Origin of the sequence: Kistimonas scapharcae (assembly GCF_039540975.1) — a bacterium.
Taxonomy (GTDB): Bacteria; Pseudomonadota; Gammaproteobacteria; order Pseudomonadales; family Endozoicomonadaceae; genus Kistimonas; species Kistimonas scapharcae.
The window spans coordinates 1-57671 of record NZ_BAABFL010000481.1 but is presented as its reverse complement, the minus strand read 5'-3'; the positions used below and the strand labels follow the sequence as shown (position 1 = coordinate 57671).

At 52.4% G+C, this 57671-nt stretch carries 49 protein-coding genes (1 of these 49 running past the window's edge); 12 read left to right on the top strand and 37 right to left on the bottom strand.

The window, feature by feature from the left end:
* Window positions 1-609, bottom strand: the 5' portion of a protein-coding gene (locus tag ABD892_RS26750; RefSeq protein WP_345199449.1) for a hypothetical protein. The gene continues 147 nt to the left of window position 1, outside the view; 609 of the gene's 756 nt are visible here — the first part of the coding sequence; it begins with the start codon at window positions 607-609; its stop codon lies beyond the left edge, outside the window.
* An 808-nt stretch (window positions 610-1417) separates the two neighbouring features.
* On the opposite strand from ABD892_RS26750, the gene ABD892_RS26745 reads away from it, so the two are divergent.
* Window positions 1418-2062 carry a response regulator transcription factor gene (locus ABD892_RS26745; protein WP_211825598.1) on the top strand — a complete coding sequence of 215 codons (645 nt, stop codon included), beginning with the start codon at window positions 1418-1420 and terminating at the stop codon, window positions 2060-2062.
* 397 nt (window positions 2063-2459) lie between these two features.
* Complete coding sequence (locus tag ABD892_RS26740; RefSeq protein ID WP_345199446.1) at window positions 2460-2849, top strand: response regulator transcription factor; 390 nt, start codon at window positions 2460-2462, stop codon at window positions 2847-2849.
* A gap of 19 nt (window positions 2850-2868) precedes the next feature.
* On the opposite strand, the gene sbcB is transcribed toward ABD892_RS26740, so the two are convergent.
* Together sbcB and ABD892_RS26730 are read right to left on the bottom strand one after the other, a co-directional pair.
* The gene (gene sbcB, locus ABD892_RS26735; protein ID WP_345199444.1) at window positions 2869-4317 is read right to left on the bottom strand and encodes an exodeoxyribonuclease I; all 1449 of its coding nucleotides are present in this window, start codon (window positions 4315-4317) and stop codon (window positions 2869-2871) included.
* Window positions 4318-4426: 109 nt separating this feature from the next.
* Window positions 4427-4789 (bottom strand): PilZ domain-containing protein, encoded by a 363-nt coding sequence (locus ABD892_RS26730; RefSeq protein ID WP_211825604.1) that lies wholly within the window; start codon window positions 4787-4789, stop codon window positions 4427-4429.
* Between the two features lie 471 nt (window positions 4790-5260).
* Here ABD892_RS26730 and ABD892_RS26725 point away from each other — a divergent pair, with 471 nt between their 5' ends.
* Entirely contained in the window at window positions 5261-6082 is an 822-nt protein-coding gene (locus ABD892_RS26725) for a tetratricopeptide repeat protein (protein ID WP_345199442.1), read from the top strand.
* Window positions 6083-6123: 41 nt separating this feature from the next.
* Here ABD892_RS26725 and dnaE read toward each other — a convergent pair whose 3' ends face one another.
* From dnaE to rseP, 10 genes are all read right to left on the bottom strand, one after another.
* The gene (gene dnaE / locus ABD892_RS26720; protein ID WP_345199441.1) at window positions 6124-9630 is read right to left on the bottom strand and encodes a DNA polymerase III subunit alpha; all 3507 of its coding nucleotides are present in this window, start codon (window positions 9628-9630) and stop codon (window positions 6124-6126) included.
* A gap of 93 nt (window positions 9631-9723) precedes the next feature.
* The gene (gene rnhB / locus ABD892_RS26715) at window positions 9724-10338 is read right to left on the bottom strand and encodes a ribonuclease HII (protein ID WP_345199440.1); all 615 of its coding nucleotides are present in this window, start codon (window positions 10336-10338) and stop codon (window positions 9724-9726) included.
* The gene (gene lpxB, locus ABD892_RS26710; protein WP_345199439.1) at window positions 10325-11494 is read right to left on the bottom strand and encodes a lipid-A-disaccharide synthase; all 1170 of its coding nucleotides are present in this window, start codon (window positions 11492-11494) and stop codon (window positions 10325-10327) included. Before lpxB ends, rnhB begins: the two co-directional genes overlap by 14 nt.
* Before the next feature lie 28 nt (window positions 11495-11522).
* Entirely contained in the window at window positions 11523-12293 is a 771-nt protein-coding gene (lpxA, locus tag ABD892_RS26705) for an acyl-ACP--UDP-N-acetylglucosamine O-acyltransferase (protein WP_345199438.1), read from the bottom strand.
* A gap of 2 nt (window positions 12294-12295) precedes the next feature.
* Window positions 12296-12736, bottom strand: a complete 441-nt coding sequence (fabZ, locus tag ABD892_RS26700) for a 3-hydroxyacyl-ACP dehydratase FabZ (RefSeq protein WP_345199437.1) — start codon at window positions 12734-12736, stop codon at window positions 12296-12298.
* Window positions 12733-12864, bottom strand: coding sequence for a hypothetical protein (locus tag ABD892_RS26695; RefSeq protein ID WP_345199436.1), 132 nt, complete (start codon window positions 12862-12864; stop codon window positions 12733-12735). Before ABD892_RS26695 ends, fabZ begins: the two co-directional genes overlap by 4 nt.
* Before the next feature lie 5 nt (window positions 12865-12869).
* Window positions 12870-13895, bottom strand: coding sequence for a UDP-3-O-(3-hydroxymyristoyl)glucosamine N-acyltransferase (gene lpxD / locus ABD892_RS26690; protein ID WP_345199435.1), 1026 nt, complete (start codon window positions 13893-13895; stop codon window positions 12870-12872).
* A 26-nt stretch (window positions 13896-13921) separates the two neighbouring features.
* The gene (locus tag ABD892_RS26685) at window positions 13922-14443 is read right to left on the bottom strand and encodes an OmpH/Skp family outer membrane protein (protein WP_345199434.1); all 522 of its coding nucleotides are present in this window, start codon (window positions 14441-14443) and stop codon (window positions 13922-13924) included.
* A 159-nt stretch (window positions 14444-14602) separates the two neighbouring features.
* Window positions 14603-16933: an outer membrane protein assembly factor BamA gene (gene bamA, locus ABD892_RS26680; protein ID WP_345199433.1), complete on the bottom strand. Its 2331-nt coding sequence runs from the start codon at window positions 16931-16933 to the stop codon at window positions 14603-14605.
* A gap of 73 nt (window positions 16934-17006) precedes the next feature.
* A complete protein-coding gene (gene rseP / locus ABD892_RS26675; protein ID WP_345199432.1) occupies window positions 17007-18368 on the bottom strand; it encodes a sigma E protease regulator RseP in 1362 nt (453 codons plus the stop codon).
* Between the two features lie 222 nt (window positions 18369-18590).
* Between rseP and ABD892_RS26670 the strand changes: the two genes are divergently transcribed.
* Window positions 18591-19364 (top strand): methyltransferase domain-containing protein, encoded by a 774-nt coding sequence (locus ABD892_RS26670; protein WP_345199431.1) that lies wholly within the window; start codon window positions 18591-18593, stop codon window positions 19362-19364.
* A gap of 41 nt (window positions 19365-19405) precedes the next feature.
* Here ABD892_RS26670 and cmoB read toward each other — a convergent pair whose 3' ends face one another.
* The 14 genes from cmoB to ABD892_RS26600 form a co-directional block, all read right to left on the bottom strand.
* A complete protein-coding gene (cmoB, locus tag ABD892_RS26665) occupies window positions 19406-20416 on the bottom strand; it encodes a tRNA 5-methoxyuridine(34)/uridine 5-oxyacetic acid(34) synthase CmoB (RefSeq protein WP_345199430.1) in 1011 nt (336 codons plus the stop codon).
* Between the two features lie 2 nt (window positions 20417-20418).
* The gene (gene cmoA / locus ABD892_RS26660; RefSeq protein ID WP_345199429.1) at window positions 20419-21147 is read right to left on the bottom strand and encodes a carboxy-S-adenosyl-L-methionine synthase CmoA; all 729 of its coding nucleotides are present in this window, start codon (window positions 21145-21147) and stop codon (window positions 20419-20421) included.
* Window positions 21148-21381: 234 nt separating this feature from the next.
* On the bottom strand, window positions 21382-22185 hold the full coding sequence (locus ABD892_RS26655) for a phosphatidate cytidylyltransferase (RefSeq protein ID WP_345199428.1): 804 nt from the start codon (window positions 22183-22185) through the stop codon (window positions 21382-21384).
* A complete protein-coding gene (uppS, locus tag ABD892_RS26650; protein WP_345199427.1) occupies window positions 22179-22964 on the bottom strand; it encodes a polyprenyl diphosphate synthase in 786 nt (261 codons plus the stop codon). The genes ABD892_RS26655 and uppS overlap by 7 nt, the downstream gene beginning before the upstream one ends.
* Before the next feature lie 82 nt (window positions 22965-23046).
* Window positions 23047-23604 carry a ribosome recycling factor gene (gene frr, locus ABD892_RS26645; RefSeq protein ID WP_345199426.1) on the bottom strand — a complete coding sequence of 186 codons (558 nt, stop codon included), beginning with the start codon at window positions 23602-23604 and terminating at the stop codon, window positions 23047-23049.
* Window positions 23601-24338: a UMP kinase gene (gene pyrH, locus ABD892_RS26640; RefSeq protein ID WP_345199425.1), complete on the bottom strand. Its 738-nt coding sequence runs from the start codon at window positions 24336-24338 to the stop codon at window positions 23601-23603. The genes frr and pyrH overlap by 4 nt, the downstream gene beginning before the upstream one ends.
* A 206-nt stretch (window positions 24339-24544) precedes the next feature.
* Window positions 24545-25402: a translation elongation factor Ts gene (gene tsf / locus ABD892_RS26635; protein ID WP_345199424.1), complete on the bottom strand. Its 858-nt coding sequence runs from the start codon at window positions 25400-25402 to the stop codon at window positions 24545-24547.
* Between the two features lie 184 nt (window positions 25403-25586).
* Entirely contained in the window at window positions 25587-26354 is a 768-nt protein-coding gene (gene rpsB, locus ABD892_RS26630) for a 30S ribosomal protein S2 (RefSeq protein WP_345199423.1), read from the bottom strand.
* Between the two features lie 203 nt (window positions 26355-26557).
* A complete protein-coding gene (mvaD, locus tag ABD892_RS26625) occupies window positions 26558-27643 on the bottom strand; it encodes a diphosphomevalonate decarboxylase (RefSeq protein WP_345199422.1) in 1086 nt (361 codons plus the stop codon).
* Window positions 27540-28496: a mevalonate kinase gene (gene mvk / locus ABD892_RS26620; RefSeq protein WP_345199421.1), complete on the bottom strand. Its 957-nt coding sequence runs from the start codon at window positions 28494-28496 to the stop codon at window positions 27540-27542. Before mvk ends, mvaD begins: the two co-directional genes overlap by 104 nt.
* Window positions 28477-29490 carry a mevalonate kinase family protein gene (locus ABD892_RS26615; protein ID WP_345199420.1) on the bottom strand — a complete coding sequence of 338 codons (1014 nt, stop codon included), beginning with the start codon at window positions 29488-29490 and terminating at the stop codon, window positions 28477-28479. Before ABD892_RS26615 ends, mvk begins: the two co-directional genes overlap by 20 nt.
* A gap of 131 nt (window positions 29491-29621) precedes the next feature.
* Window positions 29622-30797, bottom strand: coding sequence for a hydroxymethylglutaryl-CoA synthase (locus ABD892_RS26610; protein WP_345199419.1), 1176 nt, complete (start codon window positions 30795-30797; stop codon window positions 29622-29624).
* Window positions 30798-30904: 107 nt separating this feature from the next.
* Window positions 30905-31963 carry a type 2 isopentenyl-diphosphate Delta-isomerase gene (gene fni / locus ABD892_RS26605; protein WP_345199418.1) on the bottom strand — a complete coding sequence of 353 codons (1059 nt, stop codon included), beginning with the start codon at window positions 31961-31963 and terminating at the stop codon, window positions 30905-30907.
* Window positions 31963-32997, bottom strand: a complete 1035-nt coding sequence (locus ABD892_RS26600; RefSeq protein ID WP_211825662.1) for a hydroxymethylglutaryl-CoA reductase — start codon at window positions 32995-32997, stop codon at window positions 31963-31965. Before ABD892_RS26600 ends, fni begins: the two co-directional genes overlap by 1 nt.
* A gap of 231 nt (window positions 32998-33228) precedes the next feature.
* On the opposite strand from ABD892_RS26600, the gene map reads away from it, so the two are divergent.
* Both map and ABD892_RS26590 read left to right on the top strand, forming a co-directional pair.
* On the top strand, window positions 33229-34026 hold the full coding sequence (gene map, locus ABD892_RS26595; RefSeq protein WP_345199417.1) for a type I methionyl aminopeptidase: 798 nt from the start codon (window positions 33229-33231) through the stop codon (window positions 34024-34026).
* 107 nt (window positions 34027-34133) lie between these two features.
* Window positions 34134-36836, top strand: coding sequence for a [protein-PII] uridylyltransferase (locus ABD892_RS26590; RefSeq protein WP_345199416.1), 2703 nt, complete (start codon window positions 34134-34136; stop codon window positions 36834-36836).
* 51 nt (window positions 36837-36887) lie between these two features.
* Here ABD892_RS26590 and ABD892_RS26585 read toward each other — a convergent pair whose 3' ends face one another.
* Together ABD892_RS26585 and ABD892_RS26580 are read right to left on the bottom strand one after the other, a co-directional pair.
* Window positions 36888-39386: a hypothetical protein gene (locus ABD892_RS26585; protein WP_345199414.1), complete on the bottom strand. Its 2499-nt coding sequence runs from the start codon at window positions 39384-39386 to the stop codon at window positions 36888-36890.
* A 10-nt stretch (window positions 39387-39396) separates the two neighbouring features.
* Window positions 39397-40164 (bottom strand): outer membrane protein, encoded by a 768-nt coding sequence (locus tag ABD892_RS26580; protein ID WP_345199413.1) that lies wholly within the window; start codon window positions 40162-40164, stop codon window positions 39397-39399.
* Between the two features lie 262 nt (window positions 40165-40426).
* Between ABD892_RS26580 and ABD892_RS26575 the strand changes: the two genes are divergently transcribed.
* The 5 genes from ABD892_RS26575 to ABD892_RS26555 all read left to right on the top strand — a co-directional run bounded on the left by ABD892_RS26575 (window position 40427) and on the right by ABD892_RS26555 (window position 44417).
* The gene (locus tag ABD892_RS26575) at window positions 40427-40774 is read left to right on the top strand and encodes an ArsC family reductase (protein WP_345199412.1); all 348 of its coding nucleotides are present in this window, start codon (window positions 40427-40429) and stop codon (window positions 40772-40774) included.
* A 76-nt stretch (window positions 40775-40850) separates the two neighbouring features.
* Window positions 40851-41885 (top strand): 2,3,4,5-tetrahydropyridine-2,6-dicarboxylate N-succinyltransferase, encoded by a 1035-nt coding sequence (dapD, locus tag ABD892_RS26570; RefSeq protein ID WP_345199411.1) that lies wholly within the window; start codon window positions 40851-40853, stop codon window positions 41883-41885.
* A 174-nt stretch (window positions 41886-42059) separates the two neighbouring features.
* Window positions 42060-42506 (top strand): MarR family winged helix-turn-helix transcriptional regulator, encoded by a 447-nt coding sequence (locus ABD892_RS26565; RefSeq protein WP_345199409.1) that lies wholly within the window; start codon window positions 42060-42062, stop codon window positions 42504-42506.
* Window positions 42507-42568: 62 nt separating this feature from the next.
* A complete protein-coding gene (locus tag ABD892_RS26560; RefSeq protein ID WP_345199408.1) occupies window positions 42569-43957 on the top strand; it encodes an MATE family efflux transporter in 1389 nt (462 codons plus the stop codon).
* Window positions 43958-44090: 133 nt separating this feature from the next.
* The gene (locus ABD892_RS26555; protein WP_345199407.1) at window positions 44091-44417 is read left to right on the top strand and encodes a hypothetical protein; all 327 of its coding nucleotides are present in this window, start codon (window positions 44091-44093) and stop codon (window positions 44415-44417) included.
* Window positions 44418-44422: 5 nt separating this feature from the next.
* On the opposite strand, the gene ABD892_RS26550 is transcribed toward ABD892_RS26555, so the two are convergent.
* The 8 genes from ABD892_RS26550 to ABD892_RS26515 all read right to left on the bottom strand — a co-directional run bounded on the left by ABD892_RS26550 (window position 44423) and on the right by ABD892_RS26515 (window position 54509).
* On the bottom strand, window positions 44423-45151 hold the full coding sequence (locus tag ABD892_RS26550) for an anaerobic ribonucleoside-triphosphate reductase activating protein (protein WP_345199406.1): 729 nt from the start codon (window positions 45149-45151) through the stop codon (window positions 44423-44425).
* Entirely contained in the window at window positions 45148-45309 is a 162-nt protein-coding gene (gene nrdD, locus ABD892_RS26545; RefSeq protein WP_345199404.1) for an anaerobic ribonucleoside-triphosphate reductase, read from the bottom strand. The genes ABD892_RS26550 and nrdD overlap by 4 nt, the downstream gene beginning before the upstream one ends.
* Window positions 45310-45351: 42 nt before the next feature.
* Window positions 45352-47322 carry a ribonucleoside triphosphate reductase gene (locus tag ABD892_RS26540; protein WP_345199403.1) on the bottom strand — a complete coding sequence of 657 codons (1971 nt, stop codon included), beginning with the start codon at window positions 47320-47322 and terminating at the stop codon, window positions 45352-45354.
* Between the two features lie 273 nt (window positions 47323-47595).
* Window positions 47596-48417: a nucleoside triphosphate pyrophosphohydrolase gene (gene mazG, locus ABD892_RS26535; protein ID WP_345199402.1), complete on the bottom strand. Its 822-nt coding sequence runs from the start codon at window positions 48415-48417 to the stop codon at window positions 47596-47598.
* Window positions 48418-50661 (bottom strand): GTP diphosphokinase, encoded by a 2244-nt coding sequence (gene relA / locus ABD892_RS26530; RefSeq protein WP_345199401.1) that lies wholly within the window; start codon window positions 50659-50661, stop codon window positions 48418-48420.
* A gap of 86 nt (window positions 50662-50747) precedes the next feature.
* On the bottom strand, window positions 50748-52073 hold the full coding sequence (rlmD, locus tag ABD892_RS26525; protein WP_345199399.1) for a 23S rRNA (uracil(1939)-C(5))-methyltransferase RlmD: 1326 nt from the start codon (window positions 52071-52073) through the stop codon (window positions 50748-50750).
* A gap of 66 nt (window positions 52074-52139) precedes the next feature.
* Entirely contained in the window at window positions 52140-53051 is a 912-nt protein-coding gene (gene cysM / locus ABD892_RS26520) for a cysteine synthase CysM (protein WP_345199558.1), read from the bottom strand.
* An 87-nt stretch (window positions 53052-53138) separates the two neighbouring features.
* Window positions 53139-54509 (bottom strand): SLC13 family permease, encoded by a 1371-nt coding sequence (locus ABD892_RS26515; RefSeq protein ID WP_345199398.1) that lies wholly within the window; start codon window positions 54507-54509, stop codon window positions 53139-53141.
* Window positions 54510-54762: 253 nt separating this feature from the next.
* On the opposite strand from ABD892_RS26515, the gene ABD892_RS26510 reads away from it, so the two are divergent.
* Window positions 54763-57567, top strand: coding sequence for a response regulator (locus tag ABD892_RS26510; RefSeq protein ID WP_345199397.1), 2805 nt, complete (start codon window positions 54763-54765; stop codon window positions 57565-57567).
* Window positions 57568-57671 lie beyond the last annotated feature (104 nt).

The following is a 57671-nucleotide window of genomic DNA, read 5'->3' as shown; positions in this document are numbered from 1 at the left end:
AGATACGGAAAGATCATTCCGGCTCAGCAGCGTATCCAGCTGTTCTGTCAAACGCTGGGCATGGATATCCACGGTATCGCCTTCCGGATAAGGTAATATGCCGGTTCGTCCATTCCAGTGTGCGGCCAGGCGGGTATAACGCGTACTGATCTTTTCCATCTGAACGGCACTTTTTAACAACGCCAGCTTGAGCGCATGATCACTCTCTTCACTGGCTGCCAGCTTTTCCAGCATTTCCAGCAATTCAGTCTGGGCAGACTCCATATCATTGATTGTATAGACCGATGTGTAGCCCTCTGAGGCAATTTCATTGGACTGAATCAGAGTAATGTAACGGGACAGTACGGCTTCAAAGGATGCATCCTGATCTTCTGGCGTTTCAGTAAACAGCGGATTCCCCTGTAGTTGATTAACAACAATATCCAGCTGTTCCCGAGTCTGTCGGTCACCCTCAAGTAGGGTATAGAGATGGAAGTGGGTTGCCGCCCGGTAAATATCCAGTTGCGCGCGATAAACCTGTTCTTTCTGGTCCGCAGACAAGGGAACAGCCTTCAGGCTGGAGGAAAACAACAGGAAAACAAACAGGACTGCAGAACAGGAGTGTCGCATGATAGAGCCCTTCAGCTTATTGTTTTTATTGTCTGGTGTGCAGTATTTCACACATTTCGCAGCCATGACAACCGCTCGCAGACCATAACGGTGGCGGTTTTTCTCAGGCAGTACGCGGGCTCACCCTACCCAGACATAAGCACTCGCCGTACAACCTCAGGTATTTATACGACTAATTCAAATTGACCCAAGGCAATAACCTAACCGGTTAGTGGAATCAGGACAGTTTTGGCGTGTTCTACCGCAAAATATTACCTGTAAGGGATATATCAATGCGTAACAGGCTGACTCAGAGTGAAATCATTACACTGTGTATCACACTGCTGATATCCATAGGATGTACAGCTATACTCATTGACCAGTTGACCGGCAAGAGCTTTTGATTCCGGACGAATCATCCCAGTATCACTGCCGCACTGGCCTGGTAATGAAAACACGTTTTGCAAACCATTCACCGAAGGGTGGGTCTGTTTGCTGATTCGAAAGGTAGGGACTATAAGTAGCTATACATAGTGTTTCCGGGATCAAGGTGGTTGCAAGTGCACCCTTCGCTGTACGCTACACATCCGCAGAGAAGCATGGATCGGTTACCGGTTGATGCACACCATTACCCAACCAAGCGCTTTATCCCACCGACATCATTATGTAGTTACTGGTGACGTGAAATTCCACTCAGGACGTTGCCTGCAAGCTTCAGTCTGGTTTATCGGTATCACGAAGATGTTACAACGTGCATGCTGAACAAAGTCACGCTCCCTGCAAGTTATTCGATATATCATTCAAGCCTGTTAGCAATAGTGGAGTAATCATGCAACAGCAACAACAAGAGCCCACAGTATTTATCATTGACGATGATGAAGCGGTTCGGGATTCGCTCAAGATGCTGATGAATTCCGTTGGCCAGAAAGTCCAGGTTTTCGCGTCACCGGCCGAGTTTCTGGAAGCCTACGATGAAAACCATCCCGGCTGTATCGTGCTGGATATCCGCATGCCGGGCATGAGCGGACTGGAGCTGCAGAGCAAGCTGAACGACATGCACTGCATCCTGCCGATCATTTTCATCACTGGCCACGGTGATGTACCGATGGCAGTACAGGCGATCAAGGATGGCGCGATGAACTTCATTCAGAAGCCTTTCCGCGACCAGGAGCTGCTCGACTATATCAACGATGCCCTGAAACTGGATGCCCAGCAGCGCGCCGAACTGCTGGAGCACAAGGAAATTCTGCGTCGTCTGTCCACCCTGACAGAAAGAGAGCGCGAAGTTCTGCACCACGTTGTTGAAGGCAAGGCTAACAAGGTGATCGCGGCTGACATCAATCTGAGCCAACGCACCGTCGAAATCCACCGATCCCGCGTGATGGAAAAGATGGGCACCAAATCCCTCGCACACCTGGTGCGTCAGGTGATGCAGGTGAAAGAACACCTCAAGGATGAATTCAAATTCAAGTGATCCGCCACTGAATTCACACACAACAATGGGATAACCACTCAACAGTGATATCCCATTGCCCCCATCCCAAAGCCAAATAACGAAGCCGGCATTCGCCAACAGCCTACTCACGGCGATAAAAACAACTTGTTAACTGTCGTATATATCCGCCTTTCACACACAAGCTGTCGACCGCACACGCAACCGTAGGTGTTACTCACAGGGGGCTGGGTAAAAGCAACAATGGCTGCCCTGACACCTCAATCCTATGATTATCAGGCTGGTGCAGATCATCTGAAACCAGCGTACACCAGCCAAAGAGATCAAGAACCACCTGGCTGCCCCCGATCGCTCCATTCCTGCATAAAATGCCTGATGGACGAAGGCGGCCTCTGTATCTGATAAGACAGGGTCAGCTATGCGTACTGCGAAACGGAACACTGTTTACCTTCTGGATGAAGACACCGCTGTCAGGGATACGGTGAACAGTCTATGCACATCTCGACAGCTCAAGATGCAGCATTTCACCTGCGCACAGCAATTGATTGCACAGCTGGATGAGAATCAACCTGCCTTCCTGATTACCGCCTACCAGGTGAGTGATATGCTCGTGACAGACCTGCTGGCCGAGATTCAGCAACGCGAGCCTTCACTGCCCGTTATCGTGCTCGGAGAACACAGCAATGTCAGCAGCGCCGTGGAATCCATTCGTGCAGGCGCTCTGGACTACATTGAGAAGCCGGTATATTCGGGTCGACTGGTCGAGCATTTCAACATGCTTGCCACTGACGGAACTTACACAGAATAATTGCGTCTAACTCAAAACGCTAAAGTCCGGACTGAAGCTCATCAGCATAGGTTTTCAGTTCGGAAAGTACCGCTTTTTTCGTCTCATCGACATCCGCCATCAACGTATCAATTCGCGCATAGAACGCCTCAAGTGTGAGGCTTCCCCCACCTTTGCTATCCAACAGTCGCTGACGGCGGAATGCCTGCCACTCGGATGCTTCATCGTCACCCAGCGTCTCAGGCCAGTTCCGGGCACGGTAACGAAACAGCATGTCATCGAGCCGCGCATCAGAAAAAGACAAGTGCAACGCACCTAACTGATCGGGCGGTGTCATCCGTACCTGTTGAATCCGCTCACGGTCAGCCGGATTAAAGAACCCACCGCTATAGAGCATGTGATCAGGATCGGTATGCGGTTCAAACGAATGCCCGGATAATACCTGACCCACTTTTGCCACAAAGGCATTAAACCGGCTTTGATCTGAAAACAGTCGCTGATGATGCAACTCACAACCAGCCTGATCAATAGAGAGACGCTGCTTGTCCGCGTCACGTAAGACATTCCATGGAACCACGACTGGCGCTTTGTTAAGGTGCACTGTTTTCAAGGGAATACGAGTGAGCCCCTCCTCATCGAGTAGATCCGTCGCGGTATAGAGACGATGCCTGATTTCGTCAGCAGTCAATTCCATGAAAGGCGTCGGATCAACACTCAAATCATAAACAACGACACCATTCTTGTTGGTCGGATGCGCAGCAATCGGCACAACAATGCCCAGACAATGTCTTGCGGATGAATAGCGTCCGGAAATATGAACAACCGGTTTTTGAGCATGAATATCCAGCAGCTTTGCCACCTGGTATTTCTGACGATTAAACAGCGCATAATTAAACAGCTTTTCCTGTTTTTCCCTCAGCAGGCGGGCTATGGCGATGGTCGCCCGCACATCGGACACAGCATCATGAGCATCCGCATGACTGATCCCATTAGCCACCGTCAACTCCTCAAGCCGAAAACTGACAGCGCCATCTTCACGCCTTGGCCATTGAATACCTTCCGGGCGCAAAGCCGCACACAACCTGACCACATCAATCAGATCCCAGCGACTGCAACCGTTCTGCCACTCGCGCGCATAAGGATCCATGAAATTACGGTAGAGACTGTAGCGTGTCACCTCATCATCGAAACGCAGCGTGTTATACCCCAGTACGCAGGTATTGGGCTGACTGAATTCCTGGTTGATACGGGCAATGAAATCGGCTTCACAGATGCCCCGCTCATTGACCCGCTGCGGGGTCAGCCCCGTGACCAGACAGGCTTCCGGATTAGGCAACTGGTCATCAGGCAGCCGGGCAAACAATTCCAGCGGCTCTCCGATTTCATTGAAATCCGCATCGGTACGAATACCGGCGAATTGGGCTGGCCAGTCACGCGCCGGATCCGTACCAAACGTCTCATAGTCATACCAGTAAAAAGTCTGCGTCACCGAAACTTCCCTTTGAGTCTAGAACTGCTCACAGAGTAACAGCTGACGTGCCCACTCGTTAGTCACTTTAAGGGAAAGAGGAAAAAAACCTGATGCGAGACTGCCTGCATCAGGTTTGAAAGGAGAAGTAGAACTGCAATGCCTTGACCAACTGCTCAAAGCCTTCACTACGCTCAATGATCGTGTAACCGGAATCATAACAATCCGGAGTGATATCCCTGTGACACCACTGACAACGGGCATCAAAGTCGATGACCGTATACCCTCCCAGTGGTTCCGGCAGCTGAATACGCATGGAATACACGCCACCCAGCTCCATCATCCAGGGCGTAATCAGCATCAGGCCATTACGGCTGATATTGCCGATATACCCGATCTGCATGTCATTACAGCGGTTATACACCACCAGATACTCGGCTAGACGCTCACTGCATATCCGGTGACTATTCTCACTGATAGCCTTCCTTGCCATGCCTGTACTTCCATCAAGACCCAGCAGAATACTGCACCTCAATGACATCACTGCGCATCGAGGTTTTCTGTGATCCCTGTTCTCATCCCCCACTACCCCCCGGTAGCTCAAACAAGAAAAGAGTATCGACTGCAGCATGACGTTCTTACCAACCGGCCAGACCGGTTAACAGCCTGATTCATTACCTTTAAAAAAACACGGGTAAAAACCATTGCCGTCATAGAAATAGTAGCCCTGCCACTACCCAGCGTTTAAACCGCTTTTTACTAGATGTACGACAACTTAATTCCTTTAACTGACAAGCAATCATGAATGGCTATAAAAGAGAATCCATTCATTAAGGCTATAAACGCAGTGTCGTTTTTCTGTCACCCTTTTTGCTGCGGGATTTATCACCAGGCGTTTCATGGTATGCTTTCGACGCAGAAAACCGCACAACAACAATAAGACAATGGTTATGGAGTGTCGAAAATGCGTCACGGGAGAATCCTGTCTGGCCTAGTTTTAGTCCTACTCACTGTTACCAGCCTGCCCGGATGCGCTCCCAGCACGCCGCTCTTTGTTGCCAATGTCGGCACCCGGGAACTGGCACGTCATGAAGACCAGCGATTAAAGGTTGCCCAGGCCATCGTTGATGAAGAGGGGGACCTGTTTACCTATTCCGTTGACGCCATTATTAATGGCCAGTCCGCCGAGGCAGAGAAAACCTATCTCAATGGTTACACGCACATTGGCTTCAGCAACCAAATAAAAGCCATCGCTCTTTATCAGATCGCCCTCATTTACAAAAGCAGTTATAACCGGGAACGTAATTACCCGCTTTCCCTCAATTATCTTTACCGCATTGTGAATGAATTTCCGGAAACCCGGGCTGCGGATTATGCGCGGGCAAAAATCATTGAAGTGGAACACCTTATTGATAACCCGGTGAAATTCACCCCTGACGAAAAACTGGCAGATTGGGAGCAAATTAAACGGGTTCCGGATCCACGCTACGCGAAGCTGGATCAAGCCATGAATTCACTGTCAAAGCGAGCGGTTGTCAAAAACAGAACCCCAGAGGTGATTGAGTTGTACACGCTGGTTTACCGGGAACGGGGCATGCCCACATCGCTCAGAGCAGACGCCCTGCTTCAGATTGCCCTTATCTACAACAGCCAACCCCAGAATGCCGAAAAACGCGAGCAGACACTGGCAGCATTCAGGAAGGTTTCGCGGGAATTTTCCGGCACCAGCTACCAAAAAATCGCTGACCAGCACCTGGATATTCTTCTGAACCAACAGGGAAACTAATAAAACTCCGGGCAATGCTGACTACATTGCCCGGAGTTTTATTAGTTATAAATGACGCTGACCTGATCCTTGCCGAATTGATCTTTCAGCATTTGCACCAGTTCATCACTGGGACTCACCTGCCACTGATCACCCAGCCGCACTCTAGCCCGTGCATCAGAACCTTCATACTGCACACTAATCGGCGTCTGACCGGAATGATCACTAAACAACTGCTGAAGACGACGCTCGAAGCCGGTAGTGCAGCTGGCATAATCCAGCACAATCTCTAGCTCATTAGCATAGTGCGATCGCGCATCTACAAGGCTGAGCACGTTTCTCGCGACCGCTTTCAACGCCCCCGAGTAATCATCAAAACTGACCTCAGCCTCGACAACTATGAGCGTGTCTTTGGTCAGCAAATGTTGGAACTTGTTGAAAGTATCGGCAAAGACCGAGACTTCAATCCGCCCACTACGATCATCCAAGGTAATAAAGCCCATCTTATCGCCGCGCTTGTTCTTCATGACACGCAGCGCAACGATAAGACCGGCAATATTCACCTTATCCCTGCCGGGCTGAAGATCCACAACCCGGTTACGAACAAAGTGTCGTATTTCTTTCTCATATTCATCAATCGGATGGCCCGTCAGGTACAAGCCCAGGGTATCCTTTTCACCGCGCAAGCGTTCTTTGTCGGCCCACTCTCTGACGCGACCATAGTTACCATAAGCGTCAGTATCTTCTTCCGGCACCAACCCACCGAACAAATCACCGAGACCACTGTCGAGACTCCGGGCTGACTGTTCAGCAGCCTTAACTGCTTCTTCCATGCTCGCATCCAAGACTGCCCGATTGAGATTGAGCTGTTTTTTCTTGCCAGGATACGGCCCTTGCATATCCAGCGCACCTGAACGGATTAACGCTTCAAGACAACGCTTGTTGACTTTCTTGCTATCGATACGCTGACAGAAATCAAAAATATCTTTAAACGGCCCACCCTGCTTTCTTGCTTCCACGATGGCCGCAATCGGACCCTCACCAACACCTTTGATGGCACCAAGCCCGTAAACAATATGACCGTCGTCGTTAACACCAAACATGTAGCTACCGCTGTTCACATTAGGCGGCAGGACATTTAGGTCCATATTCCTGCACTCTTCAATGAAGGTGACCACTTTGTCGGTATTCTGCATATCCGACGACATTACCGCCGCCATGAATTCCGCAGGGTAATGGGTTTTTAACCAGAGGGTCTGGTAAGAAACCAGCGCATAGGCGGCAGAGTGCGACTTGTTAAAGCCATAACCGGCAAACTTTTCCACCAGGTCGAATATCTTCATGGCCAGCTCGGGATCGACACCCTTGCCCTTGGCGCCCTCTTCAAACACAGAGCGCTGCTTGGCCATCTCCTCCGGTTTTTTCTTACCCATGGCCCGGCGCAGCATATCCGCACCACCCAGGGTATAGCCTGCCAGCTCCTGGGCAATCTGCATGACCTGTTCCTGGTAGAGGATAATGCCGTAGGTCGGTTGCAGGATCGGCTTGAGCCATTCGTGCTGATACTGGGCATCCGGGTAGGACAACTCTTCACGACCATGCTTTCGGTTAATGAAGTTGTCCACCATGCCGGACTGCAAGGGTCCGGGGCGGAATAGTGCAACCAAAGCGATGATATCTTCGAAGCAGTCTGGCTGAAGGCGTTTGATGAGGTCTTTCATACCCCTCGATTCAAGCTGGAAGACTGCCGTCGTTTCTGCCTTCTTCAACAGGGTGTATGAGGCATTATCTTCCAGGTCGATCTGCATGATATCGACGGGAGGCTGCCCCTGCTTCTCCAGGCGCGGATTGATCATTTTCAGCGCCCAGTCAACGATCGTCAGCGTCCGCAACCCAAGAAAGTCGAATTTAACCAATCCGGCTGTTTCAACATCATTCTTGTCGTACTGTGTAACCAGACCATGGCCGCTTTCATCACAATACAGCGGGGAAAAGTCTGTCAGCTTGGTTGGCGCAATAACAACACCACCGGCATGCTTACCCACATTTCGGGTAATGCCTTCGAGCTTGAGCGCCATTTCCCAGACTTCCTGGGCATCCTCATCATGTTCAAGGAATTCCCGCAGCCCTTCTTCCTGGTCATACGCTTTTTTTAGCGTCATGCCGACTTCAAAGGGAATCAGCTTGGACAGGCGATCAGCCATGCCATAGGACTTGCCCTGCACCCGGGCGACATCCTTGACCACCGCCTTGGCCGCCATGGTACCGAAGGTAATGATCTGGGAGACCGCATCACGACCGTAAGTCCGTGACACATAGTCAATGACCTTGTCGCGGTTATCCATGCAGAAGTCGACGTCAAAGTCAGGCATGGAAACCCGTTCAGGATTCAGAAATCGTTCGAACAGCAGGTCGTATTCGAGCGGATCAAGATCGGTGATTTTCTGAGCATAGGCCACCAGCGAGCCGGCACCGGAACCCCGCCCAGGCCCTACCGGAATCCCGTTATTCTTGGACCACTGGATAAAGTCCATAACGATCAGGAAATAACCGGGGAACCCCATCTGCAGGATAATGTCCAGCTCGAAATTCAGGCGATCGTAGTAAACCTTCCGTTTGGCTTCATACTCCGGATCATTCTTGTCGAGAATAATCTCCAGCCGTTCTTCCAGGCCCTGGGCGGAGAATTCCCGGAAAAACTCATCCATGGTCTTCCCTTCCGGGATGGGGTATTCCGGAAGATGGTAAGTTCCCAGAGGCACATGAACGCTGCAGCGTTTGGCAATCTCAACCGTATTCGCAATAGCTTCGGGAATATCGGAAAAGAGCTCAATCATTTCTTCTGGTGTTTTGAAATACTGTTCTTCGCTGTATGGGCGGGGACGCCGAGGATCATCCAGCACCCGACTCTCACCAATGCAGAACCGGGCTTCGTGGGCATCGAAATCGTCCCGATCCATAAACATTACATCATTGGTAGCCACTACCGCGCACTGGCAATGGGAGGCCAGCTCAACCGCCGCATGCAGGTAACTCTCATCGCCGGGACGCCCTGTGCGCTGCAATTCAAGATAAAAGCGATCACCAAAAGCCGCCTGCCATTCTTTAAGCAGGTTTTCAGCGTCATCAGGATGCCCTGCCAGCAGCTTCTGTCCAATCTCACCCTGACTCGCTCCGGAAAGCGCAATCAATCCCTCAGATTTCTCAAAGACCCACTGTCGTTTGACCAGCGCCTTACCCTGATGCTGGTTGGTCTGGAAGCTCATCGCTACCAGCTCCATCAGGTTACGGTAGCCCTGCTCATTCATACATAGCAGGATAAGATGGGTGGGTGGTTCCGTGGGATCACTGTTTTCCAGCCAGACATCACAGCCACAAATTGGTTTGATGCCAGTACCCTGGGCTGACTGATAGAAGCGAACCAGCGAGCACATGTTGGACTGATCCGTCACCGCTACAGCCGCCATGCCTCGATCAGCCACGGCACCAATCAGGGATTTAATCCGGATAAGGCCATCAACCAGGGAAAATTCAGAGTGCAGACGAAGATGAACAAACTGGGTTGTCATGAAACACAGGCCCGGGGGATGAAGAACAGAATCAGGTTAGTCTATCAGCCGACCGGGGTGAATGACACCGCCGTCGACTGATGAAAGGAAGCATCACGCAGGCAGATTTTCCACCAGTTCACGCACCGGTTTAAAGGAGCGGCGGTGGTGTGGCGTCACACCCAGTTTTGCCAGGGCTTCAAGATGCTCTTTAGTCGGATAGCCCTTGTGCTTGGCAATGCCGTAGCCTGGATACTGTCGATCCATCTCCAGCATTTCCCTGTCGCGGGTTACCTTAGCCAGAATGGAAGCCGCAGCGATCTCCGGCACTCGACTATCGCCTTTGACCACAGACTCCGCAGCACAGGGCAATTTCGGGCAACGATTGCCGTCTATCAGTGCAAGGGATGGTTTTACAGACAATCCGGCAACAGCCCGCTGCATGGCCAGCATAGTGGCATGCAGGATGTTCAGCTGATCAATCTCATCAACCTCTGCCCGCCCTAGCGACCAGGCTAACGCCCGTTCCTTGATAATATCGAACAACGCTTCACGTCGACTTTCCGAGAGTTTTTTGGAGTCGTTCAAACCTTCTATAGGGCGTGAAGGATCCAATATCACGGCAGCGGTCACCACAGGACCACAAAGCGGACCACGACCAACCTCATCGACACCGGCCACAACAGCTTCATCATCGGAAACAAAAAAAGACAGTTCACTCTGTTGCACAGACAATGCCTCCCTGTTTCTTTAACAAACCCATGACAGCCTCTGCCGCCTGCTCACTGGCATTGCGGCGCAGCGTTTGATGTATCGCCATGTATTGGTCAGCCTGTTCACGGTGACGCGCATTGTTTTCCATGGCATCCAGGGTTTCCTGGGCAAGGCGCTCAGGTGTTGCTTCATCCTGAAGGATTTCAGGCACCAATGCTTTACCTGCCAGCAGGTTGGGCAAGGATACCCATTCAGACTTCACCATACGTCGCAAGATCTGGTATGTCAGCCAAGCTACGCGATAGCTCACCACCATCGGTTTCTTATGCAGCATCGCCTCCAGTGTCGCCGTACCGGAAGCAATCAAGATAGCGTCTGCCGCCGCCATAGCCTGATGCGACTGCCCATCCAACAGTTTGACCGGCATGTCTGACATTTCGGCCAGATACTGTTCCAGCTGCTCGCGCCGCTGAGCATTGGCGCAGGGAATAACGAACTTTAACTGCGGCTGCTGTTGCAACATGCGCTGTGCAGCCTGGAGAAACAGTGGTCCGAGTCGTTTAACCTCACCACCACGACTGCCTGGCATCAATGCAACAACCTGATCCTCAGCGCGATAACCCAACGCGTCCCGCGCGCCGGCCACATCAATGTCCAGCGGTATCTTGTCGGCTAACGGATGGCCAACAAACGTGACAGGAATCGCATGTTCTTCATAGAAACGCGCTTCAAACGGCAACAGTGTGAGCATATGGTCTGTCGACTGCTTGATATTCAGCACACGTTTCTGCCGCCAGGCCCAGACAGAAGGACTCACATAATGCACCGTCGCAATACCGGCATCATGAAGTTTCTGTTCAAGCGGGAGATTAAAATCAGGTGCATCAATACCGATGAACACATCCGGCTTCTCGGCACAGAAATATTCAACCAGCGTCTTGCGAATATGTAGCAATTCCTTCAGGCGGCCAAGCACTTCCACCAGTCCCATGACTGACAGGCGCTCCATAGGAAACAGGCTTTCAAAGCCTTCCGCCAGCATATCAGGCCCACCAATACCCACAAATCGAGCATGCGGCATGCGTTGTTTGAGGGCGCTAACCAGACCAGCCCCCAAAATATCGCCGGAAGCTTCGCCGGCAACAATGGCAATCGTAACGGGTTTTGTCATCCAGAATATCCCTGCAGGTCAGAGAACCTTAGCGGGTAATCCCCCGGGTGGATGACTGCAACGATTCCACCAGCAGTTGCACCTGGCGGGTTTCCGCCGCCATACCCTGAAGGACTTCAACCGCCTGGGAGGTTTTCAATCCCTGACGGTAAATCACCTTATAAGCCTGACGCAGGCTGCGGATGACCTCATCACTCCAACCCCGACGTCGCATACCCTCGAAGTTCATACCATGGGCTTCAGCCGGATTACCACTGACCATGATAAAGGCGGGAACATCTTTGAAAATGGCACTGTGGGCAGCACTCATGCTGTAGGCGCCAATCTGGCAGAACTGGTGCACAGTGGTCAGACCACCGAGAATAACACCATCACCGACAGTGACATGACCGGCAATAGCCGTGTTGTTAGCAAAGATACAGTTATCACCCACCATGCAGTCATGGGCGACATGCACATAAGCCATGAGCAAATTATTGCTGCCGATTTTCGTCAGGCTTTGATCCTGCACTGTACCGCGGTGAATCGTGCAACCTTCACGAATGACGTTGTTATCACCGATTTCAAGCCGAGTGGGTTCACCGGCGTACTTCTTGTCCTGGCAATCTTCGCCGACAGATGCAAACTGAAAAATCGTATTGTTTTTGCCGATGCGTGTCGGGCCCTTGATCACTGCATGGGAGTGAATCTTTGTACCAGCCCCGATTTCGACATCAGGACCGATAACGGTGAACGGCCCAACTTCAACATCACGGTCCAGCTGCGCGGACGGGTGAATAATTGCACGGGAGTCGATCAAGTTCAGATATCCTTTTTCGCACAGGTAATAACAGCAGAACTTGCCATTTTACCATCAACCAGTGCTTTACAGGAAAATTTCCAGATATCTCTTTTACATCCCATGTATTCGGCAACCAATTGCAACCGGTCACCCGGCACGACCGGCTGACGAAAACGGACTTTATCGGCCGCTGCAAAATAATAGACAGAGTTTTCCCCGCCAGTCTTACCCGCCATGGTGAACCCCAACAGACCCGCCGCCTGCGCCATGGCCTCAATAATCAGCACACCGGGCATCACGGGATGGCCGGGAAAATGGCCATTGAAAAACTCTTCATTCGCCGTGACATTTTTGTAGCAATCGATGGTGTTCTTTTCCAGGTCAATATCGACAACCCTGTCAACCAGCAAAAAGGGGTAACGCTGGGGCAAGAGCGCCTTGATCTCATCTATACGCATCATGTGCGAACCATTTCTCCGAAGAAGCCGATAATCACCGTGCAGAACGTTTGGCTTGCAACCAGCAACGGATGCCGATCAGGGAAGGAACCGGGAAATAACCCGGTACCTTTCCAGGCATCGGGCTTCATGCACTTCAATCCAGTTTTTTCTCAAGTTCCTTGAGACGTCTGGCCATATCATCCAACTGGCGGAAGCGTACTGTATTCTTGCGCCATTCACGCACCGGCATACAACCGACAGAACCTGAAGAATACTGTCCGGGCTTCAGGATGGATTTGGTGACCATCGCCATGCCCGCCAGGTGTACGCCATCGGCAATTTCCAGATGACCCGCAATGCCACAACCGCCCGCAATAATACAGTTGCGACCGATCTTGGTACTGCCGGAAATACCCGTACAGCCGGCAATCGCCGTCTTATCCCCAATGACCACATTATGGGCAACATGTACATGGTTATCGATAATCACACCATGACCAATTACCGTATCCGCCAGCGCACCACGATCAATGGCTGAATTGGCGCCAATCTCAACATCATCGCCGACAACAACACCACCCAGCTGTGCAATCTTGACCCAGCCCTGGCCATCATGGGCAAAACCAAAGCCATCCGAACCCAGCACGGCACCGCTGTGCAGTATACAGCGGTCACCCACAACAACACCGTGACAAATGGTAACGTTAGGATTTAGAAGCGTATCCTTCCCGATCATACTGTTACGACCGATGACAGAACCGGCGCCAATCCGGGCACCGGCAGCCACCGACGCCCCGGCCTCAATCGTCACCTGCGGCCCAATACTGGCCTCAGGGCTGACCACGGCCGTTTCATCAATCCAGGCCGTCGGATGAACAACATACTCGACCGGCTCAGGTTCAAACAGGCGAGAGACACGGGCATACCCCAGGTAAGGGTTCTTCATGACCAGTGCATTAACTTCATACTTCTCCGCCATTTCCGGACTCAAGAGCACAGCAGACGCTTCCGTATCTGACAGAAACTTCTCATAGGCCGGATTGGAGAGAAAGGTGAGCGCACCCTTGCCCGCCTCCTGAAGCGTTGCAAGTCGATGGATCACAATGGTGCTATCACCCTGAATATCCGCACAGAGAAACTCTGCCAGTTCGGCCAGGGTGAAGTGTTTTTCGGCTTTCATCACAGGGAGTACTACTTTCCGTCTGCTTACTTCTGTTTGGCGGTCAGCCGGTTCAGTTTGTCGATAACCTTGCGAGTCACGTCATTTTCCGGCTTAACAAAGCGTGCGGCAGCACGCTCAATGACGACATCATAGCCTTCGCTTTTGGCAACGGCCTGAATTGCCTCTTCCAGTTGCGGCTGCAATTTGGCGAGTTCTTTCTGGTCAGCTTCATTCTTTTCGACCTGAAGTTGACGTGCCTGATATTCCCAGTCTTCCTTCTTGCGACGCATTTCCATCTGCAGCTTGGTGCGCTCAGCCTCACTCATCATTGGGCCTTCCTTTTCAAGCTTGCCCATCAGCGTTTTGTACTGTGATTCAAGCCCTTTCAGCTTATTGATCTGTTCTCCAAACTGCTGCTCGGATACCTTGGCATATTGCTTGGCCGCAGCAGATTCCAGCAGCGCCATCTGAGAGTTGACCACCGCAACACGGTTAGGGGCGGCCGCCTGCGACAATGGGGCAACCAGAATCATGGCCAGCAGGGCGAATTTGATACTGCGCAACATTGAAACTCCTGTTATTACCTGGTTCGATCGATTCATCCCTGCCGACAGACAACTTCAGTGCTCCAGCAAACGGGGTGAAACAACACGCAAAAGGCAAGGCTACTGCCTTGCCTCGAAAAAGTCATCAGGAACTGAAGATCAGTTCACATCAAAACTTTGTTAGAACGGTGCTCCCAGAGAGAACTGGAAGACCTGGGTTTCGTCGTCATCCTTATTATTCAGCGCTTTCGCCAGACTGAAGGTCAACGGCCCCAGCGGTGTAATCCAGGTCAGTCCCACACCGGCGCTATAACGCAGGTCGCCAACATCAGGCTTGGAACACATTTTGACCTGATCCTTACCATTACTGTCTTTTGCGGTACTGCAGTCCGTATCAAAGACGTTACCGGCATCCAGGAACAGGACGGTGCGCATTGAGCGCTGATCCTTAACAAACGGTAGCGGGAACAGCAGCTCAACACCACCTTCCACCATAACGTTACCACCGATCGGATCATAATCACCATCAGACTGCAGTGCCCGTGGACCCAGCGTATTGTCCTTGTAACCACGGATTGAGCCGAAACCGCCGCCATAGAAGTTCTCATAGAACGGCAGCTTACTGGTAGAACCATACGCGCCACCATAACCCAGACGGGTATGGAAACGTACGGAATAATCAGACGCCAGCGGGAAGAAATACTGACCACGGTAATGCAGCTTGTAGAAGTGAAGATCACTGCCTGGCAGCGCGACTTCCATGGATACGCCCTGGGAGTAACCTTTAGTCGGCAGCAGACCGTGGTTCAAGGTCGATTCAGACCAGCCAATCGTACCCTTGAAGTTGGTAAATTTATCACCCTCATCCTTCAGGAAGTGAGAGACAATCCACGCAGGATCATTCCCCTCCTTGATGGTGGAACTTTCAATACCCACACCAAAGTTGAGACTGGAGGTTTCGGATATCGGATAACCAAAGGTCATATCCGCACCCATGGTATCCACGTTATAGTTGGTCACATCCGTCTCGTCGTAGTCCGTCTCACTGTAGTAGACGTTGTAACCACGACTTACACCGTCCACGGTGTAGAAGGGATCTGTGAAACCAAAGCTATAGAGTTTACGGTATTTGCTGGTATTGGCAGACAGCGATACACGGTTACCGGTACCCAGGAAATTGCTCTGACTGATAGAACCACCCAGGATCAAACCATCACCCTGAGAGAAACCGATACTGGCGGTAATTGCGCCGGAAGGTTGTTCTTCAACGGTATAGTTGACATCCACCTGGTCACTGGTGCCAGGGACCGGTGTCGTTTCACTGGTGACTTCCTTGAAATAACCCAGTCGATTCAAACGAACCTTGGACTGCTCAATCTTGTAAGTGGAAGCCGCTGCACCTTCCATCTGACGCATTTCACGACGCAGCACTTCATCTTCAGTCTTGGTATTGCCCTGGAAGTTAATGCGACGCACATAGGTACGACGACCGGGCTCAACAAAGAAGGTAATATCAACGGTATGGTCTTCTTCGTTGGTTTGAGGAATACCTGTCACGTTGGCAAAGGCATAACCCTCACTGCCCAGACGACGGGTAATCAGATCTTCCGTTGTCGTGATCCGCTTGCGGGAGAATGTCTGCCCATCTTTTACGAGCAGTAGCGCTTTGACCTGCTCTTCCGGCACAACCAGATCACCGGCCAGCTTGACATTCTTCACGCTGTATTTCTGACCTTCATCCACATTCACGGTGATGTAGACACTTTCCTTGTCTGGCGTGATGGAAACCTGGGTCGAATTGATATTGAAATTGATATAACCGCGATCCAGGTACCAGGAGCGTAACCTTTCAAGGTCACCCGAGAGTTTTTCGCGGGAATACTTGTCATCGTTGGAGTAGAAAGAGAGCCAGCCAGAGGGTTTCAGCTCAAACAGCTCCAGCAGCTCCTCACTGTTGAACACTTTGTTGCCAACAATGTTGACATGCTGAATGGTGGAAACCTTACCTTCCTTGATATCGATGGTAATCGCCACCCGGTTTCTCGGCTGGGGTTCAACATTAGCCTTGATACTGGCACCGTAGCGACCCTGGGCGACGTACTGACGCTCCAGCTCCATCCGAATCGCTTCCAGCGTTGCCTGCTGGAAAATCTCGCCATCCGCCAGACCGGCCTGCTTCAGGCCTTTCTTCAGGTCTTCGGTTTTGATGGCCTTGTTGCCTTCAATCTTTATCTCACTGATGGAGGGGCGTTCCACCACAGTGACGACCAGTACGTTGCCGTCACGCCCCATCTGGATATCCTGAAAATATCCAGTCTTAAACAAGGCTCGTACAGCGTCAGCCAGTTCCGGGTTATCAACATCATCACCAATAGCTACAGGCAATGCATTGAACACCGTTCCCGCCGAAATACGCTGCAACCCGTCCAGGCGGATGTCATTGATGACAAAGGCATTCGCCTGTCCGGCCACGAGCGCACCGGCAACAAAAGGCAGCAATAATCGATTCATGGAATCCGTTCTTCCAGAAATTGGTCGTAAAGCCAAAAGATAAACTGATACCGCACCGGGACTCCCCCTTCGGTTACAGTCGGCTCAAATCATTATACAGGGCGACAAACATGAGTCCGAGAATCAACGTCATGCCAATACGCACCCCGATCATCTGTATTTTCTCCGACACCGGCCGGCCTTTCACCAGCTCCACCAGATAATACAGCAAGTGCCCCCCGTCCAGCACAGGGATAGGCAACAGGTTCAAAACACCTAAACTAATACTCAGCATAGCAAGGAAGTTCAGAAAACTTTCAAGACCGGATTTAAATGAGGCACCGGCCACCTTCGCTATGGTAATCGGGCCACTGAGATGCTCAACCGACACCAGCCCAATCACCATCTTGCGGATGGAGTCCAGTGTCAGTGTTGTCAACGACCAGGTGTCCTGAAGCGCAACCCCTAAAGCCATGACCGGACCATAGCTGATGTCACGCAGACGATCAGCGGGCCATTCGAAGGGTTTTGCGCCGGCACCAATGTACCCAATTTTCTGGCCATCGGCTAACGTTTTCTCACCCGGCACCAGGGTTAGTGAACGACTACTGCCGTCTCTATCAATCTCGACCTGTATTGGTTGACCGGCATTGTCACGAACAATATCCACCCAACCCTGCCAGCTGGAAACCTGCTCACCATTGGCGGACAACACAACATCCCCACTCAACAATCCGGCCTTTTCAGCCGCACCGCCTTCCAGAACCTGCCCGATCGCTGCTGGCACTTCGGGACGCCATGGCTGAACACCCAGAGACCGCAGCGGATCCGGATTTTCTTCACCGGCAAGCCAGTTATTGAGATGAATATCTGAATATTGCGTATCGGCACCTTTCTCATCAAAAGGCTTGGTGCCTATCACAACCGTGGCGGTTTCCCCCAGTGGTGCCAGCAACGCCATATTGATGGCATGCCAGGATGGCGTATTCCGACCATCCACAGTGACCACTTCAGACCCGGGATTTACCCCCGCGACAGCAGCCGGCGATTCAGGCACAACGTCACCGATCACCGGTATGACCGTTTTGACGCCCACCAGATACATCAACCAAAGTGCAACAATCGCAAGCAGAAAGTTGGCAATCGGTCCGGCCGCGACAACCGCGATACGGGCATACACCGACTTATTATTAAACGCCTGATCTTTCTCCTCATCCGCCACCGGCCCTTCACGCTCATCCAGCATTTTCACGTAGCCGCCGAGCGGAATCATGGCGATGGCGAATTCTGTGCCATGCCTGTCATACCAGGTGAAGAGAGGTTTACCAAATCCAATACAAAAACGAAGTACCCTGACACCACAACGACGAGCAACCCAGAAATGCCCATACTCATGGATACTGACCAGCAGGCCAAGGGTGACGATAAACGCCAGAATTGTCTGCAATGTTCCCATAGTCCCGTCGGCTTTCCTGCATTTACCCCAAGAGGCTTAAACGATAAAGTGACTGATTTTACAACATTTTGCGCAATCCTCGCATAGTGTCGGAGGGATTCGCAAATACAAAAGCGCTCACTAACCTCAGGCTTAGCCGTCTGTAATGCCATCTCCCGGTTTTAATGGCGCATTTACCTTAATAAAGCACTCCGCAACAGGAACCACCATTTTAAGTACTGTATGGACAGAAATTTCGACGGCATCGCGAATCGCTTCCGCCAGCAGATCTACGGCACCCTGAAAGGGCAACTCCGACTGGAAATCCTTCAGGAAGACCTCGTCACTCACATCCCCGCCCTGCTTGGCAGTGATCGCAAGCTCACCATCCTCGATGCGGGCGGCGGCATCGGCCAGTATTCCGCCATGCTCGCCGCACAGGGGCACCGGATCATCCTATGCGATATTTCAGCCGACATGCTGGCGCTGGCCAGAGAAGAATATGCCAGAATCGCGCCCGATGCTGATATCCGGCTTATTCACTGCCCTATTCAGTCATTACAGGAACATCTGGACGAGCCTGTCGACCTTGTCCTGCTCCATGCCGTGCTTGAGTGGTTGAAAGATCCTCGCGAGGTACTGAACAGTCTGCCCACACTGACACGTCCGGGTGGCTGGCTTTCCATCCTGTTCTACAACAAAAATGCTCTGGTCTGGCGCCACCTGATGAACCGGAATTTCAAGCTGGCCTACCATGACAACTTTGAAAACCGGAAAAACCCACTAACACCGGCATGGCCGCTAGATCCTGCCGATGTCCATGAATGGCTAAACACTCTGGGACTCTCCATCAACGCCTGGTCAGGCATTCGCGCCATACACGACCATATGCCAAAACCGGTTCGCGACATGACACCCGCAGAAGACATGCTTCAGGTTGAAAAACACTTCGGACGCAAACCGCCTTATCGGGATCTCGCCCGCTATGTGCATATGCTCTGCCAAAAGCCCGTATAAAACAAAAGCCGGCATTCACCGGCTTTCATCTGGTGATAATATCAAGCGTCCGCAATCACCACCGTCCGCAGAGGTGCAGGGTATCCTTCTACCGTTTTTCCAGGGTTGTCAGGATCCAGAAAGTCGGCAAGTGAATTGAATGTCATCCATTCCGTCTGACGCTGCTCTTCTGTTGTGGTAGCCGCCATATCGACCACACGGGCATTTCGAAAGCCCGCACGCCGCAACCACAACAGCAGCGTATCCGGTGACGGCAAGAACCAGACATTACGCATCATGGCGTAACGATCTTCCGGCATCAGCACCTGCCCCAGCGCCCCATCAACAACCAGTGTTTCAAGCACAAGCTCACCACCGGCGCGCAAGGCACCTTTCAACTCAAGCAGATGATCAATGGGTGAACGACGGTGGTATAACACCCCCATAGAGAAAACCGTATCAAAAGCTTTCAGGCTTTCAGGAACATCTTCCATCTTTAACGGCAGAAGATGTACAGGCAGCGTTTTGCCGGCATAACGCTTAAACGCCTCAAACTGAACCAGAAACAGGCGGGACGGATCTACCCCGATCACCTGTCGGGCACCCGCACCCAACATGCGCCAGCAGTGATAACCAGAACCACATCCGACATCCAGCACCAGCCGCCCATTAAGCGACGACAGGTGAGGCGCAACACGCTCCCATTTCCAGTCAGAGCGCCATTCGGTATCAATATGTTCGCCAAAGAAATCAAACGGCCCTTTGCGCCAGGGGCTCAGCGCTTTTAACTCGCGGTGGAGATCATGCCTAACCTCATCAGGCAAACACTCATGAGACTCGACACCGACCGCAGACACATCCAGGTTCACCGTTTTGACAGGAATATCTGGCAACCGCTTCAAGGCCGCCAACCAGCGATCCAGATCACCATGAGGATTATCAACAAGAACATGCTGCAGTTGCTGCGGCAACACATCCAACCAGCGTTGCAGCGAGCGGTTATCCATTAACGGATACAAATCACCAAAAAAATCCAGAGGATTCGGCAAACTACGATTATCGCTTACAGGCATAATTATTTGATAGCCAGCAGTGAGCAGAAATTAAAGCACTGATACCAGAGCACGACTCGACTAAACCCGGCAGCCAACAAGCGCTCGCGATGCTGACCCAGGGTTTCCGGAACCAGATAATCTTCCAGCGCCGTGCGCTTCTGACTGATCTCAAGGTCTGAATACCCATTGGCTCGTTTAAAGTCATAATGGAGCTCTTCCAAAACGGACTGCTCACCGTCCTCAAACACCAGTTTTTCAGAAAGAATCAATACGCCCCCGGGATTCAAACCATCAGCAATCTGGCTTAACAGCGCCAACCGATCCTCAAGCGGAATAAACTGCAGGGTGAAGTTAAGCGTAACAACAGATGCATTGGCCACAGGCACACTACGGATATCATCCAGCAGCAAATCAACAGGAACACTGCTGCTATCCGCATCAATATATTTGCGGCAACGTTCAAGCATGGCATCAGAATTATCAACACCAACAATTCGGCATCCCGGTTGATCTACACCATGCCGCATGGCCAGCGTAGAAGCCCCAAGTGAGCAGCCCAGGTCGTAAAGCTCGGTATGCGGTTGCGCATACTGTGACGCGATAATGCCAATCATGGGAATGATCGTGGTATACCCGGGCACAGACCGGCGGATCATGTCGGGAAAAACCCGGGCAACGGCATCATCAAACGCAAAACCCGACACCTCAGCATGGGGTTCTGCATAAATACGATCGAGTAGATTATTCATGCGTATTCAGGAATTTGCTGTGCTGAAATACCAGCTGTCACTCCGGGCAGACTGAACCAGCAACCTAATAGAAAAGCAGGCATGCTAGCCTGATCAAACAAAATCACCAGTGGCAATTATCACGATGCGTCACGTGCAAGTACAAATCGTTACGTCGCGAAGCAATGCTTACCCCTGAAACAAAAAAGTGCCAACACCTGTTGACACCGTTTTCAAATCTGAAAAAACAACGCTTCAGGTTGCCATCGCCAGGAACCAGAAAACGGCAAAGACCGGTACAGCAGCCGTCAGACTATCAATGCGATCCATGACACCACCATGCCCCGGCAGCAGCTGACTACTGTCTTTCAAGCCGGCTTCACGCTTGAACATGCTTTCAAGCAAATCACCCAGCACAGACACCATGGTAACCACCAGTGTAATGGCGACCAGTCCAAGACACTCAAACCAACTCAGCTGCTGGTACCAACCAACAAGAAGGGCGATCAGTGACGTCATAAACAAGCCACCAAAGACACCCTCCCAGGTTTTACCTGGACTCAGGCTGGGGGCCAGCTTACGCCGTCCGAAGGCTCTACCGGCAAAATATGCGCCTACATCCGCAGCCCAAACCAACACAAACACATACAGAATCAGCAGATTTCCCTGCGGCTGCCCCTTGAGATACACAAGACCGCCCCATGCAGGCAGGAGAACCAGCCACCCCATCAACAACCGAATCATCTGATTCTGCCACACAGGCCTTGAATCGGGATAACTGATCACCAGCATCAACGCCATCAGCCACCAGGTAAGGCCGGCCCCCAGCAAAAATCCGGAAGATGCCAGAGAAAGAAGAAAAATCATAATGCCTGTCAGCGCTGCATAGCCCACCCGCACCATCTGGTGAGCAAATCCGGACAAGCCAGCCCACTCCCAGGCAGCCAAGACGATAACGACCGCAATAAACACCGAAAATGGCGCCAACGGCAACAGAAAAACCCCACCCAATGCCACTGGCAACAAAGCCAGCGCTGTTATTATTCGTTGTTTCAGCACGTTGACTCTGCCTCTAGCTGCTCACTGGTTTTGCCATAACGACGCTGTCGCTGACTGTAATCCACTATCGCCCGATGGAATTCTTCAGGACCAAAATCAGGCCATAGCAGATCGGAGAAATAGAGTTCGGAATAGGCACACTGCCACAGCAGGAAATTACTGATACGGTGTTCACCGCTGGTTCTGATCAGCAGGTCTGGCGGCGGCAACTCACCCGTCGACAGGGCAGCTTCAAAACGATCCACTGTGATCGCTTCCGGCTCCAGCGCTCCCCGCTGTACCTCTGACGCCAGCTTCTGCGCAGCCTGAACGATATCCCACTGCCCACCATAACTGGCCGCAATCACCAAGGTAACACGCGCATTTTCAGCCGTCAGCGCTTCCGCTTCACGAATACGCTGCTGGATAGCTGGACTGAAGGAACTGACATCGCCAATCACTTTCAACCGGATATGATGCCGGTGCAATTTGCGCACTTCACGCTGAAGCGCCCGAAGAAACAGATCCATCAAAGCACCGACCTCGTCTGCCGGTCGCTTCCAGTTCTCGCTGGAAAAGGCAAACAGGGTCAACACACGAATACCATACTCACCACAGGCTTCAATCACCTTGCGCACCGCCTCAACGCCCGCGCGATGCCCGGCAACACCCGGCAAATGCCGTTTCTTGGCCCAGCGGTTATTGCCATCCATGATAATCGCGACATGACGGGGAATACGGTCGGCAGGAATATCGGTGCCAGATACCGTGAAGGAAGGGGAAGCAGGTGGTTCAGCCATGACTTATTTCGGGGTTACCTCACACTATCCGGGCAACGCGCCCGGCAAACAACAACCCGGGCAAAGCCCGGGTTTCGTCTGATCAGATTGCCATCAGATCCTTTTCTTTGACCGCCAGCGCTTCATCAACGGCAGCGATGTACTTGTCAGTAATCTTCTGCACATCGTCCTGCGCACGACGCTCTTCGTCTTCGCTGATCTCTTTTTCCTTTTCCAGCTCTTTGAAGTCAGACAGCACATCACGACGGATATTACGGATCGCTACACGGGCCTGCTCTGCTTCATGACGCGCCTGTTTGGTGTAACCTTTACGGGTTTCTTCCGTCAGTGGCGGCAGCGGTACACGAATCACTTCACCGGCTGTGGAAGGATTCAGACCAAGGTCAGACCTAAGGATGGCTTTCTCGATTTCCGGCACCATGCTCTTTTCCCAGACACGAATCGCCAGGGTGCGTCCATCTTCAGCCGTTACGTTGGCCACCTGGTTCAACGGGGATTCAGAGCCATAGTAGGATACCCGTACACCTTCCAGCAGGCTCGGATGCGCCCGACCAGTACGGATTTTGGCAAATGCATGGGTCAGCGCTTCCACGCTCTTCTGCATTCTGGATTCAGCATCACTCTTCAGTTCGTCAATCATGCGTCACTCCCGCAAACCAGGGTTCCTTCGTCGCCACCGACGACAACATTCAACAGGGCACCGGTCTTGTTCATGTTAAACACACGCACCGGCATCTGGTGGTCGCGCACCAGGCAGATAGCGGTCAGGTCCATCACCCCGAGCTTACGATCCAGTACATCGTCATAGGTCAGACGATCAAACTTGATCGCGTCAGGATTCTTGACCGGATCCTGATCGTAAACGCCATCCACCTTGGTGGCCTTCAGCACCAGGTCAGCGTCTACTTCAATACCTCGCAGACAGGCAGCGGAATCCGTGGTGAAAAAAGGATTCCCGGTGCCTGCGGAGAAAATCACGACATCACCCGAATTCAGATAACGCAGTGCACGGCGGCGATCATAATGCTCCACTACGCCACTCATCGGAATAGCAGACATCACACGGGTATTAATATTGGAACGCTCCAGCGCATCACGCATGGCCAGTGCATTCATGACTGTGGCCAGCATACCCATATGGTCACCGGTGACACGTTCCATGCCAGCTGCACTCAACGCCGCCCCACGAAACAGGTTACCACCACCGATCACCAGGCCCACCTGAACACCAATACCGACCAACTGGCCGATTTCAAGCGCCATCCGATCCAACACCTTGGGATCAATACCGAACTCTTCACTCCCCATCAGCGCTTCACCACTGAGCTTGAGGAGGATTCGATGATATTTAGGCTGGCGATCTGTTCCGGGCATGTCTGCTCTCCGTCAACGGGCTTGGCCATGAACAGGATGAACAGCGATACCAATCCTGCCATGCCCATGGCTGTTTTTTGATGATACCAATACCACTGACCAACGACTGCCATTATCTGCAATCAACCAGCGATTGGTCACTGGTATTAGCCATCAAATAATAACAGGGGCGACAAAATCTTTGTCGCCCCCTGCATCAGTATGCCTTACAGGCCTGCCTGAGCACGAACCTCAGCAGCGAAGTCAACCACTTCCTTCTCGATGCCTTCACCCACTTCAAAGCGGATGAAGCTCTTGACAGTGGCACCAGCTTCTGCAGCCAGCTTGCCAACAGTCATGTCAGGGTTCTTGACGAAAGGCTGTTCAACCAGGCTGTTTTCAGCCAGGAACTTGTTCACACGGCCAACGATCATCTTTTCAACGATCTCGGCAGGCTTGCCGCTTTCCAGCGCCTGAGCACGGAAGATTTCCTTCTCTTTCTCAACCAGATCAGCCGGCATGTCGTCCTTGCTGACAACCTGAGGATTCACAGCAGCCACGTGCATGGCGATGTCCTTGGCCAGCTCAGCGTTACCGCCTTCCAGGCTGACCAGAACCGCGATACGGCTGTTACCGTGAACGTAGCTGCCAACAACATCGCCTTCCAGGGCAGCGGCACGACGAACACTGATGTTCTCACCGATTTTCTGAACCAGCGCCAGGCGGGCCGTTTCCAGATCACCGTCCATCAGGGCAGGGATATCGGTCTGCTTGGTTTCAAAGGCACGCTCAACGACAGTGTTAACATAACCCAGGAAGTTATCGTCGCGGGCAACAAAGTCAGTTTCACTGTTGACTTCCACCAGCATGCCGAACTTGGCATCGTCAGCCACTTTAACGGCAACCACACCTTCAGCAGCGGTACGACCGGCTTTCTTGGCAGCCTTGGCCTGACCAGACTTGCGCAGCTCTTCGATCGCTTTTTCGATGTCGCCGTCAACCTCAACCAGGGCCTTCTTGCATTCCATCATGCCAAGACCGGTACGCTCACGCAGCTCTTTTACCAGTGCAGCAGTAATTGCCATTTTCGTATCCTCTAAACCTTGATTATGCTGCTGTCTTTCCAGCGTCTTCTCATGGAGAGAAAGCAACAATCACGAAAGAATTTTTTTCGCCCGGAGCCAGGAACCGCCGCTGCAACGACAGCAATAATAGTCTGACCCCTATGGCAAAAAAGGGGGCAAGGCCCCCTTTTTCTGAACAGGACGATTACTCCGCGGAGTCTTCGCTGTTCTCTTCACTCTCTTCAGCCGCTTCTGCCTTTTCAGCAGCCGCTTCTTCAACGACTGCACCGGCAGCAGCACGACCTTCCAGAATCGCGTCAGCAGCAGATTCAACGTACAGCTGAATTGCGCGGATCGCGTCATCGTTACCGGGGATAACGATGTCTACGCCGTCCGGGTTGCTGTTGGTATCAACGATACCGATAACAGGGATGCCCAGCTTGTTAGCTTCCTGGATGGCAATCTTTTCGTGATCCACGTCGATGACGAAGATCGCGTCAGGCAGGCCACCCATGTCCTTGATACCACCCAGGCTGCGATCCAGCTTTTCCAGATCACGGGTACGCATCAGGGCTTCTTTCTTGGTCAACTTCTCGAAAGTGCCGTCTTCAGCCTGGGCTTCCAGTTCACGCAGACGACGTACAGACTGACGAATAGTCTTGTAGTTGGTCAGCATGCCGCCCAGCCAGCGGTGATTAACATAAGGCATGCCGCAACGCTGCGCGTTTTCACGGACGATCTTGCTCGCTGCACGCTTGGTGCCGACGAACAGAACCTTGTTCTTGCCTTCAGCCAGCTTCTTGATCAGACCCAGCGCCTGATTGAACGCCGGCAGGGTGTGTTCCAGGTTGATAATGTGAATGCGGTTACGGGCGCCGAAGATGAACTTTCGCATCTTGGGGTTCCAGTAACGGGTCTGGTGACCGAAATGGACACCGGCCTTCAGCATGTCACGCATGGACACTTGAGCCATGTAAAACTCCTTAAAAGGGTTATGCCTCCATACACCCCATGATTCGACCCTTTTTAAGCGGGCACCCAGGAACCATGTGTCGGTGCATGTGTGGTTTTAAGTCATAAGAATACTTGCGGCGGTCGCCACAAGCGCGCATTTATACCATAACCACACAGGCATGCACAGCCCCGAAAAACGGATTCCCTGCGAAAAGAATCCCTTTACGGGAAGAGTTTTACCACCTCAACATCAGGAAACACCTGCCTGATGCTGTCTTCGACCGGCGACTCAAATAAAAGTTTCACATTAGGCCCGGCATCCATAGTGAGATAGACCGGCACCCCGTCTTTCCGCAGCTGCCAGACCTTCTGCATGACAGCGACAGATTCAGGCTCCCAGTACAACAGCGGCGGCCAGGAGGCAATCATCGTGGCATGCATGGTCATGGCATTGTGCTCAGCAGTGACACCCAAAAGTTCAAAGTCACGATCGACAATAGCCTGCTCCAGTATCGCTATATCCGCTTCAGCCTGGGCAGGCCAGGCCGAATAGAGCGGCGTCGTCTCCACTGTTCGCGCCATTCCTTCCCGTGAACCGACTTTTTTCGCCGCCCCCGTCAAGGTCAGCACCCCAAGACGCAAACCCGGCCAAACCTGAGACAATGGCGCCGCACAGGAATCCATGCCATCAACAGCTTCGCCTTTATGCCAACGCACAAATCCATCAAACACAGACCGACAGGCACTACCACTCCCCACTCTAGCCAGAATGGAAAGCGCCTTACCATCAAGATTGAAGCCTTGCACACCTGCCGTTGCCCGAGTCAGCGCTGCAAAGCCGGACGCCGACGAGGCAAGACCTGCCGCCGTCGCGATGTTATTAACGGTATCAATTCGGAAGCGATCTCCCCGATCCAGACGAAACAGATTCAGATGTGCGACCACTTTCTGATAAAAACCATCTGCCTCAGACACCGGCTGATCATTTAAAAAAACAATATCTTTTGACTCACCCTGCAACCGGGTCACCCGGGTACGTGTTCCCTTATCAGGCAAAGCAACTGACAGACTGTCATTAACCGGCAGATTCAGGGCAGCATCGCGCTTCCCCCAATATTTGCACAGCGCAATATTGACCGGTGCCCATGCCTCGAAAACATCGACAGGACGGTATTCACAATCACCCAGAAGACTTCGGGCAACATCAACGCGGGAAAACGTCAACGGACACTCCAACAGGGGAAACAGAAACAGGAATACGCTCGAATCCAGATAACCCGGCACCGGCATCACCCAGCGCACAGACACAATCACCCAGCCCCGAACCGGAAATTTTGGCGCCCATCACACCCGGCAAGGCACGCAAACCATAGACAATGGCAGACAGCACTGCATCATTCACATTAAGAGCATCCATCAACCCTTGATAGACATTCATGCACCGACCGAGCTGCGACAAATCATCAGCCTTGATCGCTGTTATTGCCTCTCGACTCACGTCCCCCATTAACCGGTAAAGCGCATCCACGACTCCAGGCACTCGCACACTCTCTTCTGCAACTCTCGCCAACACATCAGTCGTTGGCGTTTTATAGCCCGCGTAATAAAGATCGATAGGCAATTCAGACGATAAACGCCGAACTTGCAAAGTATCAGCATCAAAGGCAATCACACCGCCGTAGACACTGGCTGCCAGATCAGTACCAGACCCTCGCCCCTGAACAGCGCGAACAACCTCAACACTTGACCGAAGAATTTCCTGCTGATCAAGCGGCAAACCACAAACGGCTCGCAGGGCAGAAACCAGCGCAACCGTTACTGCAGCAGAGGAACCCAAGCCAACGGTATGAGAAAACTCAGAAGCAATACTAATTTTCAGACCACACGCTAACGTCTCCCGCCAGCGCCGGAGAATCTCTACAAGAAAACGATGGGAAATAGATTCCTGAAGGTTATCAAGATGGGAACAATAAGGACCAAGCGCAGACTCAACAACAATGTCCCGGCTCGTCAGCAGCTCGACCTGAACACGCATATAGCGATCAACAGCACAGGCAACAGCTGGCTGGGAATACAAAACAGAATGCTCTCCCAGCAGCATAATACTGCCGGGCACCGATACATGAACCACCTGACCGGTATTAATGACAGAGTCTGGCACCGAGAGGATCCGCCTGCAGCCTGGCAACAGAGAAACCGTATTCATGACAGAGACTCTCTACCGGCTCATCACTCTGAACCAGCACAAAGCCGGCCTTTTCACCATGCACGGCACCGGCACCACTGATTTTGCCGGCAGCGCCATAGTGAGATTTCAGATCGCTGATAAATCGCTGCACCGTGTCAGGCACTACGCCAATATCCACCAGCAATTGATGATTACGTTTGACATACTCACGCAACGCCCGCGTATCACGACAGACAAACGCCTGCTCCAGCCCCTGAATAATGGCGGCAAACTCATTCCAGATAGTGCTGGTGCCAAACCGGCGTCGCACCTCGGCCACGCACTGCCCGGTACTGACTTCAGGCTCACCGGTATTGACCAGATACCAGTTCAATTCCGGCAGCTCACTGCTTTGGGTCAACTGGCTATTTTCCACCCGCACTAACCCACCATGAACCGTCACCATGGGATCAATGGTACTGGTACAACCATGCTGGAGTCGTTCGGTATGGCTGGTAAAACGAAACAGGGATTCTTTATCCAGCTGCACACCAAAATAACCCGCCACAGCCACCAGCACTGACGCCACCGTCGCCGCAGAGGAACCCATCCCGGAACGCACCGGAATGGCGGACTTCAGGGAAATATCCAAGCCATGGCCAAAGGGTAATGAATAGCTGTTATACAGGCTGGCAATGGCATACAGGTAAAGCTCACCGGCATGGGGTAAGACCTTATCCACCGTACAGCGGCCGAGAAGGTAATGCTGATACGCTTCATCAATGGTCAGACGAACCTGTTCCAGCTCTGCCAGCGGCAATGAAGCCAGCTTGCCATAGTTGTCCAGATGCAGGTGAATACCCGGCTCATCCAGTCGCTCAACCACGGCATTGGCGTGAATATCTACAGCCACTGCCAGGGCCGGCGAACCATACACCACCGAATGCTCACCCGAAATGATAATTTTGCCCGGAGCAACAGACCTCATCCGCAGACAATCCCGAAAACAGTTTCAACCCACAGCGCCACGCTCCACACAGGAGCCTTCATCCACGCCATTTACAGTGGCTTTACGGCAGCAAAACACTGTAACAACTAAGCGTGCGCATCATAACGCATTCAGCGCACACCTGTCTCTGTATAGATGCGCTTGTGATCATGCAGACCCGCCAGCCGGAAGCGGCCATCGGTCATCTCCGGAAAATCATGCTCACCATCCACACGGGGATATTGATACTCAAAGAGCAGGGCGTATTCGTCATAACTAAGCGCCTGTCGGGATTCCAGCCTGTCCACGTGCGCCTGCCTGCGGCTATAGACCCGGTATCCCGGCTGAACTGTCACGGCAAAGAACTCACCAACACAACCGGAACCATAACTGAAGAGCCCAATGTGCCGGCCAGACAGATCCTCTGGATCATTCTCCAACATGGACAGCAGCCCGATATAGAGGGAAGCCGAATAGCTGTTACCGATTTTGCGGTTATAAATCAGACCGGAGCCAGTCTGCTCTGCAAACAGCTCATCCGACATACTTTCACCACAGGTCACCGCCAGCTTGCGATGCGCCTTCTCACCCATCTTGGCGAAGGGCAGGTGATAGCAGAAGCGGGAAAAGTCAGAAAAAGCCCTGCCACCAGCCTGCTGGTAATGTTTCCAGGACTGACGCAACGCCTTAAGATAAATGATGGTGGAATATTTACCATCTACCAGTGCGGTATCCATGTAGTTGGGCCGCCAGAAATCCATGACATCTTCGCTGTAACAACCACTCTCCGGATGCACTTCAACCAGTCGCGGATTCGCCTTGATCAACAGGGCGACCGCACCACAGCCCTGGGTTGCCTCACCCGGCGTTCCCAAGCCATAGCGTGCGATATCCGAGGCAATGACCAGCACGGATTTCTCCGGTTGTCTTGCCACGAGCGCGCAGGCCATCTGTATGGCTGCAGTCGCACTGTAACAGGCCTGCTTCAACTCCACGACACGACAATTAGGGCCCAATCCCAGCAAACGATGCACATAGACACCGGCCGACTTGGACTGATCAATACCGGTCTCCGTCGCAAACAGCAGGGTGCCGACACTGTCACGATTATCGTCGTCAATCATAGGCCAGGCCGCACTGGCCCCCATCGTCACGATGTCTTCATCGACCGCGGGGATCGCCATCTCCTCCTGCCCCAGCCCGACGCGATACTTGTCGGGATCAACCCCGTAGCGCGTAGCCAGCTCAGCCAGAGGAATATAAAGACTGGACGAATAAAAACTGATGTCATCAATACCGACAGACATGATGCCTCTTGGAAATCCTGAGGTTTTCCTGTCATCACCCTGCACGGTCCGGGGGACGACAGCCTTCTTTCACTCACCTGACTTCTGATCTTTCTGCACGCAACGTGTCAGAAATTTTCATCCAGAATCAGTTGTTCATTGCCGTACAGTGTCTTCACATCCGGCATACCCAGCAGGAACATGGCCGTGGCAAATTCCCGCTTCAGTGTTTCAATCGCAGCAATCACCTGGTCTGCTGATTCCATGGCCGGCTTCAGCAATGGCGCTGCCAGGCCGCACAATCGGGCGCCGAGTATAACAGACTTGACCATATCAACACCGTTTCTTAAACCACCACTGGCGATTAATTCGACACGATCCCGAAATGGCGCTGCCAACTTCAGAGCCTGCGGCGTTGGTATACCCCAGTCCTGAAAACGAAGCCCGAGTGAATCACCGGATGTTCCCGCACGATGATGCTCAATGCGACTCCAGGAGGTGCCGCCCTGCCCGGCCACATCAATACAGGAAATACCCCGAACGGCTGCCGCAGCAATATCTTCCGGCGACATTCCGCACCCAACCTCTTTCAAGATGACAGGACAACCCAGTCGTTCATTAATATCAGCAATTTTGTCCAGCAAACCCGAGAAATTCGTGTCGCCTTCAGGCTGCACCGCTTCCTGCAGCGGATTGAGGTGAAGGTACAGTGCATCCGCATCCAACGCATCTACAACTTCACGACATTCTGCCAGGCCACATCCATAATTGAGCTGCACTGCGCCCAGATTGGCAAACAGCAACGCATCCGGCGCGAACTGGCGCAGTTCAAAACTGGCACGCGCAGCGGGCTGCTCCAGCATCACGCGCTGGGACCCCACTCCCATGGCGACACCTGTCGCCTGCGCCGCAATGGCAAGATTACGGTTAATTTTGCGTACAAGCGCATGATCCCCTCCAGTCATCGAGGAGATCAGCATGGGGAACGACAGGGTCTTGCCGAGGAACTCCACCTGAGTATCGACATCTGCCAGAGCAATTTCCGGCAACCCCCGATGACTGAGGCGGACACGATCAAAATAGCCACCTTCCCGGTCAGTACCGCTATCCTGCTCAATCACACGGATATGTTCGACTTTCCGACTATTAGTCTGCTCACCGGCACCTGACGCGCTGCTATCCGTCATCAACGCTCCAACTTCAAGTGAGATGCCATCAGCTCACCGGGATTGGTCTGAGCCGCCAGCAGAGACAACTCACCGCAGAGTACCGCCGCCGCACAGATAACCGCCAACCTTCGCGCGTTAGCGCCGGGCTCACGATTCTCACGACAACCCAGCAATTCGAGATTGCGCTCAACAAAGTCCAGCCCCTTACCATTTCCGACGGTGCCGACAATCAGGTTTGGCAGGTTAACGGAGAAATAGAGATCCCCTTCCCGCACTTCGGCATGCACAATACCCTGAGAACCTTCTACGATGTTGGCAGCGTCCTGACCAGTCGCCAGATAAAACGCCAGCAACATATTGGCAAAGTGCGCATTGGCACTGCGAATACCACCTGCCAGCATGGTACCCAACAGGTTTTTCTTGATATTCAGATCAACAATTTTTTCGGGCGTCGTCTTTAACCGGCGCTCGCAAAGGTCCCGGGGAATCAGCAGCTCCGCCACCACATTCTTACCCCGACCCAGGATACCGTTGATGGCCGTTGCTTTTTTATCCGTGCAATAGTTGGCGGAAATTGAGCAGTAACGCAGCTCCGGATATTCACCCAGAATCCAGTCCTGCAGTTTTTCAGAAGCCAGCGTCACCATATTGTGACCCGATGCATCACCAGTCAGATACTCAAGGCGGATGTAAAGCAAATTACCGACAATCTGGCTGTGCATATCGATCAACCGCGCATAACGGCTGGATTCACGCACCACCATATTCATCTCGTCCTTGCGGCCCTGCAGGCTGTGCCAGGCCGCCAGCGCCTTCGATGCATCCCCAGCTTCAAGCAGAATAGAACGGGTCATCCGCTCATCAATCACAGTCGCCCGGATACCACCGGCCACACTGGCCACCCGCGCGCCACGACCCACAGAAGGCCATAGCGGCGTTTCATAGGTCGCCAGGGGCAGCATGACGCTGTCATTGACAACATCACCAATAATCGTCACCGGTCCCACGAGCCGCATGGGAACCGGCGCCTGTTGAATCTTGTTATCTGACATATATAACCGGCTGGTATCCTGAAAACAGTCCTGTTACGCACTCCAGGGTCTCTACGCCAGAGGAAACCTCTGCCCACACCACAGGATTGCAAAGGCGGGAATAATACCAGATTCCCCCCAACGTGCGACAGGCTAAGACCGTTTCCCACTATCGCGGGCAGGCGGCCCTTTGCTAGAATGGCGCGATAGGCCTGAACAGAAAGGCGAACGATAAGTAATCACACGGTAATCATGACTGTCATTATCAAAACCCTGGAAGACATCGAGAAAATGCGCGTTGCCGGCCGCCTGGCCGCCGAAGTGCTGGAAATGATCGGTGAATATGTTGTTCCCGGTGTCACCACCGAGGAACTGGATCGCATCTGCCACGACCATATCGTCAACAAGCAGGGCGCGATTCCTGCACCACTGAACTACAAGGGTTTCCCGAAATCCATCTGCACCTCGGTCAACGAGGTCGTCTGTCATGGTATTCCTACCGAGAAAAAACCCCTGAAAAGTGGCGATATCATCAATATTGATATCACCGTCATCAAGGATGGCTACCATGGCGATACCAGCAAGATGTTCCTGGTGGGCGATGTAGCCGAGCATGCACAGCGCCTGGTCACCGTCACCCAGGAATGCATGTATAAAGGCATTGAGCTGGTTCGCCCTGGCACACGCCTTGGCGATATCGGATTTGCCATTGCCCAACATGCCCATGCCAACCACTATTCGGTTGTTGAAGAGTATTGTGGACACGGCATCGGCAAGGGCTTCCATGAAGAGCCTCAGGTTTTGCATTATGGCCAGCAAGGCACAGGCATTGAGCTGGTGGCAGGCATGACATTCACCATCGAACCGATGATCAATGCCGGCAAAAAGCAAACCAAGCTCAAGCCCGACGGCTGGACCGCCGTCACCAGGGATCGCCGTCTTTCTGCCCAGTGGGAACACACCATTCTGGTCACCCAGGATGGCGTAGAAATCCTCACGCTGCGCAATGATGAGCAGATCCCCTTTACCACCAGCACCTTTACCGCTTAACCTTCACCACGATGATGCAATAACACAAACAGGGTCTCCTTGATGAGGCCCTGCTGCTGGCAGCCCGCTGCCGGATATCAGATCCAACGGTGACCAGGATAACCAGAATGAACGCTGTACTCACCGAACAACAGCAGTCAGAACTCTTTGACCGCGGCCAGTTCCGAGCCGAACTCACCCTCTCCAGTACCGCTATTCCGGCTTATAAAAAGTGCCTCAAGCAGGCTGAAATCACCATGAACCAGTGGTTCGACGAGGGCGTACCGATTCAGGCTCTGGTCAGGGGGCGCGCCTGGCTGATTGACCAGGTTCTGTCACTGGCCTGGGAGCACCTGTTTGGCGGCCGTGACGATATTGCGTTGCTGGCAGTCGGCGGTTACGGCCGTGGCGAGCTCCATCCTTTTTCGGATATTGATATCCTGATCCTGCTGCAGCAGGATGACCCCGAGCCTTTCCGGGAAAATATTGAACAGTTTCTGACCCTGTTGTGGGACATCAACCTGCAGGTTGGCTCCAGCGTCCGCTCAGTTGAAGAGTGCGCCCGCCAGGCCAGCACCGACCTGACCATCATTACCAACCTGATGGAATCTCGCACCATCACCGGCCCCGAACCACTCCGCAACCGGATGATGTCCCTAATCAGCACGGACAAAATGTGGCCCAGCCAATCCTATTTGCAAGCCAAATACGAGGAGCAGCGCACCCGACACCGGAAGTTCAACCAGACCGAGTACAACCTGGAACCCAATATCAAGAGTTCACCGGGTGGCCTGCGGGATCTCCACATGCTGGGCTGGATCACCCGGCGCCATTACGGCACAGATCAGCCGGAAGACCTGGTCAAGGTCGGTTTTCTCACCGATACCGAATATGACATGCTACTTCGCTCCCGTGACTTTCTCTGGCAGGTACGCTGGGGGCTGCACCGACTGAGCGGCCGTGCGGAAGACCGCCTGTTGTTTGATTATCAACGCGGATTAGCGGCACACTTTGGCTACCATGACACCAATGGCACCCTGGCCATTGAGCAATTCATGCAAAAATACTTCCGAGCCGTCATGATTCTGGGCGAACTCAAGGATCTCCTGCTCCAGCACTTTGACGATGAAATACTGTCTTCCGACAAGGAAGAAGAGGTCATCCCGCTGAATGAACACTTTCAGGTACGCAACAACTATATAGAAGTCACCAGCGACCAGGTATTTTCCGAGCATCCGTCAGCCATGCTGGAACTGTTCGTTTTAATGACTCGCAATCCGTTCATACTGGGTCCACGCGCCTCAACCATTCGCCTCTTGCGAACTCACAGAAATTTGATCGACGAAAGTTTCCGCAACAACCCTGAAGTGAACCAGCTCTTTATTGAACTGATGCAAGCCCCCTATGCCCTGACAGCCAATCTGCGACGGATGATCCGCTACGGCATTCTAGGCAGTTATCTGCCGGAGTTCAGACGCATCATTGGCCAGATGCAACATGACCTGTTTCACATCTATACCGTCGATGCCCATACGTTATTGCTGATCAAGCATCTTCGCCGTTTCAATTACCAGGAAAGCGAAGAACCTTTCCCGGTGGCCTGCGAAGCCAAACGTCGCATCAACCGTCCTGAATTACTGTACATTGCCGGCCTGTATCATGACATTGCCAAGGGCCGGGGGGGGGATCACTCCGAACTGGGCGCCGAGGATGCCCTGGCCTTTGGCCAACGGCACGGCCTGAGTGAAGCAGACAGTGCCCTGATTGCCTGGCTGGTGCGTAATCATCTGGTGATGTCGACCACGGCACAGCGCAAGGACCTGTCAGACCCGGAAACCATCAACCACTTTGCCCAGCTGGTCGGCGATCGGCGCCATCTGGATTACCTCTACTGCCTGACGGTCGCCGATATCAACGCCACCAACCCCACCTTGTGGAATGGCTGGCGCGCCAGCCTGCTGCGTCAACTGTATCGGGAAACCAGTAGAGCCCTGTTACGCGGCCTGGAAAACCCCATCGACAAACACGAACTGATTGCGGAAACCCAGCATATCGCCCGGGAATTCCTGCGCGAGAACAGCGTGAACGACACCGCCGTGCAGACACTTTGGGACACTCTCGGAGACGATTACTTTCTTAGACACACACCAGAAGAAATCGCCTGGCACACCTCTGGCATTCTGCACCACAGCGACAGCGATACCCCCCTAGTGCTGATCAGGGAAACCACCGAACGCCATTTTGAAGGTGGTACTGCAGTCTTTATCTACGCCAAAGACAGCTCCAACCTGTTTGCAGCCACGGCAGCCGCACTGGATCAACAAAACCTCAGTATCCATGACGCAAGGATCATCACATCCACAGGCGGTTTCAGTCTGGACACCTTTATCGTACTGGAAAGCAATGGGTCACCGATTGGCGATAATCCCGGACGTATTGAGCGCCTGTGCAACCGCTTGAGCAAAATCCTGAGCAACCCCGACTCGTTCCAGGACATCATTCACCGCCGAACGCCCAGGCAATTAAAGCATTTCGCCAAAGCGCCCGAAGTCATTATCAGTCATGATATGCTGAATAATCGCACCGTCGTCGAAGTCTATGCGACTGATCGGCCAGGCCTGCTTGCCATGATGGGGAAAACCTTTTCGGAATTTGCTATCCGTATTCAAAATGCCAAGATCGCCACGCTTGGCGAGAAAGTGGAAGATGTCTTTTTCATTACAGATCGCTCAGGCAATGCTATCAGCGACCAAGACTTATACAGCCGTTTGAAACAAACGCTGTGCATGCGCCTGCAGGACTACGCCAACCAGGACGCACTGGGGCAATAATGTGAACGCAGTGCTGATTGTGCAACAACCAGCACTGCACAGCTTTCTCCGTTATGGCTTCGTTGTCTGGAGAACCAATGGCATTGACCACAAGCACGGCTGTTGCACGGCATCCTTCCCCGCATCTGGACAGAGACACACACCGTCACAGCAAGCAAATAACAGAATCAGCTGACATCCCTGCACCATGCCATCAATACACTCAGGCTGTTCTTTTACACACAGCGTCACTTTACCACCTGATGCCTGAACGGCAAATGCTTCCTGAGAAAAGCCGGCAACCAAATTGTCCATATAGTACAGCGGTTTATCTGATGTCACTGCACTTTCGTCAGCAGGCACTATTGCGGCATTACCTGTCAGCGGCCCCCCTAAAGAACTACCTGGCTGGGCTTCATTAACCTGTGAGTAATTATCGGATATTTTTTCATCCACAATCGCATTTTCATCCGCCATTTCCTGCGGCTCTAATGGAGATTTAATCTGCTCATTATCGGGCATCCCTTCATCATCCGGTTTTAGCTGTGCAGCAACTGACTCATCAACAATTACACTCTCAACAAACTTTTCGACATCAATGTTTGCAGTCTCCTGATGAAGAGGCTCCTGATCCTGGTCGCTAATTGACACCTGATCAGCAGCAATAATTCCCTCTTCAGGTATTGCCTCGTCACCACTTACAACCGCGTATTCAAGGGCTGACTCCTGTTCTTGTTCGGCGGTTGATGCCTCATCAGTAGTAATGACGCTCTTATCAGTCTTTTCTTCTTCACCCTCTACAACCACAAGCCCAGAGGACAATTCCAGGTCTTGTCCAACATCCGCAATAACCTCGTGCATCTCATCAACGGAAAGGTTCTCGCTACCTGCCACCTCCAGATGAGCATCGGAATCGGAGGCCTCAACCTCAAGACTATCTGGCTCTGAAGGGATAGAAACAGATTCAGTGTCCACTTCATTAATCAGATCAATCGATTCATCCTGCCCACCCGTAATCCACTGCGAGAATTGGAAAAAAGGGATATGTTCCGGCGTTCGACCAACCATTTGGAGGAATGTCGTATAAGCCATGAAATCCTGCTCATACTCTTGGGAATCCACAGGACTGTACCCAAGAATCGCATCAATTTGATCGACATTCAGGTTATACAATAAGTCGTTATCAGACGACAAAATCCTGATTGGCAGCGTTGGAAAATAAACAGTGTGCTGCTGATGATTGTGTTGATAGGTTACTGCACCTTCATTAAGCGCTATCCATAAAACCAATGGAAATGACGGCTTAAAATAACTGATTGTTCCATTCGCACTCAGCCATGCCTGTATTTCCACATCGTCTGGTGCACTCTGATAAATGGGATTATATTGGCTGGCATCGTATTTACTATTTAATGACTGCAGTACGTCGATCTGCTTTTTGGGTAAAAATTCATACCAAGCGTCACTATAAGGATCGCTATAACCATGATAACCGAGAAAAAGGAGGTTATTTTTGTCCGCCTTATACTTGGTGGACGCATTGAAAACACCATCACTCATTGCAGACTCAGGAATTAGCTGCGCATAAAGCCCTCCTGAGAGCAACAAATCCTTCACACCCAACGCTGCGATATTGTACCCCTTGTTAAGAAAACTAAAGTTATCAAATACAATACCATGATCACGCAAACGTCCAAGCTGTGAGAGAGCCCCGGTCATTAATGCGTTCTGATCAATGGTATCCCACAACATAACCTTGACTGTTTCTGTCCCTTTGACATAAAGATCACCGGCAAATGCCGCCACTTTTTGAATGTGGACAGCATCATAGTGAAGCATCGACACATCAACCGGAAAAACAGTCACTGACGCCAAACGTGCCGCCAGCACTGAATCAATCACAACCTGATGTGCATCCGCAACCATGGAGGACTGAATATATAAGTGAATTTTGCCACTGAACCCTTCCAGCTCACGGGCTAAAACAGCATTAACCTGCTGACTCAAATCATCTGCATCAGAAAGGGATTGTGACAACATGACTGTGCGCCCATCCCGTTCCTCTATCAACGGTTCGCCGTCATGTCGATTAATATACAGGGCGGCATCTTCTGTATTACCTAAACCATGCACCAGCGCCCATGCCCGGGCAAACTCACTCTTCTGGCCGGAAAGATAAACGGACTTGAAACGTTCAGTATCATAGACCGTAAACAACCGCACCGTTTTGCCACACAGGTATTTGGCATCAAACCCCAACGCTTCTACGATAAAACGCTGGTCTCCGGCGTTAGCTGGCGTGACCGCAATCGTTGCACGGCAGGTTTGCTTTGGGCGCACCAATGGACAGGATTGCTTATCCAGCAAAACCTGCCCATCCGTCTGGGTAATACGCAATACGATGTCAGCCGCTTCTACAGAACGGTTGGTGATAGCCAGTTTCAACAACCCTTTATCACCTTTCACCAGATCCCCTTCCGTTTCGATCTGGATATCAAACATAGCCTCAGCCAACACCACACCGGAGAAACCACTCAACAGGAAGAAAAGCCCGATAAATAACGCTTTCATAGCTCACTTCTCAGAAATGCCAGATCAATCCCAGCAGCAACTGCTGGCTAGTCAGATCATCTGTTTTCAACTTACCGCTATAACGCCCCGGCTTATCCCGTCCGGACTCTACTTTCCCTAGGTTCGCGTATTGATATCCCATATCCAGTAACAGCGCTTCCGATAAAGGAATCAGTATGCCAATCCCTATCTGCCAGGCTGGCTCATTACGCGCAGCACTTTTAAACGGTGTGATTGGATCAGGGCTTTTGGCGGTACTATCTGTCGGATAAATATCATTTTCACTGTATCCCGTAAAACGATTACGAGAGAAACCCAATCCTGCTGAAACATAAGGCTGTAATTCGGGTTCACGCATCACCCAGTAAAAAGCGCCTTCCAGCATTAACCGTTGATGCTGTGCCTTGTATTGATAACTGTAATCCCGAAAACTGCCTTCACCATGGAGATCAATGTACCCTTTATTTTTTATCTCATTTTGCCAGTACCAGGCCGCGCCTACCGATAATCGATAGGTACAACGATTGAAATCAATCCCTGCACCAAGCCCCACTACAGCGACATTGTCCGACTTATCATGATTCTCATAAGAATCAATGATGACCTTATTAGCCTTATTAATAACATCCATATCCTTTTTTAATTTTGATTCAGCATGGGAATAACCAAGCAAGCCCTTCAAATAATAATCACCTCCATAACTTATATTGGATATAGAGAAGGTGATTAACGTAAAAAAGCATTTGAAGGATATACGTAAACAGGATGAGATACTCATATGTGCCAGCCTGCCGAACAGCAATATGTTAGATAATAAAAACCGCTTCCTGTCACGACACGTTTAAAGTGACAACAATCACCATGCCTATGAAATAAGAATCCATCGGAGTCTAGTTCGCTTTGATCACACTTCAAGCCGATCGGTATGAGAAAGCTTTATTGTTGACGACGAACAAGTTGACGAACCGCCAGGGGAAAAGATAGAACAATACGCGTATGATAAATGCCCGGAGCAACAGAGATATACCACAGGACACCCCATGATCACGATGTATGGCATCAGCAACTGTGACACTATCAAAAAAGCCCGTCGCTGGATGGATGAAAATAACATTGCCTATCATTTCCATGATTATCGCAAAGACGGCCTCGCAGAAGCCCAGCTGACCCAGTGGGCTGACAGCCTTGGCTGGGAGCCACTGATTAACCGCCGGGGCACCACCTGGCGCAAGCTTCCTGAAGCGACCCGTGACACGATTGATCAGGCCTCAGCCATTGCCATCATGCTGGAAAACCCGGCCATTATTAAGCGACCCTTATTGGTTGCCGGTGACCACTACCAACTGGGGTTTCAGCCCGCACAATGGCAGGCACTCCTGACAAACTGACAATTGTCGTCACCAGGCTTGATAATCCGGCAACACGCCCCCATCTCACCCGCACAAGGATCAAAGAGAAGAGCACATGAGCACGTTTTTTTCCCTCGCTGCCGGCATTGGCACCAAAAACAGCAAAGGTGAGTGGCTGGACGTTTATTACCCTGCCCCTCTGTTCCAGCCGTCCTTCAAACTGATTGAAAAAATTGGCCCTGTGATTGGCTATGTGGGCGGCAATGTCGTGGTTGAGCTGGACAACCCCACCTGTCACGCACTGGAAAGCATCTTCTCTCAGCACGGATTGACCGAGCAGGCGGCCATTATGGCAACCCTCGAGGACTCAGAAAGCCCGAAAATCCTGACACTGCTGGAAAATGACCTGGCCCCGACCACGACACCGGAAGCCTACCTCAAACTTCACCTGATCTCTCATCGTTGCGTCAAACCACACGGCATTAACCTCACGGGCATTTTCCTACTGCTGCCCAATGTCGCCTGGACCAATGAAGGCGCCATCGACCTGGCAGAGCTTCCCCACCGCCAGCTGCAGGCGCGTGCCGCCGGCCGGACACTGGAAGTGGCCTGCGTCGACAAATTCCCGAAAATGACCAACTACGTTGTACCTGCCGGTGTCCGTATTGCACATACCGCCCGTGTACGGCTTGGCGCTTACGTGGGTGAAGGCACAACCGTCATGCACGAAGGTTTCATCAACTTTAATGCCGGTACCGAAGGCCCGGGCATGATTGAAGGCCGGATTTCCGCCGGCGTATTTATTGGCAAAGGCTCAGATCTGGGCGGTGGTTGCAGCACGATGGGCACCCTGTCCGGTGGCAATAACGTGGTCATCTCTGTTGGCGAAAACTGCCTGATCGGCGCCAATGCAGGCATTGGCATACCCCTGGGTGACCGCTGCACCGTGGAAGCCGGCCTTTACCTGACCGGTGGTTCCAAAGTTCAACTGCTGGACGAAAATCGCCAGGTGGTTGAGACCGTCAAAGCGGCCAGCCTGGCCGGTAAGTCTGACCTGCTGTTCCGCAGGAACTCTACCAATGGCGCCATTGAGTGTCTGACCAACAAGTCCGCCATTGCCTTGAACGAAGAATTGCACGCACATAATTAAGTCTGTCTGTCGAAGGTGGTGGGTCATTACCCACTACCGACGGCTATTGATACAGTCTCTGCTTAGACTTTTCCTGCCTGATACACTCTAATCACGATCGGAATTCACACAATGTCTTTCATACTGACTCAGTGGTACACTCCAGTTAGTTAGTCACCCTAACCATTTATCACCATGCATCTTTCTCAGTCATTTGATTACATAGAGCGTTATCTCGCCAAACTCTGGCGCAGCGACGACGTAGGCAGACAATTCGAACACGTCACGTTTAATGAATACGATTACCTGAAAGCCGTACAGACACTCGGTCGACCAAGACTGTCTGACCTGGCCGCTGAAATGCGGGTTCAGAAGCCATCTGCTAGCACCATGGTCGCAAAGCTGGAACGCCGTGATCTGCTCAAACGTTCGCCCTGCCCGGATGACAGGCGATCAACGCGTGTTAGCCTCACACGCCAGGGAGAAGCGCTAATGGCGCTTGAAGACAAACTGTTCGGCGATATGACCCGGAAGATCTGCACAGCCATGAGTGAGGAAGAGTACCAGATACTGGAAACCCTACTGGACAAAGCCTGTCGCTGTCTGCAAGACAATACACGAGTGAAACCGACACCAGATTAAAGGGAAAACAGCCGACATATTCATGCCCCGACCAAACCTATAATTAGTTAGCCTAACAAAATATGGAATCAACACAGATAACCGCTCCCTCTTCAGACCTGGGGACACAACCCATTCTTCGGTTGTTCTGGCGCTACGCAATCCCGGCCGTTGCCGCCATGATCGTTAACGGCATTTATGTCCTGATTGATGGCATATTCATCGGTCGGGTTGTCGGTGCAGAAGGTCTTGCCGCCCTGAACTTTGCCTGGCCTGTTGCAGGCATTATTCTCGGCGTCGGTATTATGATCGGCATGGGTACAGGTACCTGGATGTCCATCAGCCGGGGGCAAAACGACCATCGCAAACCGCGCCTGTATATTGGTAACGCACTGCTGTTGTTGGTTGGCTTTGGCCTGCTGTTTCCATTGCTGTTCCTGCCAATGGAAGAACAGATGCTGACCCTCCTGGGGGCAACCGGCTACGCGCATGAGTTAGCAGCAGACTACCTGACCATTTTGATCATCGGCAGCATTGCCGCCCTGGCGGGCGCAGCACTGCCTCTGATGATCCGCAATGATGAACGGCCACACCTGACCACCATTATCATGACAAGCGGCGCCGTCCTGAACATTGTGCTGGACTGGTTGTTTATTGTGGTAATGGGACTGGAAGCTGCCGGCGCCGCCATGGCAACAGTACTGGCACAGGCTGCGGTCGGATTATGGGGAATTGCCTACTTCCTGAGTCATAAGGCAAACACCCGGATCAACTTCACCGACCTGCGCTTTTCATGGCTTTACACCACCAGAACGCTGACTGCCGGATTACCCAGCCTGTTCATGTTTTTCTACTATGGATTTGTACTGGCAATCCATAACCGACTACTGATGGATTATGGCGGCGTGCTGGCTGTCGGTGCATTCACTATCGTTGGCTATGTTCAGGCAATCTACTACATGTTCTCTGAAGGTGTAGCCACAGGTATTCAACCACTGGTCAGTTATAACCATGGCGCCGGTAATCGCCAGCGGTTGCTCACAACACTGCGGATAGGCCTGGGAACCGTACTCAGCATCGGGCTTGGCAGCGTGCTGTTGATCAACCTGTTTCCGGAAGTGATTGCCGTTATCTTCAACAAGGATGATATCGCCCTGCAAGAGATGACAGTAACGGCGCTTCATCTGCACCTGTTCTCCATGTTCCTGGATGGTTTCATTGTGTTAACTGCTGCCTGGTTCCAGTCCATGGCCAAATCCCGTGTTGCCAGCTGGATCACGGCGGGCAATATGCTGATCCAGATTCCCCTGCTGTTAGCGCTGCCGCCTCTCATGGGTATCACGGGGGTGCTGATTGCGTTGCCTGTATCGAATGTCATTCTTGCCATCCCGGTTGTCTGGGTGCTCTGGGTCGATCTTCGGGCACTGAAGAGCCCACAATCTCATTCGGCTTCAGTCCAAACACCTGTCTAACCCAAGTCACAGGGCGGATAGGTAAGATCCGCCCTGCTCTCCTAACACCTCCTGAAAAAGCACGTGACTTGCCAGAGCCATGCGCTTGCACACATACTGAAAGCCAGCATCACAATGGAGGAGGAGCTGCTGTATGGGCGTGATTCTTGAATTTCCGGATCCAGACAAAGCCAGGGAAGATGATGTTGTTGATACGTTTATCCGTAAAGTCGGCGATAAGATTGGCCTCTCAGAAGAAGAGATCGCCGCTGTAGTCAGCAGTTACCGTTCCGTTCATCCCTCACTGACCGAGAAATTCGAATCACCGATGGAGATACCGGCGGATGTGAATCTGGATGAGCGACAGATTGCTATTATCAATGAAGCGCTGAAAGAGCATATGTCCGACCTGTTTGCCTTCTCCGCCAGCATTATCATTGGCCTGTTGGCTCGGGAACAGGTCAACAATCGATTGACATAATACGACTATCGGACAGTGAAACGCGGAAACCAGCCGGATAGTGTGTCCCATAAACGGTGGGTAACTGATGGGGGCAAGGCAGGGTGAGGCAATGTGCCATTAAAGCACTGCTGATCTCGGCAGCGTTGAACGACAAAATCAGTGACACCTGCTTCAGATAACCTCTTCGCCAGTTGCAGCAACCGCTCTGGCGACAAGAGACTCCAGTTCACGGTTGTTCTTACCTCAAAATTAATTCCCCGTTCCTGAAGTATCTTCTGGCTACGCCAGGCCTTGTCACCTGCTGTCGCCCCCGTAATCAGGGGATAATCCTCCGGCAAACCCTTGATATCAAGGCCAACCCAATCCAGCCAGGGGATCAAGGATTCCAATCGGGATGGAGACTGCCCTGCCGTATGCAATCCGACTTTGAATCCTCGTTGCTTAACGGCTTGAATGGCTGGCAGCAAGGCTTGCTGGAGTATCGGTTCACCGCCACTGAATACGACCGCATCCAGTAACCCGGATCGGCGAGTCAACAATGCCAGCACATCCTCCCACTGCGGGTCATTTGCGTCTGGCATCATGCTCATCAATTCCGGGTTATGGCAATACCGGCAGCGCAGGTTACAGCCACGAGTAAAAACGACAGCAGACAGATTATCGGGGTAATCCACTGTCGATAGCGATGTGATACCAGCTATTTTCAGCAAATTCTCCGGTCGCAACTCCTGTCCCGCGACAGCATTAATCATTTGCCACGGTTTTCACGGAAGTGCAGGCGATCCTGCTGCTCCTGTTGTTTACCCGGATTAAACGCTGAGACAGGTCGATGATAACCCATGACACGGGTCCATATTTCGCAGCGTTGACGCTCATTCTCTTCCAGTTTCACAGTACCATTCGTTTTCATGCTTTCTTTCCTACTGGTTATTCTTCTGTCCAGTGTGATCGCTTAACTCACGAGCTGTAACATTGCCTGTTTTTCAGCAAGCCGCTCTTCATCACAGCATGGGCAAAACTCGTGTTCGCCTGCCAGGTAACCATGGGTTGGGCAGATGGAAAACGTCGGTGTCACCGTAATATAGGGCAGCCTGAAATGCGTCAGAGTTCGACGTACCAGCTTCTTACAGGCAGCAACAGATGAAACCTGTTCTCCCATATACAGGTGCAGCACCGTGCCGCCGGTATATTTGCATTGCAGGACATCCTGCATCTCCAGTGCATGGAACGGATCATCGGTATACCCCACCGGCAGTTGCGATGAATTCGTGTAATAAGGCCGTTCGATCGTCCCTGCCTGAAGAATATCCGGATAACGTTTGCGATCCTCCCTGGCAAAGCGATAGGTCGTCCCCTCCGCAGGCGTTGCCTCAAGATTGTAGAGGTGACCGGTTTCTTCCTGGAAATCCTGCATCTGTATCCGGATATGATCCAGAAATGCCTGCGCAAATGCCTGCCCTTCAGCTGTTGTAAGATCATGGGAATCATCCGAATAATTCCGGATCATCTCGTTGATGCCATTCACCCCGATCGTGGCAAAATGGTTACGCAATGTGCCAAGGTAACGCTTGGTATACGGGAAGAGGCCACTGTCCATATAGTGCTGGATGACTTTTCGCTTCACCTCCAGACTGTCTTTTGCCAGACGCATCAGTTCATCTGTACGACGATACAAGTCTTCCCGGTCTCCTTTCGCCAGATAACCCAACCTGGCGCAATTGAGCGTGACAACACCAATAGAACCCGTCTGCTCCGCCGAACCAAACAGACCATTTCCCCGTTTAAGCAGCTCCCGAAGATCCAGTTGCAGTCGGCAGCACATGGAGCGCACCATATTCGGTGTCAGTTCGGAATTCAGGAAGTTCTGGAAATAAGGCAACCCGTATTTTGCGGTCATACCGAACAACAGATCAGCATTCTCGCAATCCCAGTCAAAATCCGGCGTGATGTTGTAGGTGGGGATTGGAAACGTGAAAACCCGCCCCATCGCATCCCCAGCCATCATCACCTCGATATAGGCGCGGTTGATCATGGCCATTTCAGGCTTAAGCTCGCCATAACTGAAGGGCATCTCTTCACCGGCAATGATGGGGATCTGTTCTTTAAGGTCGTCCGGACAGACCCAGTCAAACGTCACATTGGTGAATGGTGTCTGAGTTCCCCAGCGAGAAGGTACATTCAGGTTGTAAATAAATTCCTGAATGCACTGTTTTACGTCTGTATAGGCAAGATTATCTTTGCGGACAAACGGCGCAAGATAGGTATCAAATGAACTGAACGCCTGGGCGCCTGCCCACTCGTTTTGCAGGGTACCCAGAAAGTTCACCATCTGCCCAACGGCACTGGACAGGTGTTTTGGCGGCGCAGACTCTATCTTTCCGGGTACACCATTAAAGCCTTCATGCAGCAACGTTCTCAGTGACCAGCCCGCGCAGTAACCGGACAACATGTCCAGATCATGAACATGCAGATCGCCTTGGCGGTGCGCTTCACCAATCGCAGCATCATAGACATGATTCAACCAGTAATTGGCCGTGACTTTACCGGCAACATTCAGAATCATGCCTCCCAGTGAATAGCCCTGGTTGGCATTCGCGCGCACCCGCCAGTCCAGTTTCTCCAGGTACTCATCCACAGAGGCTTCAACATCGAGGAGGGTTTTTCGTGTATCGCGCAGATTCTTGTGGCGTTCCCGGTAAAGGATGTAAGCCTTGGCAGTATCAAAGTAGCCACTGGCCGCCAGACACTGCTCTACCATGTCCTGAATCTGTTCAACGTCGGGCGCCTTATTGCCCCAGAACCGGTAACTGACCAATCGTAAGACCTTGTCTGTTAAGACCCGGGCTTCATCATGATCATATTCACCCGTTGCCAGACCTGCATGGAGAATGGCACGAAATACCTTGCCATTATCAAACGACACTCACAGCCCATCACGTTTGATAATTATGGCCGGAATTTCAAAGCCACTGTCAGATTCTGCCACGCCCATCCCAAAAAACCATATATTGTTATCTTTAAACAAAGATAGCACCACATATTGTGCATTGCACACAAAACGTGATACATAAAAAAGGTTATTTATTGACAAAAATCAACGTTTGGTAAACCTGAATCGATGCCAGGAAAAACCATGGCATCCACCTGAAAAAGTGTTTATCAGCCGGTGTTGCTTGAGTAGTTACGTGTTATTGCACTATAAGCCTAATGACTTGGCATCGTTCCAAAGTGCATCAAGTTCTGACAGAGAGCAGTCCTGCAGCTTTTTCCCCTGCGCCTTAAGATATGACTCAATATAAGAAAATCGACGTCTAAATTTATGGTTACAGCCCAACAAGGATTGTTCGGCGTCAACCCCGACATGACGTGCCAGGTTGACACAGCTGAAAAGCAGATCGCCGGTTTCATCACGTACAGCAGCGGTATCACCACTACGCCACGCCTGTTCCAGCTCATCGATTTCTTCGCGCAACTTATCAAACACTCGCGCAGCATCTGGCCAGTCAAACCCCTGTCCGGCCGCTTTAGCCTGAATAGCCTGTGCACTCTTCAAGGCCGGGAGTGATGCAGGCAGATCCTCCAACAAACCTGACAACTTCTTGCTGGATAATGCCTGCTTTTCACCCTGCTTGATTTCCTGCCAACGTCGTCTGACATCCGCCTCGTCAATCGCCTCGTTAGCGGGTCTGGATGAGGCCAGTGTCCCGTCAGGAAAAACATGCGGATGGCGACGAATCAGTTTTTCAACCAAGCCATCAAGCACCGATGAAAAATCAAATAATGACTGCTCTTCCGCCATCCTTGCGTGATAGATCACCTGAAACAGCAGATCACCCAACTCCTCCTCAAGATGGGGATAGTCCGCACTGGCAATCGCATCCGCCACTTCATGAGCTTCCTCCACGGTATAGGGTGCAATGCTGGCGAAATCCTGCCGGATATCCCAAGGGCAGCCCGTTTCCGGATCACGGAGTCGAGCCATTAGATTGAGAAGGTCTTCCAGGGTGTACCGGGCCATTTATCGTCCTTTGCGGTGCCTGCGTGCCTCAATGACATTGGGCAGCTGACTGATTTTGGCCAATATACGACCAAGATCATCCAGTGTCGCAATCTCGATGGTCAACAGCATAGTGGCAATATTGTCTTCCTTCGATGTATGCGTATTAAGATCAAGAACGTTGACCTTCTCATTGGCCAGCACCACAGTGACATCCCGCAGCAGACCGGAACGGTCATAGGCCACGATCTGTATCTCAACTGGATAGGTTTGCTCCTTGCCATCACCCCAGTTCACCTCAATTAAACGATCCGATTCCTGCTCCTGAAGCTGTAAGGCATTGGCACAGTCGGACCGGTGAATAGTGACGCCGCGCCCCAGGGTAATGTAACCAATGATTGGATCCCCTGGCAGCGGATGACAGCAACCCGCCATTTGCGTCAGCAGGTTGCCGACACCGTGAATGGTAATATCACCGTCGTTGCGAGTGGATTTGGGCCGGGTCCGTAACTCAAAGACCGACTCTTCTTCCGGCTCTACCTGCCGTTGTGCGGCATTCACCACCTGCATGGTGCGGATATCACCGGCGCCGCAAGCGGCAAACAGATCATCTTCGGCGTGGAAATTCATGGCTTCCGCCAGCGCACGGAAGTCCACGCCTTTGATATCCAGACGCTTGAGTTCGGCCTCAATAAAGTGACGACCTGCTTCAATGTTGGAATCCCGGTTCTGCTTGCGGAACCAGTTGACGATCTTGGCGCGGGCACGGCTGGTCTTGACATATCCCAGGTTTTGGTTGAGCCAGTCACGGCTTGGCACGGCATTGGAGGCCGTCAGGATTTCCACCTGGTCACCGGTATTCAGGGTGTAGTTCAGGGGAACAATCCGGCCGCCCACCTTGGCGCCACGGCAGCGATTACCCACTTCAGTGTGGACACGATAGGCAAAATCAACCGGGGTTGCCCCCACCGGCAGGTCAACCACATGGCCATCCTTGGTGAAGACATAGACCCGGTCCGGCTCAACATCCAGCTTCCACTGGTCTGCCAGACCTTCAACGCCGTCACCGATCTCATCCTGCCATTCGAGTACCTGACGCAGCCAGTTGAGTTTTTCCTCATAACTGTCAGCGCTGTTTTTGGTATCGGTTCCCTTGTATTTCCAATGTGCACACACACCCAGCTCAGCTTCATCGTGCATGGCATGGGTACGAATCTGGACTTCCAGGGTTTTCCCGGCTGGACCTATGACGGCAGTATGCAGGGACTGATAACCATTCTCCTTCGGTGTGGCGATGTAATCATCAAACTCCTTGGGGATATGGTTCCAGATAGAGTGCACAACACCCAGAGCCGCATAACAATCACGCATCTCATGGACCAGGATGCGCAGTGCACGGATATCATAAAGATCCCGAAATTCCAGCCCCTTGCGACGCATCTTCCGCCAGATGCTGTAGATATGTTTGACCCTGCCGTTAACCTCCGCCTCAATGCCGCTGGCTTTCAGCTCGGTTTGCAGGTGCTCAATGGCATCGTGAATATACTGCTCGCGATCCAGGCGTTTCTCGTCGAGCAGTTTGGCGATTTTCTTGTAGTCCTGAGGCTTAAGATAGCGGAAAGCCAGATCTTCCAGCTCCCACTTGATGTAACCGATCCCCAGGCGATGGGCCAATGGCGCATAAATTTCGAAAACTTCACGAGCCACCCGCTGACGCCGCTCCCGGTCGGCATTTTTGACCGCCCGAATCGCACAGGTCCGCTCCGCCAGCTTGATCAGGGCAACACGGACATCATCCACGATGGAGACCAGCATTTTCCGAACCTTTTCCAGCTGGTCCTGCTGCTGCCCCAACACCTGGGCTCGGGCCGGATTCTGAATGGCGCTGATAACCGCCATCCCCAGAACCCCCTTGATCAGCCGGGCGACTTCATCCCCAAAACGTTCACGCACATCATTGAGCGCGAGCTTGTGCTCCCGCACCGAGCGATATAACAGGGCCGCGATCAGTGACGTCTGGTCCAGTTTCAATTCGGCAAGGATATCCGTCATCTCCATGCCGATCTTGAGGGTGCTGCTGCCGCTCATCTGCGACCAGCTACTGGGTTTACCGGGATTTGCCTCTGCCCCTGCCGCCATATCACAGGCCGCCAGCAGCATCTGCTCATCCGTAAGATTCACATCACGCTTCAGCCGTCCGAGCCATGACTGAAGATCGACACTTCCATCGGAACCCACCGGGTGATCTTCTCGGACCTTAACCATCTACTTGTCATCTCACTTTTTATTAACAGAGGCTGCCTGACGGCAGCCACACAACATCGCATTCTTCGGCATCTCTGTGGATGCCATTAATCCCTCAGGAATAGCGCCATGGTCTCCACATGCACTGTCTGGGGGAACATATCCATGACCGATAACCGGGCCAAACGATAGCCGGACTGTTTCAGAATACCGGCATCCCGCGCCAGGGTGGCCGGATTGCAGGACACATACAGCACACGCCCTGGCAGCCGATCCGCTAGTTTTTCCAGCACTTCCCGGGCGCCGGTCCTGGGCGGATCCAGCAGGCAGGCGTCATAATTCGTCTGACTCCAGGCCTGATGGGTGATGTCCTCGCTCAGGTCTGCACGGCTGAATATGGCGTTATCCATACCATTGAGGCGCGCATTGTCGCGCCCCTTGGCCACCAGCGACTCCACACCCTCAACACCAACCACCCGACCCGCCTTGCGTGCCAGCGGCAGGGTAAAGTTACCCAATCCACAGAATAGATCCAGTACAGTGTCTGTCGGGGAGAGCGCCAGCCAGTCAACTGCCTGACTGACCATCTGACGGTTAATAAACGGGTTAACCTGTATAAAATCTACCGGCAAAAAACGGAGTTTTAAAGTAAATTCCGGTAACCGATAGGTTAGTGATTCTTGCCCGTCCGGCGCATATGCGCACACCAGCGGCTGCGGTTCGTTGGGCTGAAACCAGAGGTGGGCATGGTATTCGTTGGCTAACGCCTGCCATCTCGCTTGTTCCTGTGCGGAAAGCGGATGAATGTGGCGCAGTAAAATCCCCTGACAATCATCACCGGCCGCCAGCTCAATATGGGAAATAGCCCGGGGATCAGTGGCGGCTTTCAACGTTGCCTCAAGGGCAGGCAGCATGGCCGCAAGCTCAGGCGCCAGTACAGGGCAGGCATCGACGGGAATGATGGTATTGCTGGACGCAGCCCGAAAACCCATCAACAGCTTCCGGTTCACCCATCTCACGGCAAGCCGGGCCCGGTGACGATACCCCCAGACAGGGCTCTTCAGCGGTTCGGCCAGACTATCAGGTTCAAGCCCCGCAAAGCGTTTCAGTTGCCCGAGCACCACATCGGTATGAGCGGCCAGCTGACCGTCATGTGCAAGGTGCTGCAAGCTGCATCCACCACACACGCCATACCTGGGGCATCCCGGTTCCTGGCGTTGAGGGGATGGTACGAGAATACGATCAAGCTCTGCTTCCCACAGGGAAGCCTTTTGTTTGACCACCCGGGCGGTCACGGTATCACCCGGTACTGCTTGGTTAACAAATACAGCTCTCCCCTTATACCTGCCGACACCGCGGCCATCGTGAGTCAGGGAGTCAATTGATAGATCAAAGGGAGCAGTCGCTCGCGCGTGACGCGTGCGGGGTTGCATCGGCAGGATTCCTGTCAGTAAAACGAGGGCCTATTGTACGCCTGCTGACAGGAACCGCCAGCGCATTTACGGGGAACATACACCGGCCATATCTGTAAAAACGCCGGTAGACAGATAACGGTCGCCCCGGTCACAGATGATGGCAACAATGGTCGCACCAGATACCTCACGATCCACCTTCAGCGCCGCTGCAACGGCACCGCCGGAAGAGACACCACAGAAAATACCTTCTTCCCTGGCCAGTCGACGCATGGCCTTTTCCGCCTCTTCCTGGCCAATATCCATAACCTGATCCACTTGAGCCGCGTTGAAGATACCAGGGCGGTACGCCTCCGGCCAGCGCCGTATACCGGGGATAGAGGCATTTTCCGCAGGCTGCAAACCGATGATCTGAATACCGGGATTCACTTCCTTGAGATAGGCCGAAGTCCCCATGATAGTGCCGGTAGTCCCCATGGAGCTGATGAAATGGGTAATTTCCCCACCCGTTTGCCGCCAGAGCTCCGGCCCCGTCCCCCGGTAGTGAGCAAGCGGGTTGTCAGAATTATTGAACTGATCCAGCACCCGACCTCGTCCTTCCTGCTGCATTTTCAGCGCGAGATCACGCGCACCTTCCATGCCCTCCTGCTTCGACACTTCAATCAGTTCAGCCCCATAGGCCGTCATGGCGGCCTTGCGCTCTTCACTCATGTGATCAGGCATGATCAGCACCATCCGGTAGCCTTTCATCGCTGCCGCCATCGCGAGCGCTATGCCCGTATTGCCACTGGTGGCCTCAATCAGCGTATCTCCGGGTTGGATTTCACTACGGCGCTCGGCTTCCTGAATCATGGACAGTGCAGGACGATCCTTCACAGAACCCGCCGGATTATTACCTTCCAGCTTGACCAGCACCGTATTACGCCCTGGCACGGGCAAGCGCTGCAATCTGATCAGCGGTGTCTCACCCACCAGGTCTTCAATTGTTGGATAGTCCATACCCGTTTGTTTCACTCTCATCCCAAGGTCATGACCGCATCCAGTGATATTCCTGCACCGGTGCCATATTCTTCGCCAGCGAACCCGCTACCAGACCAACCAGGCGAAGCCGGTCAGTATAACAATGCAGACGATGTTGAGATAAATACCCGCCCGCATCATCTCCCGCTGCTTGATATGCCCCGAACTGAACACAATCGCATTAGGCGGCGTTGCAACTGGTAGCATGAAAGCACAGGATGCGGCGATGGCAATCAATACCGACAGAATCAAGGGAGAGATACCCAAGGCTTCCGCAATGGTCGCAAACACCGGCACCAGCAATGCCGCACTGGCGGTATTGCTGGCAAACTCAGTAAGAAATACCACAAAAACAGCCACTGTCAGCAACGTCACCAGCAGCCCTGCCTGCTCCAGAAAACCACCAATTTCATGGGCCAGGAAGACACTGGTACCCGTCGCCTTCAGGACATTACTCAAACAGATGCCACCACCAAAGAGAATCAATACGCCCCACTCAGTGGATTTATCAATATCTTTCCATTCAACAACCCGCGATACCCCCAGCAGTACAATCGCGAGCAAAGCCACCAGCGTATCAAACTTGCTGAAACCACCCAGCCAGGCGTTGATCGGTTTACTGAATATCCACAGGGTGACCGTCAGGGCAAATATGGCCAATGTCATCAGCCGTTGACGATTCCATTCGATCACCTTGTGATCCAACTCAAAGGTATGATTCAGGTTAGGCTTGAGCAGCAGATAAAGAACACCCACAGCCACTGGCAGAAGCACCAGTGTCACCGGCAAGCCAAACGCCATCCATTCGGTAAATCCAATACCGACTTCCGCCGCGGCAATGGCATTGGGCGGGCTACCCACAATCGTAGCAATGCCGCCGATACTGGCGCAGTAAGCAATCCCCAGCAAGACAAAGACCAACGTATTGCGCTCATTCTCAGTATCAACTTTTGCCAGCACCCCCATGACCAGCGGCAGCATCATGGCCGCAGTGGCCGTATTACTGATCCACATGGAGAGCCCCGCCGTCACCGCAAACAGCATGATGACCGCCACCGACATACGACCACGGGCCAATATCAACACCTTATCCGCTATCAACTGGTCCAGTTTCTGTTTGTGCAACGCCGCTGCCAGGGCGAAACCGCCCAGGAACAGGAATATGATGGGATTGGCAAAACTACTCAGTGCCTGAGGTGTCTCAAAAACACCGAAAGCGACCGCCAGCACCGGCACCAGTATGGCCGTGATGCTGACATGTACCGCCTCAGTCAGCCAGAGGATGGCGACAAACACGAGGATGCTCAGCCCTGTCACCACACGCTCATCAAAGGGCAGGGTATTGAGCAACACGGCAAACAGTATGCAGTCGGCCAGGAAAATTAAACGCTTCCTGTCGAAAAATGCCTGTTTGGAACCCACTTCAGCGACGGCCATAAATGCTCCTGCAACGTTCGGCGACAGCAACCTTTTTATTGCTTACTATTGCCATTGACACGATGAACCGGGCTGCATCTTAACGGTTTTGATCCCTGTATTTAAAGCTTTTCCTCCGCTCAAGAAAACGGTATCAACCGGTAACAGAAACACACAAAATGCTTCCCGTTTTATGCGACAATGCCCGAGCTTGGCTGCAACAAACGGCCAGAAAAAATCAATAACAACATTATTCAGCCAGTCTGATAAGAACATGAAAAAGAAACTGACCAGCATCAAGCATCGTGTTCTGCTGCTTGCTCTCCTCCCCGGCCTGGCGGCCGCTATCCTGCTGGGATTCGGGCTGACATGGCTCTACCTGAATGACATCAACCAGCGTCTTGAACAACAGGCGATACGCACGGCGGAACAGTTAAGTCTGCTCAACGGCCATGCCCTTCAGGCAAACGACAGCGATTTATTACAGAGCCTCGCTGACACCTCCCTGAGTCGACAGGACATACGAGCCGTTAGTGTTTACGACAGCGCAGGTCAGGAAATCATTCATTCCGGCACCCGCTTTGCACGACAGCAAACACTGACATCCCTGCCTGAAACCAGTGAGCTGACCCGGCTGGATACTGGGTTATGCGTCATCACGCCCATCTATGCCGGTGGCACCCTGCCAGCCATCAATCTTGCACCATCAGCCAAACCCACGGGATGGATCAAAATTCGGTTTTCCCGCGACAGCACAGACATACACCAATACCAATTAATTCTGCTCAGCAGCCTGCTTTTACTGAGCTCCCTGTTACTCACCGTTGTTGCAGGCCTGCGACTGGCCAGTAGTATTACCCATCCAATCCAACACATCAGCCATGCTGTCTCTGCAATCAGCCGCGGCAAACTGGATACCCGTATTCATACCGGCGCAGGAGCCGAACTGGCGCAACTGGAAAACGGCATCAACCAGATGGTGACCTCACTGCAAGACGCCTACCAGGAAATGCAGCAGACCATTGATCAGGCGACTGAAGACCTGCACGAAACGATGGAAACCCTGGAAGTCAAAAATGCCGAATTAGATATGGCCAGAAAACGGGCCCAGGAAGGCAGCCGGGTTAAATCCGAATTCCTGGCCAACATGAGTCACGAAATTCGAACACCTCTCAATGGCATTATTGGCTTTACCAACCTGCTGCTGAAATCGAACCTGAACGAAACCCAGCGGGAATACCTGACCACCCTGCAGAACTCCGCAGAAGGTCTGCTGGCAATGATCAATGACATCCTCGACTTTTCCAAGATTGAGGCGGGTAAGCTGGTTCTGGAAAGCACGCCCATGAACCTGCGGGAACTGGTAGATGAAGTGCTCGCTATCGCGGCGCCCACCGCCCACGATAAATCACTGGAAATCGCCTGCCTGATCTACCGGGATGTTCCGCTGGACATCATTGGCGACCCACTCCGACTCCGGCAGGTCTTGACCAACCTGGTCAATAACGCCATCAAGTTTACCAGCGATGGTTCTGTCGTCGTCCGCGTTATGCTGGATCATCAGGAAGACGGGCATGCCATCCTGAAAGTCAGTGTTACAGACACGGGTGTCGGCATCTCGGAAAGCCAGCAAAAACACCTGTTCCAGGCCTTTTCCCAGGTAGACAACTCCCGTACCCGAAAGATTGGTGGTACCGGTCTCGGGCTGGTGATCTGCAAAAACCTGGTCGAACAGATGCAGGGAGACATTGGCCTGGAAAGCCATATCGGGGAAAGCAGCACGTTCTGGTTCACCTTCAAAGCGCCCTTTGCGGCAGAAGGCCAGCTCAGCCAACTCAATTGTCGACTGCCGGGTAAGAAGGTCTTGCTGTTTGAACCACGCCGTTACACACGCTATGCGTTCGAGCAGCTACTGGAAGAGTTTGACATGATGGTTCGCGGCTGTGATCAGCTGGCCCATTTTGAGGAAGCCCTGACCGAGCAGGACCGGGAGATTTTTGACCTCGTCATCATTGGCCACGACCCCGCCAGCCTGGACAACGACCGGATATTCCAGTTAATCAACCAGACACCAGATGACACCCTCTTCCTGGTCACCGCCATGACCGGTTACCTGGACAGCATCAGCACCATGGCAGCCAAGGCGTCCCATACAGTACTGACACTGGCCAAGCCCCCCTGCCGTAACCGTCTGTCACGCACCATCATGCATGCCCTCAGCAGCCGATTGGAACCAAACCTCCCCTCAGAGGAACAAATCCAGATCAAGCAGAGCCTGCCAAGACAGCCCCACATTCTGGCAGTTGATGACAACGAAGCCAACCTGAAGCTTCTCTGCGCCCTGCTGGACGACCTCGGTGTAGAAACCACCGCCGTCAATAACGGACAGGCGGCCGTTGACATTGCCCGCAATCGCCATTTTGACCTGGTATTTATGGATGTTCAGATGCCTGTCATGGACGGCATGGAAACCACCCGTCGACTCAGAGAACAGGAAGTCTCAGAAAGTCGCATACCGATCATCGCCCTGACCGCCCATGCCCTGGCCGAAGAGAAAAAACAACTACTGCTGGCAGGCATGGATGATTACCTCAGCAAACCGATAAGTGAATCCCAGCTACGCCATGTCATTCAAAAATGGACCGGTTTAAGGCTGCTCGCCTCACAGCCGGAAACCGGTGAAACCGCCCACCCCTCTTTCAGCTGCCAAAATGGCATTCCGGTGGTGGATCACTCACAAGGATTACACCTTGCCGGAGGAAAAAAAGAACTGGCGGATGAATTGTTGACCATGCTGCTGGATGAATTACCCGATGACAAAAACGCCATTATCGACCTCTGGCAGGATCACAGCCTTGATCAACTGCTGGAGATTATTCACAAGCTACATGGTGCTACCCGATACTGCGGTGTACCACTACTGCAGGAAACCTGTCTGGAAGCCGAATCCCTGCTCAAGCAAAGCAGCAATGATTTAACGGAAGAATCCCTAAACCAGGCTATTAAACGACTGCTGGCCGAGATTGACCGTTTGCAACAATGGCGCGCTGTCAGCATGAAAAAACCGGATTACGCCTGACCGGACTGACAGATATCCTCAAGTTGCATATTCTGGTTTACTTGAACACCGATTCTGGTCTACTTGAACACCCCCGTCACCTTACGTATTGGCGAGCCTGATTT

Coding starts and splice junctions, on each gene's coding strand:
- ABD892_RS26745 (WP_211825598.1), top strand. CDS start 1,418: ATGCAACAGCAACAACAAGAGCCCACAGTATTTATCATTGACGATGAT.
- ABD892_RS26740 (WP_345199446.1), top strand. CDS start 2,460: ATGCGTACTGCGAAACGGAACACTGTTTACCTTCTGGATGAAGACACC.
- ABD892_RS26730 (WP_211825604.1), bottom strand. CDS start 4,789: ATGGCAAGGAAGGCTATCAGTGAGAATAGTCACCGGATATGCAGTGAG.
- ABD892_RS26725 (WP_345199442.1), top strand. CDS start 5,261: ATGCGTCACGGGAGAATCCTGTCTGGCCTAGTTTTAGTCCTACTCACT.
- dnaE (WP_345199441.1), bottom strand. CDS start 9,630: ATGACAACCCAGTTTGTTCATCTTCGTCTGCACTCTGAATTTTCCCTG.
- lpxB (WP_345199439.1), bottom strand. CDS start 11,494: ATGACAAAACCCGTTACGATTGCCATTGTTGCCGGCGAAGCTTCCGGC.
- fabZ (WP_345199437.1), bottom strand. CDS start 12,736: ATGATGCGTATAGATGAGATCAAGGCGCTCTTGCCCCAGCGTTACCCC.
- ABD892_RS26695 (WP_345199436.1), bottom strand. CDS start 12,864: ATGAAGCCCGATGCCTGGAAAGGTACCGGGTTATTTCCCGGTTCCTTC.
- lpxD (WP_345199435.1), bottom strand. CDS start 13,895: ATGAAAGCCGAAAAACACTTCACCCTGGCCGAACTGGCAGAGTTTCTC.
- ABD892_RS26685 (WP_345199434.1), bottom strand. CDS start 14,443: ATGTTGCGCAGTATCAAATTCGCCCTGCTGGCCATGATTCTGGTTGCC.
- bamA (WP_345199433.1), bottom strand. CDS start 16,933: ATGAATCGATTATTGCTGCCTTTTGTTGCCGGTGCGCTCGTGGCCGGA.
- rseP (WP_345199432.1), bottom strand. CDS start 18,368: ATGGGAACATTGCAGACAATTCTGGCGTTTATCGTCACCCTTGGCCTG.
- ABD892_RS26670 (WP_345199431.1), top strand. CDS start 18,591: ATGGACAGAAATTTCGACGGCATCGCGAATCGCTTCCGCCAGCAGATC.
- cmoB (WP_345199430.1), bottom strand. CDS start 20,416: ATGCCTGTAAGCGATAATCGTAGTTTGCCGAATCCTCTGGATTTTTTT.
- cmoA (WP_345199429.1), bottom strand. CDS start 21,147: ATGAATAATCTACTCGATCGTATTTATGCAGAACCCCATGCTGAGGTG.
- uppS (WP_345199427.1), bottom strand. CDS start 22,964: ATGGCTGAACCACCTGCTTCCCCTTCCTTCACGGTATCTGGCACCGAT.
- frr (WP_345199426.1), bottom strand. CDS start 23,604: ATGATTGACGAACTGAAGAGTGATGCTGAATCCAGAATGCAGAAGAGC.
- pyrH (WP_345199425.1), bottom strand. CDS start 24,338: ATGCCCGGAACAGATCGCCAGCCTAAATATCATCGAATCCTCCTCAAG.
- tsf (WP_345199424.1), bottom strand. CDS start 25,402: ATGGCAATTACTGCTGCACTGGTAAAAGAGCTGCGTGAGCGTACCGGT.
- rpsB (WP_345199423.1), bottom strand. CDS start 26,354: ATGGCTCAAGTGTCCATGCGTGACATGCTGAAGGCCGGTGTCCATTTC.
- ABD892_RS26615 (WP_345199420.1), bottom strand. CDS start 29,490: ATGAGGTCTGTTGCTCCGGGCAAAATTATCATTTCGGGTGAGCATTCG.
- ABD892_RS26610 (WP_345199419.1), bottom strand. CDS start 30,797: ATGTCTGTCGGTATTGATGACATCAGTTTTTATTCGTCCAGTCTTTAT.
- fni (WP_345199418.1), bottom strand. CDS start 31,963: ATGACGGATAGCAGCGCGTCAGGTGCCGGTGAGCAGACTAATAGTCGG.
- ABD892_RS26600 (WP_211825662.1), bottom strand. CDS start 32,997: ATGTCAGATAACAAGATTCAACAGGCGCCGGTTCCCATGCGGCTCGTG.
- map (WP_345199417.1), top strand. CDS start 33,229: ATGACTGTCATTATCAAAACCCTGGAAGACATCGAGAAAATGCGCGTT.
- ABD892_RS26590 (WP_345199416.1), top strand. CDS start 34,134: ATGAACGCTGTACTCACCGAACAACAGCAGTCAGAACTCTTTGACCGC.
- ABD892_RS26585 (WP_345199414.1), bottom strand. CDS start 39,386: ATGAAAGCGTTATTTATCGGGCTTTTCTTCCTGTTGAGTGGTTTCTCC.
- ABD892_RS26580 (WP_345199413.1), bottom strand. CDS start 40,164: ATGAGTATCTCATCCTGTTTACGTATATCCTTCAAATGCTTTTTTACG.
- ABD892_RS26575 (WP_345199412.1), top strand. CDS start 40,427: ATGATCACGATGTATGGCATCAGCAACTGTGACACTATCAAAAAAGCC.
- dapD (WP_345199411.1), top strand. CDS start 40,851: ATGAGCACGTTTTTTTCCCTCGCTGCCGGCATTGGCACCAAAAACAGC.
- ABD892_RS26565 (WP_345199409.1), top strand. CDS start 42,060: ATGCATCTTTCTCAGTCATTTGATTACATAGAGCGTTATCTCGCCAAA.
- ABD892_RS26560 (WP_345199408.1), top strand. CDS start 42,569: ATGGAATCAACACAGATAACCGCTCCCTCTTCAGACCTGGGGACACAA.
- ABD892_RS26555 (WP_345199407.1), top strand. CDS start 44,091: ATGGGCGTGATTCTTGAATTTCCGGATCCAGACAAAGCCAGGGAAGAT.
- ABD892_RS26550 (WP_345199406.1), bottom strand. CDS start 45,151: ATGATTAATGCTGTCGCGGGACAGGAGTTGCGACCGGAGAATTTGCTG.
- nrdD (WP_345199404.1), bottom strand. CDS start 45,309: ATGAAAACGAATGGTACTGTGAAACTGGAAGAGAATGAGCGTCAACGC.
- mazG (WP_345199402.1), bottom strand. CDS start 48,417: ATGGCCCGGTACACCCTGGAAGACCTTCTCAATCTAATGGCTCGACTC.
- relA (WP_345199401.1), bottom strand. CDS start 50,661: ATGGTTAAGGTCCGAGAAGATCACCCGGTGGGTTCCGATGGAAGTGTC.
- rlmD (WP_345199399.1), bottom strand. CDS start 52,073: ATGCAACCCCGCACGCGTCACGCGCGAGCGACTGCTCCCTTTGATCTA.
- cysM (WP_345199558.1), bottom strand. CDS start 53,051: ATGGACTATCCAACAATTGAAGACCTGGTGGGTGAGACACCGCTGATC.
- ABD892_RS26515 (WP_345199398.1), bottom strand. CDS start 54,509: ATGGCCGTCGCTGAAGTGGGTTCCAAACAGGCATTTTTCGACAGGAAG.
- ABD892_RS26510 (WP_345199397.1), top strand. CDS start 54,763: ATGAAAAAGAAACTGACCAGCATCAAGCATCGTGTTCTGCTGCTTGCT.